Here is a 57,350-nt window from a genome sequence, read left to right on the forward strand (position 1 = left end):
CAGCTGCAGATCGAGCTGCTGAAGTTCCAGTACTGGATCGGCGAGACCGGCCAGAAGCACGTGATCCTCTTCGAGGGCCGCGACGCCGCCGGCAAGGGCGGCACGATCAAGCGGTTCATGGAGCACCTGAACCCGCGCTCCGCCCGCGTCGTCGCGCTGACCAAGCCGACGACCACCGAGCTCGGCCAGTGGTTCTTCCAGCGCTACGTGACCCACCTGCCCACCGCCGGCGACCTCGTGCTCTTCGACCGCTCCTGGTACAACCGCGCCGGCGTCGAGCGCGTGATGGGCTTCTGCACGCCGACCGAGTACGAGCTGTTCCTGCGCCACGCCCCGCTGTTCGAGGAGATGCTGGCCGAGAGCGGCGTGCACCTGACCAAGTTCTGGTTCTCGGTGACTCGTCAGGAGCAGCGGACCCGCTTCGCGATCCGCCAGGTCGACCCCGTACGCCGCTGGAAGCTCTCCCCCATGGACATCGAGTCCCTGGACCGCTGGGAGGCCTACACGGAGGCCAAGGAGGCCATGCTGGCCGCCACGGACACCGACGACGCCCCCTGGACGACGATCAAGAGCAACGACAAGAAGGCCGCCCGCATCAACGCGATGCGCTTCTTCCTGAACCAGTTCGACTACGACGGCAAGGACGCGTCCGTCGTCTTCCCCGCCGACCCCCTGCTGGTCAAGCGCGGGCGCGACACGATCGGCGACTAGCTCTTGGTTTCTGCCGCGGCCTGCTGTGGTCGCGGCTGGTGCCGGGCGGCACCGGGGCACGGCGCCTCGCAACCATCCGCCCGGGCGCGTGATTTCTGCTCCTCTTGCGTGGGTACGCGCGCCCGGGCTCCCGCCAGACCCATCCACGCGAGGCGCCGTGCCCCGGACGCCGCCCTTCACCGTCACTGTCCGGTGACCGCGTCGCTGCGCTGGTCGCAGATGGTGACGCGCCCGGCTCTCCGCAGCGGGCCGCGGGTTGCCCGAGGTCGGGCTTTGCCGCCTGGCGCCGGTTCAGTGCACTCGTGACTGGTGCGGGCGGCTCCGCCAGACGCCCCCTGAGCCTGTCGAAGGGCCTCGAAGAGGTTGGCTCTACGTACGGCGTTCAGACGCCGACCACTTCGTGGCCCTTCGACAAGCTCAGGGGGCGTACACCCGAGGCGTAGGGGCATTGGCTGCGGCAGCGCACGGACGCGAGCCGAACCGATGCCTCAACCGAACGAGGTAGAGCCGGCCGGAAGGCGACGTGAAGGAGGGGCTCAGGACCACGGCGCTGAGCGTGGACGGGTCTGGCGGGAGCCCGGGCGCTGCGTAGCGAGGGTCGAGCGGGTTGGTGACGGCGCCCGGGCGGATGGTTGCGAAGCGCCGTGGTCCCTGAGCCCCGACGGAGACCCAGGAGCCCGAGGCAGAGCGAACTACCTCTGTGAGGCCTGCTGTTTGATCCGGTTCGTCAGCTCCGTCACCTGGTTGAAGGTGCTGCGCTTCTCGCCCATCTGCGTACGGATCTTGCGGTCGGCGTGCATGACGGTGGTGTGGTCGCGGCCGCCGAACTGCTGGCCGATCTTGGGCAGCGACAGGTCCGTGAGCTCGCGGCAGAGGTACATCGCGATCTGGCGGGCGTTGACGAGCTGCTGGGTGCGGCTGCCGCCGCAGAGGTCGTCGATGGTGATGTCGAAGTACGACGCCGTCTGGGCCATGATCATGCTGCTGGTGATCTGGGCCTCGCCGCCCTCGGGGATCAGGTCCTTGAGGACGATCTCGGCCAGGCTCAGGTCGACCTGCTGCCGGTTGAGGCTGGCGAAGGCGGTGACGCGGATCAGGGCGCCCTCGAGCTCACGGATGTTGGTCTGGATCCGCGTCGCGATGAACTCCAGCACGTCGGGGCCGGCGACGAGGCGCTCCTGGGCGGCCTTCTTGCGCAGGATGGCGATCCGGGTCTCGAGGTCGGGCGCCTGGACGTCGGTGATCAGGCCCCAGCCGAACCGGCTGCGCAGGCGCGGCTCGAGGTTCTCCAGCAGCTTCGGCGGCCGGTCGGAGGTCATCACGATCTGCTTCTCGGCGTTGTGCAGCGTGTTGAAGGTGTGGAAGAACTCCTCCTGCGTCTGCTCCTTGCCCTCCAGGAACTGGATGTCGTCGATCAGCAGGACGTCGACGTCGCGGTAGCGCTGGCGGAACTCGGCGCCCTTGTTCTGGCTGATCGAGTTGATGAAGTCGTTCGTCAGCTCCTCGGTCGAGACGTAACGGACCCGCGTGGTCTCGAAGTAGCTGCGGACGTAGTGCCCGAGCGCGTGCAGCAGGTGGGTCTTGCCCAGCCCGGAGTCGCCGTAGATGGTCAGCGGGTTGTACGACTTGCCCGGGTTCTCCGCGACCGCGATGGCGGCGGCGTGGGCGAAGCGGTTCGACGGGCCGATGACGAAGGTCTCGAAGGTGTACTTCGGGTTCAGGCGGGCGCCGATGTCCTTGCGCGGCCCGCGGAACCCGTTCGTCGTGTGCGTGTTGTCGGCCCGGGCGCTCTCCTGCGCCGCGGTGACGCCGGTCCGTACGGGAGGCGCGGTCTCGTCGGGCTCGTCGAGGTCCTCGTCGGCGTCGCGCGTACGGGACGGGTCGAGCGGGGCGCGCTCGTCGGCCGGGGCGCCACCGCGCGAGGCCTCGTCGCGGGACGCCTCCTGATCGAGCTCGATGGCCGACGGCGAGGGGTTGAGGCTGTCGTCGACGGTGACCATGATCTTCATCGGCCGGCCGTAGACGCCGGCCAGCGTGCCCTCGACGTGGGTGCGGAAGCGCACCTCGAGCAGGTTCCGGGCGAAGTTGCTCGGCACCGCGATGATCATCACGTCGTCGTGCACGTTCAGGGGTTTGGCGTTGTCCAGCCACCGGCGCAGCTCGGGCGAGGCCTGCAGCACCACCTGGTCGAACGCCGCCGTCGCTGGCGGTGCGCTGCTGTCGACGACGTCGCTCACCCGGTCTCCGTGCCTCTCCATCGACTCCACCCGAGGACGCACGACACCCGTGGAGGGGGTCGACGCCATCCGACGGACAGTCTGCTCAGTGTCTGTCGGTCAGTCTCGCTCCACAGTGTTGTCCACAACCTGTGCATGGGTGCACCGAGATCTCCCGGGGGCACCGGGACAGGGGTGGGGACGTACCGCGGAGCAACCCCCGAAGCCCGTGGCACGACGTGAAGTGAAGGCGAGGCGCGACGCTAGCAACCCGAAACTCTGCGATGCAAGCCTGCAGGACAACCAATGTCCGATCGTCCGGCGTGTCGGCTGGACAGGGCGGGGGAGAATGGCCGGACGGGCCGACGCACCGGTTTGACGCGTTTGGGGCCCACCCGTACCGTTGGGAAGTCGCTGTGAGCAGCGGCACTCCCGATCCTGTCCCTGAGCTTCGCGCCCAGCGGCGGGGGCGGACCGACCGACCACGATCTCGAACACCTGGGGAGTACTCCCGTGAGCAAGCGCACCTTCCAGCCGAGCAACCGGCGTCGCAGCCGTACCCACGGCTTCCGGCTCCGGATGCGGACCCGCGCCGGGCGCGCGATCCTGTCCGCCCGCCGCGAAAAGGGCCGCGCCAAGCTCTCCGCCTGAGCGCACCTCTCCACACCCGGTGCTTCCTCGAGCGGCGCGCCTGCACGAGTCGGCCGACTTCCGGCGTGTGACCCGGTCTGGGGTCCGCGCCGGACGACCGACGCTGGTGGTGCACGCCGCGAGGGGCACGGGGTCGCAGAGCCGGGTCGGCTTCGTCGTCTCCAAGGCCGTCGGCGGTGCCGTCGTCCGCAACCGGGTGAAGCGCCGTCTGCGCCACCTGGTGGCGCAGGAGCTGGCCGCTTCGTCGTCCGCGCAGGACGTGGTCGTCCGGGCGCTGCCCGGGTCGGCGACCACGCCGTCGCGGCTCGAGGCGGACCTGACGTCGGCCTGGGCCCAGGCGAAGCACCGGCTCTCCCCTGGTCCGTCCCCGGTGTCGTCGTGAAGCACGTGCTGATCGCGCTGCTCAAGGCCTACCGTCTTGTGGTGAGCCCGCTCTACGGCAACGTCTGCCGCTACTACCCGAGCTGCTCCGCGTACGCGCTGCGGGCCGTCGAGGTCCACGGTGCCGTCAAGGGCAGCTGGTTGGCCGGTCGCCGGCTGCTCCGCTGCCACCCCTGGACCCCCGGGGGCTTCGACCCCGTCCCGGGGACGCCGGAGTGGCGCGAGGAGCAGGCGCTGCTCGCAGCCCAGGCTGACGACGGGCACGCCGACCACGACCACTCCCCCCTCGACCCGCACGCGCGGGCTCCCCGGAGGGCCTACCCTTCCGACCACTCGCCAGTCCTGCAGAGGGTGACCTGATGCTCAGCCCGTTGTTGACCTCCTTGTCGATCTGGGACCCCTTCGTCTCCATCGGCAGCACGATCATCCAGCCGCTCTACTGGGTCGTCTCCGGGATCCTGGTCCTGTTCCACTCGCTGTGGTCGCCGGTCTTCGGCGAAGGCAACGGCTGGACCTGGGCCCTCTCGATCGTCTCCCTGACCGTCGTCATCCGCGTCGCGCTGATCCCGCTGTTCGTCAAGCAGATCAAGTCGTCGCGGTCGATGCAGCTGCTGCAGCCCAAGGTCCGCGAGCTGCAGAAGAAGTACGGTCACGACCGCGAGAAGCTCGGCGCGGAGACCATGAAGCTCTACAAGGAGAACAACGCCAACCCGTTGGCCTCCTGCCTCCCGCTGCTGATCCAGATGCCGATCTTCCTGGCGCTGTTCCGCGTGCTCGACGGCGCGGCGCGGAACATCCCGCGCGGCCACTGGCTGCGGATCCACCCCGAGCTGCTCGACTCGCTCAACGGGTCCACGATCTTCGGTGCCCGCATCTCCGACACCTTCACCAAGGTCGGTTTCGCGAACGGCATCACGAGCGTCCACCTGCTGACGCTCGGCCTGATCATCGCCATGACGGTGACGCTGTTCATCACGCAGCTGCAGCTGATGCGCAAGAACATGCCGATGGAGGCCCTCGAGGGTCCGTTCGCGCAGCAGCAGAAGATCATGCTGTACGTCTTCCCGCTGATCTTCGCCGTGGGTGGCATCAACTTCCCGGTCGGCGTCCTCATCTACTGGTTCACCTCGAACCTGTGGACGATGGGCCAGCAGTTCTACGTCATCCGCCGCAACCCGGCGCCCGGCACCCCCGCCTTCGCGGCGTGGGAGGAGCGGCGCCAGCGTCACGAGAGCCACCGGCACGTCGCCGAGCCGGCCGTCGAGACGGGGCGTGGTGGCGTGGCCGTCGCCGAGTCGAGCCGGAACGGGGGCAGCCACGCGGCCGCACCGGCCGCTCCGCCGCGCGTCGTGCGTCAGCAGCCGCGCAAGCAGGCCAGGTCCCAGCGCCGCCCCTGACCCCAGAACCCACCGGCCCCGCTCGACGTGACCCGCGTCGCGGAGCCGGACCAGACCGGGCCGCACCGTACGCGGTTCCGGAGTGCGCCACGGGCCTGGCCCGTGGAGGAAAGGTTGTCCCATGAGCGAGTCCCCGTACAGCGAGCCCGACACGTCCCGTGAGCCCGAGCAGGTCGGGGGCGACGAGGCCGTGGAGGTCACCGCGCCGGAGAGCACGGTCGTCGAGGACGGGGACAGCGCCGTGACCGACGACCTCAGCCTCGCCGCCGGCGACGCGACCTCCACCGACGCGTCGGACGACGCGGACGAGGACGAGGACGACGAGGACGGCCCGGAGAACCCGCTGGAGACCGAGGCCGAGGTGGCCGCGGACTACCTCGAGGAGCTCCTCGACATCGCCGACCTCGACGGGGACATCGACACCTTCATCGAGGGCGACCGCGCGCACGTCTCGATCGTCAGCGAGTCCCAGGTCCTCGTGGGCCCGGACGGCTCCGTGCTCGACGCGCTCCAGGAGCTCACCCGGCTCGCCGTGATGACCGAGACCGGCAACCGCAGCCGGCTGATGCTCGACGTCGCCGGCTACCGCGACACCCGTCGTCAGCAGCTGCTCGAGGTCGCCTCGGGCGCGGTCGAGCGGGTCCGCAGCGGGGGCGAGCGCGTCTCGCTCGAGCCGATGAACCCCTTCGAGCGCAAGATCGTGCACGACGCTGTCGCGGCCGCCGGTCTCGTGAGCGAGTCCGAGGGCGAGGAGCCGCGGCGCCACGTCGTGGTGCTCCCGGCGTCCTGACGTCCTGAGCATGAGCGAGCCGGTCACACCGCCCCGACCCGACGTGGTCGAGGCGGTGTTCCCGTCTGCGGCCGACCTCGCGGTCCGGTACGTCGACCTGCTGGCCACGACCGGCGTCGAGTGGGGCCTCATCGGCCCCCGCGAGATCGACCGGCTCTGGGAGCGGCACGTGTTCAACAGTGCCGCCGTCGCCGACCTCGTCCCCTCCGACACCCGCGTCGTCGACGTCGGCAGCGGCGCGGGGCTGCCCGGGATCCCGTTGGCGCTCCGACGTCCTGACCTGCACGTCACCCTCCTGGAGCCGCTGCTCCGCCGCGCGACCTTCTTGACCCAGGCCGTGGAGTCGCTCGGCCTCACCGGCCGCGTCGACGTCGTCCGCGCCCGGGCCGAGGACCACCGCGAGACGTACGACGTCGTCACCTCCCGTGCCCTCGCTCCCCTCCCCCGCCTCCTTGGCTGGTGCCTGCCTCTCACCCGCCACGACGGCGCCGTGCTCGCCCTCAAGGGCCGCTCCGCCCAGGACGAGCTCGACGAGAGCAACCGCGACCTCGTACGCCAGCGCCTCGCCGCCGAGGTCATCAGCGTCCGCGCTTACGCCGCCGCCGACCCCACCACGGTCGTCCGCATCCGTCGCGTCTGACGTAACTTGCCGGTGGCAAGATGGCGGTCACTTCGATGCCGATGGGTTGGCACCGCTGTCCCGCCTGCCTCAGGTCTTTCACGTTTACGTGAAAGACCGTTGCTCACCACGGCAGATCTGCCGTGCAGAACATCAGACTTCTGCGGTCAGTCCATTGGCGCGGTTCCCGGATATGACGGGCGTATAGAGCTGGTTCGCCTACGCCGAGCTGGTGATCGCCGTGAGTCTCCTCCGGCACCGCGAGATAGCTGTTCCACTCCTGCGGACCGTACGACACTGGTCGGCGTGACGCTTCCCCTCGGCACATCGCCAGCCTTGCTCGACGCGGCTCAGCGGGCGGAGGCCGTGCCGGCGATCAGCGCGTCGCTCTTCACCCCGGCGGCTTCTGCGTCACTCTGTCGGAGTTTCACGTAAACGTGAGAGTCTCGTGAAAGGTGGGGTTTCGGCATAGACGCAGATGGTCCATCGGATCGGATCCAGATGTCCGCTTGGCGGCGATCTGGAGCCGTGTGTGGCACGTCGGGCTCTCACTCGTGCGTCGCCGGCACTCCTGTAGGAATGACTGACCTGCTCGTCGCGTGAAGAGCTGTGCGGTGACCTCGGTGCCTAGCTCGATCCCTCTGCCCCGCTTGGCAGCTGGTCCGGGATCTCTGCTGTCAGTCGACCAGAAGGGTGCCGAGTCGTTCGTCGACGGATGGCGCACGCCGCGCGCGGTAGGCCTCGGCCGTCACTTCTGAAGCGTTCAGCTCACAAATCCACTCGTCGTTACGCCCCGGGGTCGACTGCGGGGTCGCCCAGCGGAGGGTCGGTATTGGCTTCGTTGGTCCGAGTCGTCTCTCCGTCCGCGTGGGTCCGCAACGGGCTGGTGCCGAGCACATAGCGTGAGGCGTTCTACGGAGAGCGAGGCACATGAGTATCGGGACGGGCCCAGAGGTCGTCGTCGAGGTTGCGCCAGGTCTGGGGTGGCCACGCCGGGATGACGCGCACCCGGGAGTTGGTTGGCCCGATGTTCCACGTGAAACCATCGGTTGGCCGACCGATCCTGCGGTCGTCGGACCCTCCCCCGATGCGCCAGAGCCGTCGGCACCTCCGGCTGAGCCGCCGGTGACGCCGGTGCCGGTTCAGCCGGCTCCGGAGGAGCCGATCAGTCCTGCGGAGCCGGTCGAGGCCGAGCCCGAGCCTGAGTCTCAGCCAGCCGGGCCTGAGGTCGGCATCGCACCGGAGAAGGACGTGCTGGCTCCGCCCGAGACCGAGCCTGCGTCGGCGCCGGTGATCCCCCGGGGCGCCGGTCCTCGGCGGGCTCGCTTCGACGAGGACGAGCTGACGATCCGCGTCGAGGTGCCCGACGACCTCGACGTTCCACGTGAAACACCGAGCCGGGTCCTGCCCCTGCCGACCCACCGCCGGACGTTCGTCATCGCCAATCAGAAGGGCGGGGTGGGCAAGACGACCACCGCCGTGAACCTGGCGACGGCGCTCGCCCTCGGCGGCCTCAAGGTCCTGGTCGTCGACCTCGACCCGCAGGGCAACGCCTCGACCGCCCTCGGGATCGACCACGGTCCCGGGGTGGCGGGGACGTACGAGGTGCTCATCCGTGGCGACCAGATCGCCGATCACGTCGTCCAGTCCCCCGAGGCCGACGGCCTGAGCGTCCTGCCGGCGACCATCGACCTGGCGGGCGCCGAGATCGAGCTGGTGAGCGTCGTCGCCCGTGAACGTCGGCTGATCCGGGCGCTCGACAAGCACGTGGCCGAGCACCCTGTGGACTACGTCCTGCTCGACTGTCCCCCGTCACTCGGTCTGCTCACGCTGAATGCGCTCGTCGCGGCCACCGAGATCCTCATCCCGATCCAGTGCGAGTACTACGCGCTCGAGGGCGTCTCCCAGCTCGTTCGCACCATCGACCTGGTCAAGGGCGAGCTGAACGACAAGCTCCAGCTCTCGACCGTCCTACTGACCATGTTCGACGGTCGTACGCGGCTGTCGGCCCAGGTCGCCGACGAGGTGCGCTCGCACTTCCCCACCGAGACGCTGTCGGTGGCGATCCCCCGCTCGGTGCGCATCTCGGAGGCGCCCAGCTACGGGCAGTCCGTCCTGACCTACCACCCGGACTCCGTCGGAGCCGTGTCCTACCTGAAGGCGGCCGAGGAGATCGCCCGCCGCGGAGCCGGGGAGGCCTCATGACCGTCAGCACCGAGCGTCGAGGACTGGGCCGCGGCCTGGGCGAGCTCTTCCAGCGCACCGATCTGCCGCCGACCGCTGCGCCGACCGCGGACGCACCCGCGCCAGCCCCTGAACCTCTCGTCCCCGTGCCCTCGGGCTCGTCGTACGCGGACCTGCCGCTCGAGTCCATCGTGCCGAACCCCCGCCAGCCGCGGACCGTCTTCGACGGCGACGCCCTGGACGAGCTGGTCGACTCGATCCGTGAGGTCGGACTGCTCCAGCCGGTCGTCGTCCGCCCGTTGGGGGACGACACCTACGAGCTGGTGATGGGGGAGCGCCGCTGGCGGGCGTCCCAGCTCGCGGAGACCGGGACGATCCCGGCGATCGTGCGGCCGACCGAGGACCACGACCTGCTGCGGGACGCGCTGCTGGAGAACCTGCACCGCGCCCAGCTGAACCCCCTCGAGGAGGCGGCCGCCTACCAGCAGCTGCTCGAGGATTTCGGGTGCACGCAGGACGAGCTGGCGACCCGGATCAAGCGGTCACGGCCGCAGATCTCGAACACCATCCGGCTGCTCCGCCTGCCCCCGACGGTCCAGCGCCGGGTCGCCGCCGGCGTGCTGAGCGCGGGCCACGCGCGGGCTCTGCTCGGCCTGCCCGACCCGCTGGGTCAGGAGCGGCTGGCGCAGCGCGTCGTCGCGGAGGGGCTGTCGGTCCGCGCGACCGAAGAGCTGGTGACGCTGGGGGAGCGGGAGCAGCCGAGCGCACCGGCTACCCGGGGCCCCCGTGAACCCTCGGAACGCGCCCGCGTCTTCGCCGAGACGCTGACCGACCGGCTCGACACCCGCGTACGGGTGGACGCCGGGCGGCGCCGGGGTCGGATCGTCATCGAGTTCGCCTCGGAGGAAGACCTGGAGCGGATCGCCTCGATCCTCGGAGGCTGACGAAAGAGCATAGTCAGACTATGCAGTATCGGCCCGGACGAGAGGTCCGGGCCGGGTGGCGTCAGGCCTGCGGGTCGGCGATGACCGCTTCCGGCTCGGTGGGGTGCTCGGCGTTCCAGGCCAGCTTGGCCTTGACGTCCTTCGTGGCCGAGTGCTCGGCGATGAAGGTCACGAAGGGCACGGTGCCGGCCAGGGCGATGGCGAGCAGGCGCCAGATGCTCCAGCGCGCGCGACGACCGAGGTCGATCGCCGTGATGATGAGGATCATGTAGAGCCAGCCGTGGGCGACACCGGTGACGTTCACGACGCTGTCGTTGTGCCAGATGTACTTGAGCGGCAGCCCGACGCAGACGAGCACGATGAGCAGGACACCCACCACGTAGGCCATCACCCGGTAGCGGATCAACGCGTTGCGCATGCTCGGAGCCTACGTCGGCCCCGGAGGGGCACCCCTCAGATGTACGCCTCGAGGTCGCGCTCCTCGAGCCGGCCAATGTCGCGGGCCACGCGGATGCTCATCCCGAGCGCGAAGGCCGCGAACACCCACCACTGCAGGGCGTACGCACCGTTGCGCAGGCGCCCCTGGGCCTCGGGCAGCTCGACGGCGACGGGGGACAGGCCCTCGCTGGCGGCGGCGTCGGGGTCGAGCGTCACGAACCCGTTCACCAGGGGGCTCGGCCAGGTCTGGGCCAGCGTGGGGAGGCGGACCGAGGCGATCTGGCCGTCCGGCAGGGACGCCGTGGAGTCGGAGAGCTCCTCCGACGGCAGCAGCACCCCTGTACGCGCGACCTCGCCCGTGGGCGGCAGGGGGTTGCCCGGCGTCGTCTCGAGGCCGCGGACCACGGCGACCACACTGCCGTCGCCCTGCCGGAGTCCCGTCAGCACGCGGTACCCGCCGTCGCCGGGCACGAGGACCTGCAGCGTGGGGTCGTACGTGCCGGAGAAGGTGACCCGCCGCCCGTAGCCGTCCGCGACCGCTCCGCCCACGGGGGCGACGGTGGTGAGCGCGACGGGCGGGGCCGACGCCCGCTCCACGGCGGCCTGGTTGCCCTGGCGTTGGTAGACGTCGAGCTGCCAGATCCCGAGCACGACCATGGCCGCCGCGAGGAACACCCCGAGGGCGACCACGCCGGTCTGCTTGAGCCAGGTGCGCGACGGGGCGAGGGCCGGCCCCTCGACGGGCGCACTCATGCGGGTTCCGTCGGGATCACACCGCAGCGGCGGCCGCAGCCGGACGCCCACCGCGGGCCGCCGCGACCGCGACGAGGTCGGCGCACATCTTGCCCAGGCTCCAGCCCGCCGCCTCGCTGGCCAGCGGGACGGCGGAGGTCTCGGTCATGCCGGGGGAGACGTTCACCTCGAGGAACACGGGCTCGCCGTCGCGGATGATGAGGTCGGTGCGGGAGAGGTCCCGCAGCCCGAGCTCGGCGTGCACCCGCAGGGCGACGTCGGCGCAGCGCTGGGCGACCTCGGGCGGCAGCTCGGCCGGGCAGAGGAACCGGGTCGTCCCCGCCGTGTACCTGGCGGTGTAGTCGTACACCCCTGAGTCGGGCCGGATCTCGACGGCGGGCAGGGCCGCGGGGCCGTGACCGCGGTCGACCACGGCGACGGTGACCTCGGTGCCCTCGACGAAGGACTCGACGACCGCCACCGGCCCGTAGGCGTACGCCCCGACCATCGCGGCCGGCAGCTCGGCGGGCGAGGACACCTTCGAGCAGCCGAGGGCCGAGCCGCCGCGGGACGGCTTCACCATCATCGGGAAGCCGATCTGGTCACCCAGGGCGGCGACGAGGGCCTGGGCCCCGAGCTCGCGGAAGATCTCGTGGGGGAGGGCGACCTGGGTGGGCGTCGTCAGACCGGCCTCGGCCACCACGGTGGTGGCGATCGACTTGTCGAAGGCGACGCGGCAGGCGGCGCCCACGCTGCCCACGAACGGCACCCCGAGCAGGGCGAGCACCTCCCGGAGCGCGCCGTCCTCGCCGGCCTCGCCGTGCAGGACCGGGAAGACCACCGCACCGGCCGCGTCAGCGAGCCGGGGGACCAGCGTCGAGTCGACGTCGGCCTCGAGGACGTCGAGCCCGCGGGACCGCAGGGCCTGCGCCACCCGGCGACCGGAGCGCAGGGAGACGTCCCGCTCGTGCGAGAGGCCGCCGGCCAGCACCAGCACCAGGTCGGGCTGGGGGAGGTCGATCGGCTCGACGGGGACGCTGAAGTCGGTGGTCATGCCTGGTTCGTCCCCGGGGCGTTGTGGCTGGGCAGCTCCGGGCGCCGCGGGGCGCTCACCTGGGTGCCGAAGGTCGACATCAGCTCGGTCTCGTGCGCGAGCACCTCGCCGAGGCGGCGGGTCCCCTCGCGGATCCGCTCGGGCGTCGGGAAGCAGTAGGACAGGCGCAGGTGGCGGCTGCCGAACCCGTCCGCGTAGAAGGCGGTGCCCGGCACGTACGCGACCCGGGCGGTGACCGCGCGCGGCAGCATCGCCTGGGAGTCGAGCCCGGGCGGCAGGGTCACCCAGACGTAGAAGCCGCCCGCGGGCACGGTCCAGGTCACGCCCTCGGGCATGTCGGCGGCGAGGCCGGCGAGCATCGCGTCGCGGCGCTCCCGGTACATCTCCGCGAACACCTTGATCTGGCCCTGCCAGTCGTGCTGGCGCAGGTAGGCGGTGATGGCGAACTGGCTGAACGTCGGCGGGCACAGCGTGGCCGACTCCTGCGCGAGGACGAGCTTCTCGCGGACGGCGTGCGGCGCGAGCACCCAGCCGATCCGGAAGCCCGGCGCGAAGGTCTTGGAGAAGGTCCCGAGGTAGACCACGCGGTCGTCGCTCAGCGAGCGGATCGCCGGGATCGGGTCGGCGTCGAAGCCGAGCAGCCCGTACGGGTTGTCCTCGATGACCAGCAGGTCGGTCTCCTCGGCGACGGCGAGGATCGCCTCGCGCCGCTCGAGCGACTGGGTGACGCCGGCCGGGTTGTGGAAGCTCGGGATCGTGTAGACGAACTTGACCTTGCGGCCCTCGGCCCGGAGCGCGAGCACCGCCTCGCGGAGCGCCTCCGGCACCAGGCCCTGCTCGTCCATGGCCACGTGGGCCACGTCGCACTGGAAGGAGCGGAACACTCCGAGCGCGCCGACGTAGCTGGGCGCCTCGCACAGCACCACGTCGCCCGGGTCGCAGAAGATGCGGGTGACCAGATCGAGTGCCTGCTGGGAGCCCACGGTCACGGTCACGTCGTCGGGGTGCGCGGAGATCCCCTCCAGGCGCATCACCTCGCAGATGGCCTCGCGGATCTCCTGCTCGCCCTGCCCGGAGCCGTACTGCATGGCCTGCAGCCCACGGCCGAGGACGAGGTCCTGCAGCGTCGAGCCGACCACGTCGAGCGGGAGGTCGGCGATGTTGGGCATCCCGCCGGCCAGGGAGACGACCTCGGGACGGTTGGCCACGGCGAACAGGGCGCGGATGGCCGAGGCCGTCATGCCGTGCGTACGGGCGGCGTACCGGTCGACGTAGCTGTCGAGCCGGGTGTCCTGGCGCCGCAGCAGTGGCGCGCGGTCCGGTTCGGGCGGGCTCTCCACCCCCCAAGGGTGCCTCATCGCTCCCAGCGGCGCACGCCCCCGCGCACGGGTGAGAAGGGGTGGACCGCCCTGGCTACGATGAACCCGTGGCGTCGACGGCTCGTCCCGGGCTCCCGACCCCGTTCCGCCGGGGCCTGCGCCTCGCGGCGGGGGTCGTCGTCGGCGTGACGATCGGCTTCGCGGTGGGCCTCGCCCGGCCTCGCCGGTGGCCGGACCCGGTCGCACCGGGCTGAGCAACGGGAGGAACGCCATGGGATCCCGCCGACTGCGGCCGATGACGGCCGACGACCTCGACCTGCTGCCCGAGCCCTGCGGCCGGTGCGCCTTCTGGGAGAGCAGCGCCGCCGACCTCGCCGCCCCGCCGGACCATCCCGAGCGGGCGGCCCGCAAGGCCGAGTGGGCGTACGAGGTCACCGCGCACTGGGGCTACTGCGGCGTGCTGGCAGTGCACGAGGACGAGGTCGTGGGCTTCCTGACCATGGCGCCGGCCCGGCTCGTCCGGCGACTCCCCGCCTTCAGCACCACCCCGGTCGGGCCCGACGTCGCCGTCGTGCTGAGCGCGCAGGTCGTCGAGGGGTGGCGGGGCAAGGGGATCGGCCGGCAGCTGGTCTCGAGCGCCGCGGGTCTGGTCGCCCGACGCGACCTGCGCGCCCTCGAGGCCGTCGGGACGCGGCGCGAGGGCCCGTCCTGCATGGTCCCGGTCGGGTGGCTCGAGTCGGTGGGGTTCGAGGTCGTGCGCGAGCACCCGGTGACCCCTCGGCTGCGGATGGACCTGCAGACGACCCAGCGCTGGCCAGGTCTGGGAGCGGCGTGGAACCGGCTGACCGGTCTCGTCACGCCTCCGGTCGCGCCGCAGCCGGCGTCCTACGCGGGACGCGAGGCCGAGGTCGTGCCGCCGCGGCCGAGCGTCCAGGCCGGCTGACGCCGACCCGGACGACCGCGGTCGATCAGAGGTACTCCTCCAGGGCCTTCAGCAGCGTCGACTTCGACTTGGCGCCCTTGAACGCCTTGACGACCTCGCCGCCCACGTAGACCTGGATGGTCGGCAGCCCGAGGACGTGGTTGTTCGCCGGCGTCACCGGGTTGGTGTTGGTGTCCATCTTGACGAAGGTCACCTTGTCGCCGTGCTGGTCGGCGAGCTCCTCGATGATGGGGCCCACCTGCTTGCACGGGCCGCACCAGTCGGCCCAGTAGTCGACGACGACGGGCTTGTCGGACTTGAGGACGACCGCGTCGAAGGTCTCGTCGGTCACGTCGGAAACTGCACCCATGACTGCTCCTGATCTGTGGGTTCCGGACGCCAGCATGGCGGCCGGGACTGACAGCGCGGGGCCCTCGGGCCCCGCGCGAGGTCTCTGCTAGCTGCCGGCGCCCGCCATGAGGGCGGCCTCGGCCTGCGCGATCACGGGGTCCCCGACGTCGTCGAGGTCCGCGAGGTAGCGCTCGGCGTCCAGCGCCGCGGCGCACCCGCTGCCGGCGGCGGTGATCGCCTGGCGGTAGGTGCGGTCGACGAGGTCGCCGGCGGCGAAGACGCCGGGCAGGTTCGTCCGGCTGGAGCCCTGCTCCGTCAGCACGTAGCCCTCGCCGTCCAGGCGCACCTGGCCGTGCAGCAGCTCCGAGCGCGGGTCGTGGCCGATGGCGATGAAGAGGCCGCTGACCGCGAGCTCACGGGTGCTGCCGTCGAGCGTGTCGGTCAGCGTGACGCCCTCGACGTGGTCGGCACCGTGGATCTCGGTGACGGCGGAGTTCCACGCGAAGTGGATCTTGGGGTCCTTCTCGGCCCGGCGGACCATGATCTTGCTGGCGCGCAGCTCGCCGCGACGGTGCACGAGGGTGACCGAGCGGGCGAACCGGGTCAGGAAGGTCGCCTCCTCGACGGCGGAGTCGCCACCGCCGACGACGGCGATGTCCTTGTCGCGGAAGAAGAAGCCGTCGCATGTCGCGCACCACGAGACGCCGTGGCCCGACAGGCGGTCCTCGTCCGGCAGGCCCAGCGTGCGGTAGCCGGAGCCGGTCGCCAGGATCACGGACCGCGAGGAGAAGGTGTTGCCGTAGCCGTCGGTGACGGTCTTGACCGCACCGGTCAGGTCCATCGACACGATGTCCTCGCTCACCAGTTCGGCGCCGAAGCGTTCGGCCTGGTTGCGCAGGTTGTCCATCAGGTCGGGGCCCTGGATGCCCTCGGGGAAGCCGGGGTAGTTCTCGACCTCGGTGGTGTTCATCAGGGCGCCACCGGCGGTGATGGAGCCCTCGAAGACGAGCGGGTGGAGGTCGGCGCGCGCGGCGTACGTCGCGGCCGTGTAGCCCGACGGTCCGCTCCCGACGATGATGACCTCGCGGATCTGGTCGCTCATAACCTGCTGTCCCTCGCTGTCCGGCGCTGTTGGACAGACACCCTAGGTGGGTCTCGTCCCGTGCTGCACAGGAACGCCCCACGGCGGGCGCGCTATTCCCCGATGCGCTGCCAGGGGGTGCTGGTGACGTCGCGGGTGCCGCAGCCGGTCACGACCTGGACGCCCAGGCCGTCGGCGGACCGGACGTAGACGAGCACGGCCGGCGCGGAGCCGCCCGAGGTCGTGGCGAGGCCGACGATCCGTCCGCTGGTCGCCTGCCGGGCGCACCACCACGCCTGGGAGAAGCGGTGCGGGTCCACGTCGGTCCGCTGCCGCAGCTCGTTCGCCTCCGCGACCAGCTGGCCGGGAGCGGTGGAGACCGCCACGGTCGGCGGTTCGTTGAGGCCGAGGGTCGCGCTGGCCACGTAAGCGACGAACCCCAGCACGAGGGCGGCGGCCGCGGCGCCCAGGACGGGCAGCCCCCAGCGGCGTCCGGGGGACACGCGGCGCAGGTCCTCGCCGAACTGGCCGAGGCTCGGGTGCAGCCGACGTCGCGTCCCGTACGGGTGCCGGGGCACCGGGGGAGCGTCGGGCCCGGAGCCGGGGACGGCGTGCAGCACCGGCGACACCTCGCGGGCCGCCTGCTCGGCCGCCACGACACCGCTGAGCCGGCGTACGACGTCCGCCGGCATGGTCAGCACCGGGGCGCCCGCCAGGATCGTGCTGACCTCGCCGAAGGCCGCGGTCTCCGCGCGGCAGGAGGCGCACCCGGCCAGGTGCGCGTCGACCACGGCCGCGTCGTCGGGCTCGAGGAGCCCTTCGGCGGCGTCCGCGAGCACGTCGCGGGACGGGTGGTCGGTCACGGGGAGGTCCTCGGTCGGTGCTGCGGGTCCTGGTGCCGGGCGGTGGCGGGGTCCGGCCCCGTCCCTGTCCCTGTTCGCGTCCCGGCAGCGTCTCCAGTATGGGCGTCGGGAGGGTCCCGGAGGTGGTTCAGCAGGGGCAGCAGGCGGGCGCGGCCGCGGGCGCAGCGGCTCTTGACCGTGCCCGGTGCGCAGCCCAGGACGCGGGCCGCCTCCTCGACCGGGTAGCCCTGCATGTCGACCAGGACGAGGGCGGCGCGCTGGTCCGGGTTCAGGCTCTGGAGGGCTTCGCTCACCGCGTCACGGCGCTCCTGCTCCTCCACCGGGTCACGGTCCGGCTCGGCGCCGAGGGGACCGACCCGGTCCAGGTCGTCGGGCAGCGGGTCGGTCGCCCGGACCTTGGCGCGGCGCAGCCGGTCGAGGCAGGCGTTGACGACGACGCGGTGCAGCCAGGTCGTGACGAGGGAGTCCCCGCGGAACGTGCCCGCGCGACGGAAGGCGGCGACGTACGCGTCCTGGAGCGCGTCGGCGGCGTCGTCGGGGCTGCCCATGACCCGCAGGGCCACGGCCCAGAGGCGGTCCTGGTGGCGCTCGACGAGGGTGCTGAACGCGGTGGGGTCGCCCTCGACGTGGGCGTGCAGCAGGTCGGCGTCGCTCGGCAGGAGCGGAGCGGTCGGTGCGTGCGGGGCCGGGCCCTCCGTCACGCCACCGCTCAAGACAGCACCTCTGCTTCGTAGATCCCGCCCTTGTAGCCGCTCCCCTCCTTCGGCAGCGAGGTGAGGTAGACGAGGACGAACCGCGTGGTGACGGGGGAGTCGGGCGTCAGGGTCGCCGAGGAGCCGGCGTCCGAACGACTCGCGACACTACGCCAGGACTTGTCCGACCCCAGCGGGGCCGTGGTCGTGGTGGCCGGGTCGGACGCGGGCACCCGCAGCTGGACGTCGGTGTCGTCGCCGCTCAGCCGCAGCCTGACCGAACCCACCTGGTGCGGCGCCCCGAGGTCGAGGACGAGCCCCACGCCGCGCTTGATGCCGCCGAGCTTCGGGTTGCCCTTGTAGGTGACCGTCGTCCAGCGGGTGTCGTCCTTGCCGTCGATGGCGAGGCCGACCTGGTCGCGGTTCTCCTCGCGGGTGTCGCCCTGCGGGTCGAAGTCGCGGGCCGACGCGATCCGGACGACCTCGCCGCTCGGGGTGGCGGGTGCGGAGGCCGAGGGCGGAGGGGCGCTCGAGGAGGTGACCGGGGCCGGGTCGGCGCCGATCCGACGGCTGAGGACCTGGGCCGACACGACGCCCGCGACGACGAGGACCAGCACGAGGGCCAGCAGCACGGCGATCCAGCGCCGTGGCTGGTGGGGCCGGGTGGCGGTGCGCGGCGTCACCGGGGCGTCGACCCGGACGGGGGCGGCGACCGCGAGCGGGACCGACCGCGGCCGGCTCACGGGGGCGTCGGCGGCGGGGCGGAGCGGTGCGTGCGGTGCGGCGGCGCCGGACGTGCTGCCCGACCGCAGCGGCCGGATGGCCGTCATCTCCTCGGTGGGCTGGTCCAGCAGCGCGCTGACCGGCGGTGCCCCGGTGTCGGGGTCGGCGGCGGCCTGGCTGCGACCCGGGCCGTGGTGCACGACGGGGATCGGCTGGTGCAGGCGGCGCTCGAGGTCGGAGGACGCGTCCGCGGTGCCCAGCACCTTCGTCAGCGCCTGGACCAGCGCGTGCGCGGTGGTGATCGGCGTCGCGTGGTGGCGGGGCGGGTCGCCGAGGACCTGGTCGCAGACGTTGTCCAGCGCAGGGGACACCCCGGCCCGGACCTGGCGCGGGGTCATCCAGCGCCGGCCCAGGCGCGGCGCGGCCGGCAAGCTGTACGCCGGTCCGCCGGGCCAGCGCGAGACCAGCGCGGCGTAGAGCAGGCGGCCGAGGTCGGCGACGTCCACGAGCTCGCCGGTGTCGGCGCCCGGCACGTTGGTGCCGCGGTTGGGCCGCAGCACCGCGTCGATGAGCAGGCCGACGATCTTCACGTTGCCGGCGGGCGTGATGATCACGTTCTCCGGGTTGATCCGGCGGTGGTGCAGGCCGAGGCCGTGCACCCCGGACAGGGCGTCGGCGACCTCGCGCACGACCCATGCCGCCTCCAGGCCGGACAGGGGCGCCTGGCTGAGCAGGACCTCCAGCGACTGGCCCGTCGCGTACTCGCAGACGATGTAGGAGCCGACGTCGGACTCCGAGCCCTGGACGGCGTCGAGGACCCGCAGGAAGCGGGAGTCGGTGGCGACGGAAGCCCGCCGGGCGGCGGCGAGGAGCTCGCGCTCGTCGGGGTCGCCGGGGGCCAGCACGTGCACGAGCACCGAGCGGGACAGCACCTCGTCGAACGCGCGCCAGGTCACCGAGGGCCGGGAGTCGGCGATCAGCTCCTCGAGGCGGTAGCGCGAGGCGAGCATGGTGCCCGTGGGCAGCGCCGCCGCCGTCGGGACCGGCAGGAACCGGGCGGCCGTGTCCGCGTCGTTCTCGTCGTCGTCGGAGAGGGCGGGGGCGAGTGCCGTCTGCGTCATTCCATCGTCCTCGGACCTGCCGTTCGCCGCGCTCTCGTCACCCCGATCGAGAGCACCGGCGGGGGTGGGTGATACCTCGTCGATGGTAAGAGCGACGGGGCGCACCCGTGTGGTGGAATCGCCGATCGGTGCGGAACTGTCCCCGGCCTCCGGCAGGACCGCCTCGCGGACCACCGTCTCGTCGGCCGCGTCCAGCGGGTCGACGGTCTCCGGGGCTGCGGCGCCGGGCTGCTGCGTCCGCCGCCGGCGCAGCACCGAGGTGATCTGGGTGACCTCGGGGACCCGCAGCAGCCGGCACAGCCCCATGAACACGGCGACGGCGACCACGCCGGCGAGCACGAGGGCCAGGAACAGCCCCGGGCGCGACCCCACCCGGCTGGTGACCGCCCAGCAGACCGCCCAGGCGAGGGCGGCGGCGGGCAGCGCGGCCAGCAGCAGCCGGACGCAGTGCCGGACCAGCTCGTGCGGGTCGAGGTCGGGCAGCGTGCGCCGCAGCCGCCGGAACGACACGATGACGCCGACGCCGTACGCGATCGCGTACGCGAGCCCCAGGCCAGCGGCCACCCAGAGCGGGTCGTCGACGATGCTGACGATGACGACCGCCGCGACGACGTTCACCGCGGCGATGACGAGCTGGAGGAAGAACGTGCTCCGGGTGTCCTCGAGGGCGTAGAAGGCGCGCAGCAGGACGTACTGCACGGTGAACGGCACCAGCCCCAGGGCCAGCGCCATCAGCGCCCACCCCACGAACGACGCGTCCACGCCGCCGCGGCCGAAGCCGAAGGCCAGCTGGGCGGCGGGCAGCCCGAGCGCGACGAGGCCCACCGCCACGGGCAGCAGGACGGCGACGGCGAGGCGGACGGTGCGCGTGGTCTCCGCCGCCACCCCGCGCAGGTCGCCCGCGGCGCCGAGCCGGGAGGCCGACGGCAGCATGGCCGTGGCCAGGGACACCGTGACCAGGGAGTGCGGCAGGATCCAGACCGCGTACGCGTTCGCGTACGAGGTGAGCCCCGCCCCGCGGCCGCCGACGGTCGCCTCGGTGGCCAGGCGGTTCACGACGACGAGCGCGACCTGCGTGACGGCGACGAAGCCCAGCGTCCAGCGGGCCAGCCGGAAGGTGTGGCCGAGCCCGGTGCCGCGCAGGTCCAGGCGCGGAGAGAAGCGGTAGCCGGCCGAGCGCAGGAACGGCACCAGCACCGCGGCCTGGACCGCGATGCCCGCCGTGGCGCCGAGGCCGAGCAGGATCTCCTGCGGCCGGGTGAACGCGGAGCCGGGGTCGGTCTGGCCGAAGACGACGAAGAAGACCCCGAGCACGGCGACGGAGACGACGTTGTTGGCGATGGGCGCCCACATCATCGGGCCGAAGCGGTCGCGGGCGTTCAGCACCTGGCCGGCGAGCACGTGCACGCCGTAGAAGAAGACCTGCGGCATGCACCAGTAGGCGAGCGCGGTCATCGACGCGTACTGCGGCTCGAGCCCGGGGGCCTTCCACCCGGAACCGGAGTAGAGGGCGACCACGAGCGGCACGGCCAGGGTCAGCAGGACCGTGACCAGCCCGAGCCCGAGCAGGCCGACGGTCATGACCCGGTTCGTGTAGGCCTCGCCGCCGTCGGCGTCGCGGCGCACGGCCCGGACGAGCTGCGGCACGAGGACGGTGTTGAGCACGCCGCCCGCGAGCAGGATGTACATGCTGTTGGGCAGCGTGTTCGCGATGGCGAACATGTCGGCCTGCCGGGTGGCGTTGCCGAACAGGGCGACCAGCACGACGAGCCGGACGAACCCCAGCACCCGCGACAGGGCGGTGCCGGCGGCCATGACGGCGCCGGCCGAGACGAGCCGGCGGGTGGCCGAGGCCTCGTCGCCCCGGGCCCGGCCGTCCGGCTCCTGCTGCTCGACGGCGGTCGGCCGGGTGCCCTGCTCCGTCATCAGCTGCCCACCGTCGCGTCGTCGTGCTCGGCGCCGAGCTCGGAGGAGGGCACCGACCCGAGGGCCGCGTGGTCCTGGTCGGGGGCGGCCTCCTGCCGCGCACGCTCGCGCCCGACCTGCCGGATGCGGTAGGTCGTCGACACGGCCAGCACGATCCCCGCGACGACCGCGATGACCCATCCCGTGGTCCCGTTCTGCGTCACCTCGACCTCGATCGGCACCGGGCGCCCCACCTTGCGGCCGGACTCGGTGTAGAGCTGCGCGACCACCGGGACCGTGCCGTTGGCCCGCGCGGTGACCGCGGCGTTGCCGGTGTAGCCCGAGCCCGGAGCGAGGACCCCGCCCGGCTCGGGGGTGACCGGCTTGATGGTGAGCCGGCGGGAGTTGTCGGACTCGAACACCAGGCGCACCCGGATGGCCGCCGGGTCGTCGGTCCCGCCGTCACCCTGCGCCGGCAGGTCGTTGCGGATGGTGATCGGGAGCGAGACGCCCTGCTGGGCGACCGTCGACACCTTGGGGCTGGTGCTGATCCGGACCTGGTCGGTGAGCCGGGAGTCGAGGCTCGCCTGCTGCGGCGCCAGGTAGGCGGCGCTCGCGCCCCGCTGCCCCCGCCAGCTCCCGCTCGTCGCCCGCGCGGCCGCGGCGTCGACCTCCGCGGTCGCGGTGCCGGGGTCGGCCAGCAGGTCGCGCCACGTGCGCTCGGAGGAGTCGAGGCGCTCGGCCGCGCCCAGCTGGCCCGCGGTCAGCTCGTCGTCCGCCGCGGACGCGGGGTAGCGCAGGTCCTCGTCCCAGCGGGCCGGGGCGCGGTCGAGCACGGTGGCGAGCGGGGTGCTGCGCGTCCAGGGCGGGTCGGTCTGGTCGGTCGAGGTGGCCTGGGCCTTGGTGCGGACGACGTGCACCTGGGCCGCGCCCGCCCCCTCGGCGGTGGTCGTCCCGATCCAGGAGGTGGCGAGGGACCGCTGCTGGATGTGGACGGCGTCCTCCTGCGGCTCGGGACCGGGCCCGCCGCCCAGGCCGCCGGCCGTGTAGGTCAGCACCGACGTGCCCGAGCCGGTCTGCAGCAGCGGGCCGGCCCCGCGGGTGGCGCTGTCGGAGAGCACGACGGCGCGCGGCGCCAGCGCGGCGGCCGCCTGGAGCGTCGCGGCGTCGGCGGCCCCGCCGGTCGGCAGCACGAGCAGGGGCAGGTCCGCCGTGGCCTCGACCCGGCGCCCGGCCGCCGCGGCCGCCTCCAGCACGTCGGTCTGGCGCGCGTGGGCGAGCGCGGCCACGTCGGGGGAGCCGTAGAGCAGCCGGTAGCCGTCGTGGCCGTCCCGCAGCCGGGCGAGGTCGGCGAGCCAGCGGTCGGCGTCCGCCTGACCGGTCCCGGGCGTGGTCGTCCCGTCCTTCGCGCGTACGGCGTAGCCCTCCCGCATCGTCTGCAGCTCGGCGACGAGCGACGGGTCGACGGCGTAGCTCGCGTCCCGGCGGGAGGCGGCGTCCATCAGCACGCGCAGCCGGCCCCCGGGGGCGACGTCGCGGGCGACGTGGTCGTCGACGAGCAGGCCCGGGGCCAGCCAGGAGGGGCGGGAGTCGAGCACGACCAGCGTCGCCTTCTGCAGGGTCCGGCGCGGCTCGCTCGACAGCACGGGCAGGAAGACCCGGGACCGCGCGACGGCGACGGGGATGCCGTTCTGCGTGACGTGCACGCCCACGAGGTAGACCCCGTCCGTGGGGGCGAGAGCCAGGTCGGCCACGCGGGCCGAGACCGTGAACGTCGCCGACCGGCCGGGCGCGAGGTCGGGCTGGTCGGGCGTGTAGAGGTTCTGGAACGCGCCCTCCTCGACCAGGCGGCTGCCGAGCGGGACGTTGGAGTCCGACTCGAGCGCCGACTCCAGGGCGTCCGCGTCCGTGATCGGCGACTGGTCGCGCCACAGCAGGGCCTGCGGCCGGACGAGCGGCTCCTTGCTGGTGTTCGTGACCCGGCCCTCGATCGTGAGCGTCCCGTCGCGCGAGGGCAACGACGGGCTGATCGAGGTCAGGCGGATCGAGGCCAGCGCCTCGGGCTCGTCGGCCGCGGCCGGGAGCGGGCGGGCCACGAGACCCAGCACCCCGGCGACCCCGGCGGCGAGGAGGAGGACGAGCAGCAGCACGCCCGTCCGCAGGCCGCCCGTCCGCAGACCGCTGGTCGGCAGCGGGGACGGGTGCACGCGGACCCGCGTGCACCCCCTGCTCATCGGGGCATTCTAGGTGCCGAACCTGTCCGGCCGACCGGTCGCGACGCCGCGCGCGCCGGTCCCGACCCGCTCGGACGCCCGGCCGGACGGCGCCGCGCCGGTAGAGTGGATCGCCGTGCCCACCACCCGTCCGGCGTCCGATCGTCCTGCGGACGGCGCCCTCCTCGCCCTCGACGAGGCCCAGCGGGACGCCCTCGCCGAGCTGATCCGGCTCACCCCGGTCGTGGACCGCCTCGGTGAGCTCTTCGCCGCGGCCGGGCACGAGCTCTACCTCGTCGGCGGGAGCGTCCGCGACGCCCTGCTCGGAAAGCTCGGGAACGACCTGGACTTCACCACCTCCGCGCGTCCCGACGACGTCGAGGCGCTGCTCCGGCGCTTCTCCCCGGCCGTCTGGACGATCGGCAAGGAGTTCGGCACGGTCGGCTGCCGCGTGACCGATCAAGCGAGCGGGACCGACTGGGTGGTCGAGGTGACCACCTTCCGCTCCGACGCGTACGAGGCCGACAGCCGCAAGCCCGCCGTCGTGTTCGGCGACACCGTCGAGGGCGACCTGCTGCGCCGCGACTTCACCGTGAACGCGATGGCCGTCGAGCTGCCGTCACGCCGGTTCGTCGACCCGTACGGCGGCCTCCGGCACCTGGCCCGCAAGATCCTCATGACCCCGGCCGAGCCGGAGATCTCGTTCGGCGACGACCCGCTGCGGATGATGCGCGCCGCCCGGTTCGCCGCGCAGCTCGGCATGGTCCCGGCGCCCGACGTGGTGCTGGCCATGGAGGCGATGTCCGAGCGGGTCTCGATCGTGTCGGCCGAGCGGGTGCGCGACGAGCTGAGCAAGCTGCTGCTGGCCGACGACCCGCGCCCCGGCCTCGACCTGCTGGTCGGGACGGGCCTGGCCGACCACGTGCTGCCCGAGCTGCCGGCGCTGCAGCTGGAGCGCGACGAGCACCACCGGCACAAGGACGTCTTCGAGCACAGCCTGACCGTGCTCGACCAGGCGATCGAGCTGGAGGAGCGCCTGCCGGACCGGCCCGACCTGGTGAACCGGCTGGCCGCGCTGCTGCACGACATCGGCAAGCCGGCGACCCGGCGCTTCGAGGCCGGCGGCAAGGTCTCCTTCCACCACCACGACGTCGTCGGGGCCAAGCTCGCGCGCAAGCGGCTGACCGCGCTGCGCTACCCCACCGAGGTGGTCAAGGCGGTCTCGGAGCTCATCACGCTGCACCTGCGGTTCCACGGCTACGGCCCCGGCGAGCGCGAGGACGGCGGCTGGACCGACTCCGCCGTGCGCCGCTACGTCCGCGACGCGGGCGACCAGCTCGAGCGGCTGCACGTGCTGACCCGGGCCGACTGCACCACCCGGAACCGGGCGCGCGCGGCGCGGCTGAGCGCGGCGTACGACGACCTCGAGGCGCGGATCGCGGTGCTGGCCGAGGAGGAGGAGCTGCAGTCGATGCGGCCCGACCTCGACGGCAACCAGATCATGGAGATCCTCGGCGTCGGCCCGAGCCGCCTCGTCGGGCAGGCGTACGCGCATCTGCTCGAACGCCGCATCGACGAGGGCCCGCTCGGCCCCGAGCGCGCCCGCGAAGAGCTGCTGGCCTGGTGGGAGCGGCAGGAGCACTGAGGCTCCGGCCCACTCGGGGGGACTTCGCCTCAGGACTTTCACGTGAACGTGAAACTCCGGTACTCAGCACGGCAGATCTGCCGTGGTCAGCAGGGGTCTTTCACGTTCACGTGGGAGTCCTGGGACCAGAGGTGTCGGGTGGTCTGCGCGTCGCCGCGGGGTGGGGTCAGCCCTCGGCGGGGACGTCGGCGCGCAGGGATTCCGTGCCCCGGTCGAGCTCGAGGTGGCGGCTGAGTGCCGTGAAGGCGGCGGCGGTCAGCAGGTAGCAGAGGGCGAGCACGGCGAGGACCGCGACCGAACGTCCGTCGGCGGGCAGGACCAGCGCGCCGATCGACGCCGCCAGCACGAGGGCCACGTTGAAGACCATGTCGTAGAGGACGAACGCACGGCCCTTGACGTCGTCGTCCACGTGCGCCTGGACGAGGGTGTCCACGCAGATCTTGATCACCTGCGCGGTGAGGCCGAGCAGGAAGGCGGCCACCAGCAGCGGCACGCGCACGTAGATCGCGCCGGGCAGCAGCTGGAAGACGGCCGAGCCCACGAGGCAGCCGACGACGACGCGCCGGATCCCGAAGCGCGCGGAGAGCGGCGGTGCGACGGCCGCGGCGACGACGAACCCGATCGCCGTGGCCGCGACGAGGATCCCGAGGTCGGCGATCGCGGGCTCGACGTCCTCGACGGTGTGGAAGTAGTTGCGGTACACGAGGATCGTCGCGACCGTCACGACGCCGTAGACGATCCGGTGCGCGCCGATGGTGAGGAGCCCCAGCCCGGCCTCGCGGCGTTCCCGCAGGTGCCGGACGGCCTCGACGAGCCCGTGGAGGACCTCGCGGGCGCGGACGGCGTGCGTCGTCGCGTCCGGGCCGAGCGCGCGGCGACCGATCCGCAGGGCCAGCAGCGCGGCGACCCCGAAGGCGGCGGCGACGATGACGAAGAGGATCGCGTTGGCCAGGTAGTCCGGCATCGAGCGGCCCAGCACCAGGCGCAGCACGGTGCCGAGCCCGGCCCCGACGAGCACGCCGGCGGGGCCGATGGTCGGCACCACGGCGTTGGCCACGAGGTACTCGTCGGCGTCGATGGTGTGCGGCAGCGACGCGGACAGCGCCGCCAGCAGGTAGCGGGTGAGGCTGATGCTGAGCAGGACGATCCCGTACACCGCCACCTCGGCGACCCCGCTGCGCTGGCCGGTGGCGACCACCGCCGCGAGGGCGAGCGCGAGGACGGCCTCGCCGAGCGCGCCGACCAGGAGGATCTGGCGGCGCGGGTAGCGGTCGATCGTCACGCTGACGAAGGGGCCGAGCACGGAGAAGGGCAGCAGGGTGACGGCGAGCACGGCCGCGATCGACGCGGCGTCCGGCTGCCGCTCGGGGGAGAAGAGCACGAACGACGCGAGCGCCACCTGCAGCAGCCCGTCGGCACCTTGGATGGCCACCCGTACGGTCAGCAGGCGGCGGAACAGGGCGTGGCGCCACAACCGGCGAAGGCCGGCGACGAAGGTCACGGTCGCCCGGGGCGTCGGTCGGTCACGAGCCCTGCGGGTACTTGGCGACGTAGGCGCCCATCGTGTCGTCCTGCAGCGCCTTGCCGAGCTCGGCCAGCCGGGCCTGGTCGACGATGTCGATGCTCTGCCCGTTCGCGGTCCCGAAGCCGGCGAGCGGGGCCTGCAGCAGCTGGATGTCGCTCGCGTCCAGGCGCAGCGACAGCGCGGTCGACCGGATCTCGGAGTCGCTGAGGCTGTTGTCCACGGTCAGGTGCTTGGACAGGTTGCCCACGAACGCGCTGAACTTCGCCGGGTCGGAGATGACCCCGGCGCTGAGGCCCTTGGCCACGATGGCCTTGATGACGTTGCGCTGGTTCTCGGCGCGGTCGAGGTCGCCGCCCGGCAGCGAGTGGCGCTCGCGCACGAACCAGAGCGCCTTCTTGCCCTGGATCTTGACCTTGCCCTTGGGGTAGTCGTAGCCGTGCGAGGAGAAGGCGGTCTTGTTCTCCACGGTGACGCCGCCCAGGTCCTCCGTCAGGTCGATGAACCCCTCGAAGTTCACGAGCACGACGTGGTCCATGTGGGCGCCGGTCAGGTCCTGCAGCGTCTTCACGGTCAGGGCGGGCCCACCCAGCTCGAAGGCGGCATTGATCTTGTTCTTGCCGTAGCCCGGGACGGTCACGTACATGTCGCGCGGGAACGAGGTGATGTACGCCCGCGTCCGCTTCTCGTTCAGGTGCACGATCATGATCGTGTCGCTGCGGCCGTCGCTCGCGTCCGCGTCGTCCCGGCTGTCCGAGCCGAGCAGCACGTAGTTCAGGGCGCCGGTCTCGCGGGGCTGCGTCGGCGTGGGGGAGCCGGACGCGCTGGGGGCACCGGGCGTCGGGGTGTCGGCGGGCAGCTCGATGCCGCGCGTGATGTTGCTGGTGATCTGCCGGTTGATCGTCCAGGCGTAGACCCCGACGCCGACCAGCGCCACGACGAGGACCGCGGCGACCGCGATGAGAGCCCCGCGCAGCCCACGTCGACGGGGTCGGGCACGTCGGGGGCCGACCGGCTCGCTCGGCCCGTCGTCGGCGGTCTGGCTCACTGCTCGTCCTTGCCTCGGTGATCTCGGAGTCTAGGGGGACCCGCCGTCGGCGCACGTCGGTGCATAGCGCGGTCCAGGCCCGGACGGGTCAACGACCAGCGCCGCCGATGCGTTCCAGGGCTAGGGTTCGGGGATGTCGCGCGCCGAGGAAGCCGCCCGCCGGGTCGAGCTCGCCGCCCTCAAGGACCAGGCGGAGTCCCGCGAGGCGCAGCAGCTGCTGGACACCTTCGTCGTGGAGGCGCGGTCCCGCGGCATCGAGCCCGAGCCGCTGCGGGCCACGCTCATGGACGGCCACGGCGTGAAGACCGACAAGCTCGGCTGGTACCTCCGGAAGAACAAGAGCGTGGCGGTCGGCGACGACGGCGCCTACTACGTCCTCACGGTGCCGGGCGGCCTGCGCGAGCGGCTCCGCGGCGTACGCCTCACGCCGAGCCCGCCGCCGCTCGAGGTCGGGCGGGGCGGCCGGGACGGGGAGACCGGCGACCTGGCCGAGTTCCTCCGCAAGCGCCTCGAGGCGGGCTAGCGGACCGTGGGGCGGAGCCGGAGGGCTCGGCTCACATCTCCTCGGTCGTCGTCGGCGACTTCTTGACCTTGACGTAGGTCATGTAGGCGTCGATGACCTCCTCGGGCGACCCGCGCATCATCAGCCGGCCCTTGTCGAGCCAGATGCAGTCGTTGCACATCTCGGAGATGCTGCCGAGCCCGTGGCTGATCAGGAACATGGCCCGCGCGCTGTCGCGGAGCTCGGCCATCTTGGCGCTGGCCTTCTCGCGGAAGTGCGCGTCACCGGTCGAGAGGGCCTCGTCGATCATGAGGATGTCGGGGCGCATGTGTACCGCGACCGAGAACCCGACGCGCGCGGCCATGCCGGAGCTGTAGGTGTTCATCGGCATGTCGATGAACTCTCCGAGCTCGGTCCACTCGGCGATCTCCTCGACGCGCTCCTCGACCTCGCGGCGGGAGAGCCCGGCGGCCAGGCCGCCCAGGACGATGTTCTCCCGGCCGGACAGCGCCTTGTTGAACCCGACGCCGAGGGCCAGCAGCGTGCTCGCGCGGCCCCAGACCTCGACGTTGCCGGAGGTCGGCGGGAGGATGCCGGCCATCGCCCGCATGAGGGTGGACTTGCCGGCGCCGTTGGAGCCGATGATGCCCATCGCCGTGCCGACGCGGATGTCGAAGCTGACGTTCTTGAGCGCCTCGACGGTGTGGACCTTGCGCTCGCCCCGGCCGAAGCGCACCAGCGCCTGCTTCAGCGTCGGCTTGCGCTCGAACGTCGTCTTGTAGGTGATCGAGAGGTCTTCGACGCGGACGGCGTACGGCGACTCGTCCGCGTCCTCGACGACGGGATCAGGTGAGACGGACAGCAAAATCACGCTCCCGCGAGATGAAGAAGAGGAAGCCGATCACGGCGGCCGCGACGGCCCAGAGCCCGGAGCTGACGAAGAGCCCGACGTCGGGCACCTTCTGCTCCTGGATGGACTCGGCGTAGCCACCGAGCATCGCGTACATGGGGTTGAGCCGGATGATCGTCAGCAGGGTCTTGGAGAAGTGGGCCACGTTCTCCGGCAGCCAGAGCACCGGCGAGAGGTACATCCAGATCCGGACGAAGAACGGCAGGAAGCTCGAGGTGTCGCGGAAGTAGACCTGCAGGGTGGCGAAGAAGGCGGCCAGCCCGGCGCTGAAGAGCAGCAGGCACCCGAAGAAGTAGAGCGACAGGAACATGGTCGGCGACCACACCCGGGTCAGGAAGATCAGGTGGAACAGCAGGTACACCGGGAGCGTCGGGAGGAAGCGGAACAGCGCCGTCCGGACGGCCGACAGCGGGATCAGCAGCCGCGGGAAGGCGGTGTTGATGAGCAGCTTGCCCGCCGACACCACCGACCGCGTGCCCGTGCCCATCGACGTCGACACCAGGTTGAACGCGAACAGGCTCAGCGTCAGGTGGACGAAGACCGCGGGCTCGTGCTTGCCCCGCAGGATGGTGACGAGCAGGTAGTAGACCGCCGCCAGCAGCAGCGGGTTGAGCACGAGCCAGGCCTGCCCGAAGAAGGTCGAGGTGTTCGCGCCCCGCATCGAGGCCTTGCTCATCTCGGTCGCGAAGCCGCGCCGGTGCCAGAGCTCGCGGAAGTAGGGGACCAGCGGGGGGACCCCGGCCCGGTGCGGGCCGTAGCGGTGGTAGACCGGTTCGAACTCGGTCTCGCGCTCGCGCGTGGACGCCGTCATGTGCTGCAGCCTCCTCGGTGGGCGCGGTCGGTCTCCGGTCGTGGCCCGGGTGCCGGTGCCGTCGCACCGCCCGAGAGCGAGGATCAGTCTGCCACGGCGGGCGCGGGTGGCGCGCTCGCGCGCGCCGGGCCCGCGGGCGTGCGCGGTCCGGGGGTGCGCCGTCTCGGGCGCACGAGCACGAGCACGAGCAGCAGGGCGGCGAGCCCGAAGCCGGCGCTGACCAGCGGCCCGGAGTCCTGCCCCTCGCCGCGCAGACGGGCCTGGGTCGGGTCGGCCCGGGAGTAGAGGACCGTGACCCGGTCGCCGACCTGCAGGCGCTGGCGCGTGCGGCCGTGCGCGGCCACGTAGTCGTACGACCGGCCGTCGACCTCGTAGGTCACCTTCGGGGCGAGGCTCGGGGCGCGCGCGTCGGGCTGGGCCTCCCGGGTCGAGCCGAGCGGTGCCCGCGCGACCAGCGCGACGACGGTGCCCTCGGTCCGGTCGGCGGTGCGGACGAAGTCCGCGTTCTGCGCCGAGAGGAGAGCGAAGACCACCGACATCGCGGCCAGGTAGACCACCGCGACGATGCCGACGGCTCGGGGGAATCTGCGCCGGCTCACGGCCGCAGCGTAGCCGTGGGTCCCCTCACAGGAGCCGGAGCGAGGCGGCGATGCGTTCGAGGGACGCGGCGTCGGGCGGCGTCGAGCCGGTCGCGGTGGCGACGGCGTAGAGCTCGACGGCCTCGTCGTCGAGCCAGACGGTGAGCGTGAGCGAGCTGCTCGCGCCGCCGTCCGCGTCCCGGGCGTGCGTCACGACCTGCTCGATGGCGTCGTGGCCCCCGACCACGAGGGTGTGCGGGCCGCTCCGGTGGGTGCAGGCCCACGTGGCGCACTCGTGCTCGACGCCCTCGTCGTGGAAGGACCGCAGGCTCGCGCCGTCGTCGACGTCGAAGCGGGCGACCTCCACCCACCGCGACTGCCACAGGTTGCTGGCGGCGAGGACCGGCGGGAAGTCCGGGTCGGAGCCGGGCTCGCCGGTGTTGTCGTACCAGGACCGGGGCACGGCGACCGAGACGGTGCCGCCGGCGTCGGTGAGGGTCTTGGTCCCCGTCCGGCCGAGGGCGAGCCCCAGCCCGGCGACCACGAGGACCAGGGCGGTCAGGCCGCTGACGACCCACGGCCAGCGGCGCCTGCCCGGCGCGGCCGGTCCAGGGGCTGACCACGGAGGTTCCGCCGACCAGGGCCCCTGGGCGTCGGTGGGCGCGTACGCGTCGGCCCGGGCGGGCGGTTCGGAGGGCCCGGGGACGGGCGACCACCAGGCGTCGGGGTCGTGCGCGGTCACAGCCGCACGCTAGACCCGACCGCGCCCGCCCGCAGGTCCCGCCGGCGATCCGTCCCGTGAGCGGCGTCGACGGACGGACGACACCGGGGGTGCGGCGGACAACACCTCGGACAACACCCGCGCAGCAGAGTGGCGCCAGCGGTCGACGGCGGTGGTGGGAGAGGGGTCGGGGTGGCGGTTCCAGGGCAGGGGCGGGCGGCGGTGCTGCGGAGGATGGACGCGGAGTGGGCCGCGCTGCAGGAGGACGGGCCGGCGGCGCGGGCCTGCCGGCGGTGGGCCGACGGGAGCGTCGAGCTGGCGGGCTGCGCGAGACCGTCCGACGTGCTCGACCGGGTCGCCCGCGCACCCGACGTGGTCCTCGGGTGGCTGCTGGCGTACGCGGCCGGGGGTGACGACCTGGCCGCCCGGGTCGTGCTGCAGGCGCTGCTGCCGAAGGTGGTGCGGATGGCCGCGGTCGACCCCCGCGCCGAGGTGGACGACTACGTGGCGGCCATGTGGTGCTCCGTCGCCGCCTACCCCCTTGTGCGCCGCCCGACCTCGGTCGCGGCCAACCTCGCGCTCGACGCGCTCAAGGCGGTGCACCGGCTGCGGCACCCGGCGCCGGACGTGGTGACCTCGCCGGAGGTCGTGCTGCAGGCCGCGGATCACGCCCACGGAGCCGTGGTCGGACGGGCGGACGACGTCGCGGGCCCGTCCGTCGCCGAGGTGCTGGACCGGGCCCGGCGACATCGGCTGGTGGACCCGGCGACCGGCGACCTGCTGCGCAGCGTCTACGCCGACGGGCTCTCCAGGGCGTCGGCCGCCCGCCGCCACGGGCTCAGCCCCGGCGCCGTACGCCAGCGGTGCTCGCGCGCGGTCAAGGTGCTGGCCGCCCACGCCGAGCTGCTCGACGCACCGGGGGGAGGGTTCAGCTGACGCCGCGGGGCCGGAACTGGATGCTCACCCGCGGGCCGACCGACCGGGCGGTCTTCGGGATGGCGTGCTCCCAGGTGCGCTGGCACGAGCCGCCCATGACGACGAGGTCCCCGTGGTGGAGCGTGTGCCGGATCGTCCCGGAGGCGGTCACCGGGCGCGGTCGGGTGTCGGTCGTCCGCTCCTGCGCGCGCGGGGCGGGCAGCTCGGAGCCGGCGATCGCGCGGGCGACCGCACCCCCGCCGCGGGGTCGCAGCAGGAACTCCCGCGGGGAGCCCAGGGAGACGATCGCGACGACCGTGTCGGTGGTCCGGCCGCGGCCGATGGTGTCGCCGTGCCAGGCGACGGAGTCGGCGCCGTCGCGGTAGAGGCAGAGCCCGGCGGTGACCAGCGGCTCGCCCAGCTCCGGCTCGTAGCGGGCGTTCAGCGCGTCGCGCACCGTCTCGAGCGAGGGGTGCGGGAGCGGCTCGCCCTCGGCGTAGTGGCACAGCAGCCGGGGCACGTCCACGACCCGGTCGTACATCGGGCGCCGCTCGGCGTGCCAGGGCACGTCCTCCAGCAGCCGCTCGAGCAGCTCGCCACCGCTCAGCCAGCCCGGCAGCAGGTCGACCCACGCGCTGCGGGCCAGCTCGTGGCGGACGACCCCGGTCAGGGCACCGACGACCGGCGCGTCCAGCAGCAGGCCCGGGCCGGGGGCGTCGTCGAACAGGCTGGGGTCGAACAGCGAGGCCTGGACGCTCATGGCGCCAGGCTAGCACCGATTAGGACAGGCGTTCGATTAGCGGCCTAGCCGTTGTTGCCGTTGCCGTTCCCGTTGTTGCCGTTCCCGTTCCCGCCGCCGTTCCCGCTGCCACCACCGTTCCCGTTGCCCCCGCCGTTCCCGTTCCCACCGCCGTTGCCGTTGCCGTCCCCGTCGGAACCGCCGTCACCGTCACCCTCGCCGTCGCTGGGGGTGGACGAGGGCTCGGGGCTCGCGGACGGCTCGGGCTGGGTGGTGGTCGCGGAGGGGGTCGGGCTCGGCGCGGGTGCGGCGGTGGCGATGACGAGCTTCACCGTGGTGCTGCGGGCGACCTTGCTGCCGGCGTCCGGGCTCTGCGAGACGACCGTCCCCGCCGGCTGGCTGCTGACCTGGCGGGAGGTCGAGACCTTAGTGAAGCCGGCGTCGCGCAGAGCCTTCTCCGCCGCCTCCTGCGGGAAGCCCCCGACGTCCGGGACGGCCGACTTGCCGGTCGCGTACGTGACCGTGACGCGGTCGGCGAGCGCGGTGCTGGTCCCCTCGTCGGGCGAGACGCTCAGCACCTCGCCCTCCTTGGCGTCGGCGTCCTCCGAGCTGGCCGCGTTCGTGTCCACGTTGGTGAAGCCGGCGTCGCGCAGGGTCTTCTCGACGTCGTCCACGTCCTCGCCGACGAGGCCGCCGGGGATGTCCGCGGACTCGGGCCCGTCGTTCACGGTGATGGTCACGGTGCTGCCCGAGGGCGCCTCGGACTTCCCGGCCGGGTCCTGGGCGACGACGGTGCCCTTGGTGGAGGCGTCGCCGTTGTCGTGCTCGACCCGGGTGCGGAAGCCCGCGCCCTCGATCTGGCTGCGGGCCTGCGACTCGGTGTAGGTGAGGACGTCGGGGACGGCCACGTCCTGCACGGACGGGTTGGTCAGGCGGTACCAGGCGAACACCCCGCCCGCGACGAGCGCGAGCACGAGCAGGCTGACGAGCACAACCAGGCCGGTCCGCTTCTTCGGTTCGTCCTCGTCGGCGGTGGTGGTCGTCTCGACGACGCTCGTCGTCACGGGGGGCACGACGCGGGTCGGCACGTCGGCCGCGACCACGGTGGGCGCGGCGACCGCGGCGACGCGCGGGACGACCGCCGTCGCCTGCTGGCCCGCGAGCACGCGGTTGATGTCGGCCTTCATCTCCCGGGCCGACTGGTAGCGGTCGTCCGCGTCCTTGGCCAGCGACTTGAGCACGACGGCGTCGATGTCCGGACCGATCTCCGGGTCGATCTGGCTCGGCGGCACCGGGGCCTCGCGCACGTGCTGGTAGGCCACGCTGACCGGGGAGTCGCCGGTGAAGGGCGGCCGTCCGGTGAGCAGCTCGTAGAGCAGGCAGCCGGTGGAGTAGAGGTCGCTGCGGGCGTCGACGGTCTCGCCGCGGGCCTGCTCGGGCGAGAGGTACTGCGCCGTGCCGATCACGGCGGCGGTCTGGGTCATCGTCGCGCTGGTGTCGGCCACGGCACGCGCGATGCCGAAGTCCATGACCTTGACCGTGCCGTTCGTCGTCAGCATGACGTTCGCCGGCTTGATGTCGCGGTGGATGATCCCGGCGCGGTGGCTGTAGCCGAGCGCGTCCAGCACGCCCGCGGTCAGCTCCAGGGCCCGCTCGGGCAGGATCTTGCGCCCGTCGCGGAGCACGTCGCGCAGCGTCGGGCCCTCGACCAGCTCCATGACGATGTAGGGGATCGACACCCCGGTGACGGGGTCCGGCTCCTCGCCCGTGTCGTAGACGGCGACGATCGTGGGGTGGTTCAGCCCGGCCGCGCTCTGGGCCTCGCGGCGGAAGCGGGCCTGGAACGTGGGGTCCGTGGCCAGGTCGGGGCGCAGCTGCTTCACGGCCACGGCGCGCCCGAGGCGGAGGTCGACGGCACGGCGGACCTCGGCCATGCCGCCGCGTCCGAGCGGGTCGCCCAGCTCGTAGCGGCCTCCGACGGTCTGCGTCATCAACGCGTCCTTCCCTGCACCGCCCGGTGCGGCCGGTGCCCTCTCATCGTGACAGCCCCGCCTGCATCACGGAGCGCGCGATGGGCGCTGCCAGCCGGCCGCCGGCGATGTCGTTGCGGGGGATGTCGGCGTCCTCGACCACCACGGCGACGGCCACCTCGGGGTTGTCGAGCGGCGCGAAGGACGTGAACCAGGCGAACGGCTTGCGCTTGGGGTCCGACTGGGCGGTGCCGGTCTTGCCGCCCACCTCGACGCCGGAGATGCGGGCGTTCGAGCCGGTGCCCTGGCTGACGACGAGCCCCATCATCTGCTGCAGCGCCTCGGCGTTGCCCGGCGTCATCGGCGTCGAGAGGACCCGCGGCTTGTGGGTCTCGAGCGGGGTGAGGTCGGGCGCCTGGACCGAGCTGACGACGTACGGATCCATGAGCACGCCGTCGTTCGCGATCGCCGCCGAGACCATCGCCATCTGCAAGGGGCTGGCCGCCACGTCGAACTGCCCGATCGAGCTCAGCGCGAGCTGGGCGTCGTTCAGGGAGTCGGGGAACTGGCTGGCCACGCCGCCGAGGTCCGACAGGTGGCGGGCGTCGAAGCCGAAGAGCTGGGCCTGCTCGCGCAGCTTGTCCTCGCCGACCTCGAGCCCGAGGTTCGCGAACGCGGTGTTGCAGGAGACCTCGAGCGCCCGGCTCAGCGTGATCGTGGTGCCGCCGCAGCGGGTCGAGTTCGGCAGGTAGGTGCTCGTGCCCGGCAGCCGCAGCCGGTCCGGCGACTTCACCTTGGAGTCCGGGGTCTTGCCCTCGGCCAGCGCGGCCGCGGCGGTCACGAGCTTGAAGGTGGAGCCCGGGGGGTAGATCTCGCGGGCGCCCCGGTTGGCGAGGGGCCGGTCGCTCTCGGCGGCGAGCTCGTCGTACGTGCGGTCGGCCTTCTCGACGTCGTGGCTGGCCAGCGTGTTCGGGTCGTAGCCGGGGCTCGTGACCAGGGCGAGGACGGCGCCGGTCTTGGGGTCCAGCGCGACGACCGCCCCCTTCTGCCGGCCGAGCGCCGTGGCGGCCGCCTCCTGCATCTTGGGCACGATCGTGGTCTGGACGCTCGCGCCCTCGGGCGTGCGGTTCGTGGCGAGGTCGATCATCCGGCGCACGAGCAGCGAGTCCGCCGTGCCCGCGAGCTGGGTGTTGTACGTGTTCTCCAGGCCCGTGCTGGCGTGGTCGTAGGAGAAGTAGCCGGTGACGGGCGCGTAGAGGCTGCCGGCCGGGTAGTTCCGCTGGTACTCGAAGCGGTCGTCCGAGGGCATCGTGGTCGCGATCTCGAACTTCCCCGCGGCCAGGATCGAGCCGCGGTTCTGCGCGAACTCGGCGTCACGCACCCGCCGGTTCTGCGCCATGGCGTCCAGCGGCCCCTGCCGGAACAGCACGGTGTACGTGCCGTTGGCGAGCAGCAGCCCGAACATCAGCATGGCGACGACGGCGACCCGTCGGATCGGTCCGTTCACGCGACGCGCACCACCTGGGTCGTCTCGAGGTCGGGGCGGTACTCCGTGGCCGTCGGCACCGGCCGGCGGACCTGGTGGGAGATGACCATCAGCAGCCCGGCGATGATCCAGTTGCAGATCATCGACGAGCCGCCCTGCGACATGAAGGGGGTCGTGAGGCCGGTCAGCGGCAGCAGCCGCGTCACGCCGCCGATGATCGCGAAGACCTGCAGCGCGAAGGCGAAGGCCAGGCCGGCGGCCAGCAGCTTGCCGAACGGTTCGCGGCACTGCAGCGCGGTGCGCAGCCCGCGGGCCACGAACAGCCCGTAGACCAGGATCAGGGCCATCAGCCCGGCCATGCCGAGCTCCTCGCCGATCGCCGCGGCGATGAAGTCGCTGCGGGCCAGCGGGGTGAGCCCCGGCCGGCCCAGGCCCAGCCCGGTGCCGAGCAGGCCGCCGTACGCGAGCCCGAACTGCGCGCTGATCACCTGGTAGTAGGTGTCGAAGTCGCTGAACGGGTGCAGCCAGGCGCCGACGCGGACGCGCACGTGGCCGAAGTTCAGGTAGCCGAAGTAGGCGCCCGCCCCGAAGAGCAGCACCCCGAGCACCGGCCAACCGGCCCGCTCGGTGGCGACGTAGAGCATCATCACGAACAGCCCGAAGAAGAGCAGCGAGGTCCCGAGGTCGCGCTGGAGGACCAGGATCGCCAGGCTCAGGAGCCAGACCAGCAGGATCGGGCCGAGGTCGCGCGCCCGGGGCAGGTCGATGCCGAGCAGCCGGTAGCCCGCCAGCGCCAGCACGTCGCGCTTCTCCACGAGGTAGGAGGCGAAGGCGACGGCCAGCAGCACCTTGGCCGCCTCGGCCGGCTGGAAGCTGTACGGGCCGAGCTGGATCCAGATGCGCGCGCCGAACTTCGTGGTCCCGATCCCCGGAGCCAGCGGCAGCAGCAGCAGGACGACGCCGACGAGCCCGATCGTGTACGTGTAGCGCTGCAGCGGGCGGTGGTCGCGCAGCAGCACCGCGACCGCGACGAACACGGCGACGCCCAGCCCGGTCCAGATCAGCTGCTGGCGCGCGCCGTGCGCGACGGGGTCGCTGATCAGGTCGATGCGGTGGATCATCGCCAGGCCCAGGCCGTTGAGGACGACGACGCAGGGCAGCAGCAGCGGGTCCGCGTACGGCAGCCGCCAGCGCACGGCGAGGTGCGCGACGAGCACCGCGAGCGCGCAGCCGGCGGCGACGGGCACGAAGCCGGCCCCCAGGCGCCCGGTCACGTTGAGGTCGACCTGCGCGTACGCGCCGAGGCCGAGGACCAGGGCGAAGGCGAGCATGACCAGCTCGATCCCCCGGCGACGGCGGGGCACGACGGCGACGGTTCCTGCGGTGGCCGACATCAGCAGTCCGGCCCGTTCGGGCTGGGGCTCGTGGCCGCGCTGGTGGCGCCCGAGGCGAGCGTGGGTGCCGGGCTCGAGGGCCGGGGCGACGCGGAGCGCGACGGTGACGGGGACGGCGAGGCGCCCGGGGTGCCGCGGCCGCAGCGCGTGACCGCGTCGCGCAGCTCGGTCACCGTCTCGCGGGCCGCGGCGAGGCTCGGCACGTCGATGGAGCTCTGCACGCGCTCCTGGTAGTAGACGGGCAGGCTCGCGACCTCGAGGTCCTGCACCTCGTAGAGCTGGGACAGCGGCACCAGCGGGAGGTCCTCCGACACCCCGCGGTAGATGGCCACCTGCTGGCCGGCGATCCCCACGTAGTACTGGCTGCGGGTCCAGGCGTACGCGGCCCCCAGCCCGGCGGCGACCACGACGAGCACCAGGGCGGCCGTGACGAGCGGGCGCACGAAGCGCCGGCGGGCGGGCGGCACGGGGTCGTAGCGCGACTCGTCGGGCCGGGCCGGCGCCGGCGACGGTGCGGGAGCCGGGGTCTCGCCCGGCGGCACGAGCGCGCGGGTGATGACGGTGTCCTCGTGCTCCTCCTGGCCGCGTCCCGCGGGCGGCGGCACGGAACGTTCCGACGCAGCCCCGAGCACCACCGACTCCGGACCGTGGGCCGGCGTCTCGGCGAGGTCGGCGGCCGCGCCGGGCGGGCCGGCCGCCACCTGGACGACGTCGGCGACGAGCACGGTGATGTTGTCGACCCCGCCCTCGGCGCGGGCGGCGGCGACCAGGGCGGCGAGGGCCTCCTCGCGGTCGGCCAGGGCGAGCAGCTCGGCGATCTCGACGTCGTCGACCAGGCCGCAGAGGCCGTCGCTGCAGAACATCAGCCGGTCGCCGGGGGCCATCGGGAGCATGCTCGCCTCGGCGTCGGCCCCGGGCTGGCCGTTGAGCACGCGCAGCAGCAGCGACCGGTGCGGGTGCACCGCGGCCTCCGCCTCGCTGATCCGGCCCTCGTCGACGAGCGACTGCACCCAGCTGTGGTCGTGGGTCAGCCGGCGCAGCTGCCCGTCGCGCAGGAGGTAGGCGCGGCTGTCGCCGATGTGGACGAGCCCCAGGTCGGTCCCGTCGAACAGCGCCGCGGTCACCGTCGTGCCCATGCCGTCGAGCGACACGTCGTCGGCGATGAGGTCGGCGATCCGGTCGTTGGCCTCGTCGACCGCCCCCGACATCACGTCGAGCATCGCCGCGCCCGTGGCCGACTCGTCGACGCGCATCAGGGTGTCGACGGCGACGGCGGAGGCGAGGTCGCCCGCGGCCGCGCCGCCCATCCCGTCGGCGACGACGAGCAGGTGGGAGCTGGTGAAGCCGGAGTCCTGGTTGTTCTTGCGGACCAGGCCGATCTCGGAGTGGCTGACGACGCGCAGCGCGAGGCTCATCAGGGCTCCAGCCGCAGGATCGTGCGCCCGATGCGGACGACGTCGGCGAAGCCGATGGCGGTCGGGTTCGTGATGCGCTGGTTGTTGACGTAGGTGCCGTTGGTCGAGCCGAGGTCCTCGACGTAGACGCCGTCGGGGCCGTCCACGACGCGGGCGTGCCGCGTCGACACGTAGTCGTCCTCGAGGACGAGCTGGCAGTCCGCGCCGCGCCCGATGAGGATCACGTGGTCCACGAACGCGCCGGAGTCACCCGTCTGCGGTCCCTGGGTGATGGTGAGCGCCCGTGGTGCACCGCGCTGCCGACGCACCTTGCGGGTCGGCGGCCTGGGGCTCTCCAGCTCGGCGGGGCCGTCGTCGGCCGCGACCGTACGGCCGAAGAGGTCGCTGCGGACCACGGACACCGCGGACAGGATGAAGAGCCACAGCAGCGCCAGGAAGAGCACCTTGACGACGGTGACGGCGATCTCCGACATCAGTGGTCCCCAGCGGGCGCTCGCCGGGCGTGTGCGGCCCTCGGGCACGCACCTCGCTGCGTCGTCCTCGACGCGATACGCCCGGTATCCCTCTCTCGTCCGCCTTGCGATGCACGCACCCGAGGGCCGCACACGCCTGACGAGCTCCCGCTGACGACCACGGCGCGCCTCAGCGGGCGGAGGGGTCGTGGACGAGCATCCGGGTGGTCCCGATCTCGATCCGCGAACCCTCGCCGAGCACGGCGTGGCGCACCTTGTGGCCGTCGACGGTGATGCCGTTGGTCGAGCCGAGGTCGACGATGTCGATGCTCCCGTCGTCGCTCTGCCCGACCCGGATCTCGGCGTGCCGGCGCGAGATGCCCGGGTCGTTGATGCGCAGGTCCGCCTCGGTGCCGCGGCCGATGACCAGGCCGGGGGGCGTGAGGGGGTGGCGCATGCCGTTGACCTCGAGGACGAGCTCGCGCGGCCGGGCGCTGGGCCGGGGACCGGCGTCGGGCGTGCGCGGCGCGGGGCGGGGTGCGGCCTCCGGCGGCGCGGGCTGCTGCTGGACGCCGCGGGCGTCGACGGCGGCGACGGCCTCGGAGGAGACGGTGAACCGGCCGGTGGGCAGGCGGGTGTCCAGCGCGAGGTCGATGCGGATCGGGCCGCTGAAGACGTAGCCGCGGTCCTCGGCGTGGGTGCGCAGCTCGTCGCCGAGCTCGCGGGTGAGCGTCGCCGCGTACGGGGCGAGCTTGTCGTGGTCGTGCTGGGAGAGCTCGACGGTGAAGTCGTTGGGGACGAGCTTCTTGTCGCGCGACAGCAGCTTGGCCTCCGCGTCGAGCTCGCGCTGCAGGCGGGCCGCGATCTCGACCGGCTGCACGTCGCCCTTGAACGCGCGTGCGAACACGCCGCTCACCGCACCCTCGACGCTCTTCTCGAAGCGTTGGAAGATCCCCATGTCCCCTCCTCTCTCTGGCCGCCACCCTACGGCGTGCCGACGCCCGGGCCCCGCATCCGCGAGCCTGCGGCGAGCGTCTGCGGGACGGTTCAGGGGCGGGAGGGACCCCTGGCCCGTGCTAATCTTCTCCGGCTGGTCAGGCAGGCTCCGTGCCTCGTCCCGACCCGGCGCGAGTGGCGGAATGGCAGACGCGCTGGCTTCAGGTGCCAGTGCCCGCAAGGGCGTGGGGGTTCAAGTCCCCCCTCGCGCACCCTTACCTGGGAAATCTCCCGGGTTGTTGACGCGGCGGACGACCGGGGCAATGCCCCGGTCGCCGTCGCTGTCGATCAGCAGCCGGATCTCTCACAGTTAGCCCCGGCCCATTCAGCGCAACCATTCCCTGCCCTGGCCGTCAAGGACAGCGGCGTCCTCCAGGACGGTCGCGATTCTGCTGCTGACCTGATTGCACTGCGCCCCGTCCCCGGGACGGACGAGCCCATGACCCACGGCCTCTCCGCCAGGATCCGCAGCAACCACGTCCGGAGCCGGATTCGTGGCCCCTACCTCGCCCCCGAGTCGATCAACGTGGCCTCGGTGGACGACTTCGACGGGGTCGGTGCCGGCTACGTCCGCCCGCCCAGCACTCCTCGGCCGGCGGCCGCGCGCCGAGACGGCCTGGTGCGCATCGGTGCGCTCGTGCCCATGGACAGCACCCATCGAGTCAGCCTGGCCAAGCCGCTGGCGGCGCTTGGCTGGGACACCGGCACCGATCTGGTCGTCGCGATCGAGGGCCGCCAGGGGGTCGTCCGTCCAGGGAAGCCCACCCGCGACAACCCATGGTTGATCCCCGCGCGAGTGGCTGGCGGGCGTCTCACGGTCCCGCCTCCCCTGACCGGGGCCCTCGCTCTCAGCGCCGGCGACCAGGTCCTTGCGATCGCCTTCCCGGCGTTCGACGAGCTCCGGCTGCTCTCCGCCGCAGATGCGCTGCAGGAGCTGACGGGGACCCTGACCGTTGACGACGTGGTCCCCACCGTGACCGTTGCTCCCGCCAGGGTCGGAGTAAGCACCCGAATCCGCCCTGCCTACGGGCACTCGGCGTGACGCTGACTCCACCTTGTGGCGGTGATTGCGCTGGCCCCGGGACCGAGCACCTTCCGACGTGCAGCAGACCAGCGCGGCCTGCACAGCAACAAGGAGAATCAGATGACCACGACGATCGCACCCCTCACCGGACCTGACGACGACGACCGTCGTACGCCGGCCACACCAGTCGCGCACGCACTGGCCCAGTCGATCGACACCGTCAAGCAACTGCTGGCTGCGGGCATCCTCGATGCCGCCGCACTGGGACTCACCCCTCCTGAGACCTGCGGCGTAGTCGAGTCGGGAGGGCCTCCGTCTGCTGCGCATGACGCGTCTGCTGACCGTGCGGACGACGCGGCACGGCAGGGCACCCTGCCGACCTGGTTCCTGGTCCCGGGGGAGCCCATCAAGGTGCGCGACCTCATGGAGAAGACCCGGAGCGGGCTCAAGCCCGAAACCCGCCGTGCCTACGGCAGCTACCTCGACTTCCTCGCGAACGGGTGGTCCAGCGACGCGAACGGTGCACCGCCCGTGCAGCGCTATCCCGGCCTGGGCGACCGCTGGGCCCACGAAGTGCTGCCCTCCGACCTGGAACGGGCGCTGGGATTCGTCGAACAGCGCGCTCAGGAGGCCGGTGCGCGCAGGGCCGAGATCCGCGAGTCCGTCGGCCGTACCCCGATCGCCGGCACTGGGGTGGGCGCGCAGTACAACGCGGTCGGCGCGTGGCGACGGGCCTTCGAGGTCGCCGTCAGGGACCGCCACCTGGCGAAGCAGTTCAACCCAGCCAAGGACGTCAAGAAGCCGCGCCGTCCCGCAGGAAGGCGACGCCCGTTCACCCAACCGCAGATCAACGAGTTCTGGGCCGTCATCAAGAACACGGGCAACGACCCTGAGCTCGACGAACTGATCTGCCTCACCATCCTCGTGGCCGGGGCGCGTCGAGAAGGCCTGTTCAACCTGACCCTTGGAGGGGTCGACCGCGTCGAGTGCACCATCCGACTCGACGAGAAGTTCAACAAAGTGGTGGACCAGCCCGTCCCCGACTGGCTGATCGACCTGCTGTACGAGTTCGCGGTCCGACGCGGTGCCACGCGGCGTGCGGACCCCGTCTTTCGTACTCGTCCGCAGGGCGCCAAGCCGAGCCGCCCCGCTACGGATCGTCGGCTCGACAACATCTTCCAGCGTGTGCAGAGCGCGCTGCCCTGGGCCGACAAGGCCCAGGTCACCGCCCACACGCTGCGTCACCACGCCATCGCTCTCGTCGAGCGGAGCTCGTCCAAGGCCGTCGCCACCGAATACGCGCGCCACGAGCCCGAGGACGTCAACGGCCAGTACGGACGCGCAAGCGCACGAGAGGTTGCGCAGGCAGTCATCCGTATCCACGGAGGCGATCACCCCTGGCTGCATCGCGACGACCAGAACCAGTGACGTCGCTGGCCGGGGGCGCAGCTCCAGATCGAGCCGAACGTCTACGGGCCGGCAGCAGTCTGACCGTGGCGTGCCGCGAGGTCTGGAGCTGACGAGCAGAACAGACCCCTGCTCAGGCCTTGTGGTCCTGGGGGGTCGCGCGAACGGGTGACACCCGATCGCCCGAGCGATCCGGTGGACCCCGACCGACAACCGGACGGAGCCACCCAAGAGGCCCCGGAGGGTCCCCATGAGCCAAGCCATCTCCCAGCACGCACCGGTCCTCGGAGCACCGCCCGACCGGTACGAGCGGCTCCTCGAGGAGCGCATCACGATCGGGCGCCTGTACGTCGACGCCCTGTGCCACCGAACGACAGACGCGGAGCGACTGTTCAGGAACGTCCACCGACTCGACCGCCGTCTCGACCGCTTCCGTCGGTACTGCCACGACCAGCTCCGCATCGTCACGCCCGCTGAGGACGAGCGCTGGCACGTCCCCGGGGAACCGCCGCCGAGCCCCGGGTGCCGCCTCTGCGTCAAGCAGGACCTCGGCCTCCTCCTTCAGATGGCACTCGCTCCGGGCGCCACCGAAGTCGCCCGCCATCCGGCGCCTGGCGCCCTCGAGAGGGTCGGATCGACCACGTGTAGTCGCGGAACGAGGTAGCGGCTCGTAGGACAAGATGCAGTGGCCCGGTTACTCCGGGCCACTGCAGCCTTCTTCAGTGCACGGCTCGCTGGTCGCCAGCGCCCGACCTGCGCAGGGCCTGGGGTGCGGAGGAGTTCTCCCCGCGGCGACTCTGCGGAGGTGCGAGAGCACAACGAGGTCGCGAGCACCTTCGCCCGCTTGCAGGCGAGCGGAGCGCGAATGCAGGGTCGACCTGGTCGGGCACTGTGCACGTTCGTGAGCCAAGAATCTGTCCAGATCGGCGGCACCGAGGCGCCCGGCTGGGGGCCATCAGCAGCACTGATGCGTCGGATGCTCGAGCGCTTCGAGTGCCTGCCCGAGCACGTCTTGCAGGCCCTGCAGCGGGCGTACGCGCAGACACGGGGCGACGGCGTGAACCGCCTGTTGATGATGCCGCGTGACTTCGCTTGGACCTTGTTCCACGATGCACTGAAGGCCCACGGGCTGGTGGCTGAGTTCGATGCCTGGTGGCACAGCGAGATGCTTCCCCGCGGGCTCGGCACTTGGCTGCGAACCGGGCTCCCGGATGCCCTGGGTGCTGTCATGCTCAACGAGTTCGTTGATGCCGGCCCGTTCAGCCGACCTGACTACGACACCCTTCTGGCCCCCTGGCGGGCCGCCGTCGAAGGCGACGATCGTTCCCGAGTGTTCCTGCGTCTGACGCCGTCGTGGCCGCACCCCGGCGAGGAGCTCTGGCAGACCGTTGACGCGATCCTGCTCGAACCGCTGGCCGCGGCATGAGCGACGAGGGAGAACCGGCGCTACAGCAGCCGGAAGCTCGGACGCACGAAGTGGAGCCACGTCCAATACTGCTGAGAGGTCGGTGGCAGCCTTCTCGAGCCCGGGGTCGTGAGACGGGCCAGTGCTGAGCGTGCTCGACCTCTTGTGTAGTTCTCACTGTCCACTTCATTTTTCTTCACGAGATGCGCGAACCCAAGGCGTGTCGGCTGGCCCTGAGTGCGCGCACCTGCTTCACTGGCGGCATGGATGAAGCTCAGACGGCAGCGCGGGACGCGCTCGACGCCACGGTGGAACTCTGCACTGCTCGCGGTCTGGACGGGTTGTGGCGAAACCTGGTTCAGGACGTCTACGCCAGCAACCTCGGACGACACGAGCCGGAGGAGCTTGGCGACACGTCGATGACGCTCGGCATCCAGTGCTCGGAGAACCTCAAGGTGCGGGCCGGCCGACGCTTCAGGCACGACGACCTCGAACGCGCCGAGGACCACTGGGACGTGGACGATCTCACGGTCGCCACACCGGCCAACACGCTGACCTTCGTGTTGTCACAAGCCCGCGTGGTCGTCATGAAGGTCCCCCACGCCCAGGGCCGCGCGCCGCTCTGGGATCACTTCGGCGACTGGCAGCAGGACAGCCAGGTGCGACTCCAGGTAGCCGCGACCAACAGCCACACGTTGGGGGGCTACCGCACGAAGGTGTCCGCCGAGGTCCCCCTGTTCTCGTACGGGACCGCGCCCGCCGTCGTGAAGGACTACATGCTCGTCTGGGCTGGAGAACCGTCCGACCCCCGAACGGCCGGTTGGCTGACCGTCCCCGTGCTCGGTGACACGCCCTTCATCGCCCGGACCCAGTTGTGGTGGGACGAGGAGCCGACTGCTCGGACGTACAGCAGCGCGGAGCCGAGTCGCGGCCCGTCCTTCGACGAGCGTCAGGTTGCCGGCCCGCAGGTGACGCTCAAGCCGCGTCCTGCGGCCAGGGACCAGTCTTGAGCAGACCGGCGCGTCAACCGGCTGCCGGTACCGACTTCGACGGCACGCGCCTCACAGTCGCTCGCCGCCTCCGTCGGATGACCAAGTCCGCCCTGGCGCGCGAGGTGGGGGTGACGCCAACGGCCATCTCCCAGTTCGAGAAGGCCGAGACCAGACCGACTCAGGGCGTACTGGCACAGCTGTGCCTCCAGCTCGGGTTTCCCCGGGACTTCTTCAGTTCCGGTCGCCCGCTCACGATGCTCCCCGCCTCGGGCGCCCACTTCCGGTCGTTGCGGTCAACGACAGCGGCCGCTCGCGAGCAGGCCCTCGCTTTCGGTGAGCTCTGCCTGGAGCTTGTGGATCTGATCGGGGCCTACGTCGACCTCCCACCCGTACTCCTTCCGGACCTCGAGCTGCCCGACGAGCTCACGGAAGACGACATCGTTGAAGCGGCACGTAGTACACGGGAAACGTGGAAGGTCGCATCGGGCCCGGTGCCGTCGGTCGTTCAGGCCATGGAAGCGCACGGCGTCGTCGTTCTCCGCCTTCCCGCGGGGACGGACTCCGCCGTTGACGCGTTTTCCACCTACACCGGCCGAAGACCGCTGGTCTTTCTGTCGCCGGTCAAGGACGACAAGGCCCGCAGCCGGTTCGACGCAGCTCACGAGCTCGGGCACCTCGTGATCCATCCGGACACCGAGCCCGGCTCAAAGCTCGTCGAGAACCAGGCCAACCGCTTCGCGAGCGAGTTCCTTATGCCGCGGGAGGAGATCGTCGACGACCTTCCGCGCCGCATCGACTGGCCCGCGTTCCACGAGCTCAAGCGGCACTGGGGCGTCAGCCTCCGCGCCCTCGTGTACCGAGCGCACGCCCTCGGCCGTCTGTCCGATGCCTCGTACCGACGAGCCAATCAGCAGCTGGCCGTATGGGGAAACCCGGAGCGTGGCCCGCTCGGACCGGCCGAGTCGCCACAGCTGCTTGGTCTTGCACGGCAGGTGATGACCGACAGCGGCTTTGACTTTGACAGCGTCCTGGCTGCTGGCCGAGTGGCACCAGACGTTGCTGAGGCAGTAATCCATGCGGCTTCGGAGAAACGTCCGCGCCTCGCCATCGCGTAGTGGGAGCCGGAGCCGGGCGGCGGCGCCGAACAGGCACGGTGAGTTGCCGGGACGTCAAGGCTCACCACGCGGGCATTTGCGCTACGGCTCGCAACGTCTCCAGCGGCGTGACGATCAGTTGCTTCCTGGGTGGCCGTCGGGGTTTGGCGTCGTGCGCGAGGGCGAGGAGGAGGTGGGTGATCGCCATCTCCTCTGGAGACGCGTCCTCGACCAGCCGACGCTCGCTCCACGCGCTGTCCCGGGAGGGCTCCTGCGATGCCGACCGGTTCTGGTCGCAGATGAGCTGGAGTGCTTCCGCCGCGACGCTAAGCCTGCGGTTGACGGTCCACCGCTCGCAGGTCCCAACGGTCCGGACGACCTGTACGACCTGCTCCTGGGTCGGCCCGTCCGTCCACCACACAGACGCCCCCCTGACGGTCGGGCGCACGGTGAATCGAGTGTCGGGGAACCGCTGACGCAGGGCGGTGCGGACGTCCCGGGCGGGGTCGGGAACGGGCGCCGGCAGCTTCGCGTAAGGCACGGACTCGTAGCGGTCGGCGGCGAACTGGAGCTCGACATCACCTGCGGTCGGGTCCGCGACCGTGAAGCAGAGGAGGGAGCTGCTGTCCCCCCTGGACACGTGGTCGATGCATTTCACCCGGTACCAGCGGGGACGGGTTGCACTCAGCGGCCTGAGCAGAAGCCATCCTCCGAGCCGCACCTCGAAGGCGGGAACACGTCTGGGGTCGTTGTGGGGGCTGGTGCTTACCGTCATGAGGCGCACGGTCCGAGGTTTCCGTAGGAGGTCAATCGCCTCCGCCGCGCCAACTCTAAGCACCGCCGCTGGAACTGAAGGCCATTCCTCTTGCCTGGTCAGGCCGAGTCGATCTTCGCGAGCACGTCGCCCGCCGGGACCTGCTGGCGGGGAAGTTCCGAGGTTTCCCGTTGGTCGCTGTCGATCCGTGTGATCATCCCTGGCAGACGGGGAGAGGAACGCGGCGCTATGGGGTTTTACGTTCGGAAGAGCCTACGAGCCGGGCCGTTCCGGGTGAATCTGTCCAGCTCGGGCGTCGGAGTCAGTGCGGGCGTCCCCGGGTTCCGGGTCGGCACGGGTCCACGTGGCAACTACGTCTCCGTCGGGGCAGGTGGCATCGGCTACCGGACGAGCCTGGGTCGAAGCAGCGGCCGCTCTGCTCCGGCGTCGCCGTCGGGTCCGACGCCGCCGGAGCAGGTCTGGCCGACCATCCCGGTGTCAGGGGACGTGGCGATGGCTCCGACGGTGGGCCTTGCCGCGCAGCAGCTCGTGACCACGGGCCCGGACGACCTCGTGCAACAGCTCAACGCCAGCGCGTCACGACACCGCATCTGGCCGTGGGTGGCAGGAGCAACCCTTCTTCTCGCACTGCTCACGGGCGCCTTTGGCCTGGTGGTTCTGCTGCTCGGTGTCCTGATCACGACCTGGCTCGTTCTGTGGGAGAAGAGCCGAAGGACGGTCCTCGCGTTCTACGACGTCACGGATGCCGACGCCGAATGGTTCGACCGCCTGACCACGAGCTGGCAGGCGGCGGTGCAGCTCGGGGGCGCCTGGCGGGTCCAGGCGTCCGGGGATCTCCACCACGCGCATCAGCGCAAGGTCAACGCAGGCGCCAGCAGCCTCGTTCGGCGGTCGATCGTGGCCTTCCACTCCGCACCCCCGCCGGTGCTCACGACCAACATCGAGGTACCAACCATCGTGTGCGGGCCCGATGCGTTGCTGTTCCTGCCCGACCGCGTTCTGGTCCGCAATGAAACGAGTTGGAGCAGCGTCGGCTACGAGGCTCTGCAGGTGGAAGCGAGTCGGACGAGGTTCATCGAAGAGGGCACAGTGCCCGCCGACGCGACGGTTGTCGACTCGACCTGGCGCTACGTGAACAAGAACGGTGGACCCGACCGTCGGTTCTCGAACAACCGCCAACTTCCGGTCCTGCTCCTGGGCGAGCTCGAGCTGCGGACCGCTACCGGGCTGTGGTGGATCGTCACCTGCTCACGCACCGACGTCGCCGCCGACCTGGCGAACGTGCTTCGGATGCGACGAGCAAGAAGGCTCCCCGGCCCGCAGATCTCGCTGGGTCAGGCACCCGCGCCTGCCCCAGCCCTTCCGGCTACGCCCAACCTGACCAGACCCGCCCTCGGGTTGCCCACCTCCACACCGCCGACCAACCTCGCGAAGCTGCTCCCCGTTCCGACAGGGCTCCCGTCAGCCGCGCCGGGCAGCACAGGCGCTCTGTTCACGTACGGCCGCATTGCTTCGTCACGAGCCGGCGCGCGGGTGCCGGACCAGCTGTTCGCCGTGGTCGACGTGGAGACGACCGGCCTCGACGCGCAACGGGGGGACCGTGTCGTCGAGATCGCCATCAGCCGTATCCACCTCGACGGCCGTGTAGAGGACGAGTTCGCCACGATCGTCAATCCCGACCGCACCCCGGGTGCTGAGTTCGTCCACGGCATCAACGAGGACATGATCCGGACCGCGCCCCGGTTCGCCGACGTCGCTGGCGACATTCTCGCCCGACTCGAGGGCTGCGTCGTCGTCGCGCACAACGCGGCGTTCGAAGATCAGTTCCTGGCCGCGGAGTTCGCCCGCCTCGGATTGCGCCCACGGCCGCTCCCCGCACTGTGCACCCTGTGGTTGTCGAGGCAGGTCAACACGACGCCCAACCATCGTCTGAGCACGTTGGCTCGCCAGGCCGGCCTCCCGATGACTGATGCCCATGCCGCGTTGGGAGATGTACGCGCGGTCGCAGCCCTGCTGCCCGGCATGCTCGCCCGGCTCCCGGCGCCCCTGACCTACCAAGTGGTGCCGGCAAGCTCGGCCGACGTCGCCGATTGGACGACCGGGCTTCCGTCGCGCAGCGTCCGGCTGCAAACACGCGCTGTGGGTCTCCGCCGAGGTGACGACGGCTGGATGGCGTCGCTCCTGGCGCGGCTGCCGCAGACGGCAGAACAAGCCGAGGCCCCCCATGCGGAGGCGTACCTTGCCGCTCTGGGAGCGGTGCTGCTCGACGGCAAGATCGTCGCCGACGAGGCGCATCAGTTGGCAGCTCTGGCGGGCGGCGCAGGGTTGGGGGCGGCCGAGGTTCGGACGCTGAATGCGACGTTCTTGGAGTCGTTGCGCGAAGCTGCGTTCGAGGACGAGGTCTTGACCCCTGCCGAGCTCCGCCACCTGCGTAGAGCAGCAACCATGGTTGGCGCTGCTGCCTATTTCGATGACCTCACCCCCACTGCGGAGCGGACCGGCACCATCGGTTCGGCCGTAGGACTTCCTGCAACCTCGGGCCGGCAGCGTCGCTGCGGGTACTGCCAGCAGCCCGGGCACTACCGACCGCGTTGTCCGCAACTGATCTGAGGCATGCCGGTTTTCCCTGCCGAGTCGGCGGGCCCCTGCCCCATCAGGTCGCCTACAGGAGGAGAGGAGGGAGCTAAAGCTCCCTCCTCTCCTGTTCTCACGTTTGTACTACTGGTGCAGGACGTCGAGGCCGCCCTGAAGTGCCTCTTGAAGCCTGGCGCTGACGCGTCTTCCGACTTCTCGAAGCTTCTGCAGATTCGTCTCGGCCTGGCCTGCAAGCTTGCCGACCTCGGAGAGGTCGCCGAGAGCGGCCATCGCCAGGTTGAGCTGGCGTTCGAGCGCGACCAGATCGGCGGTGCTCTCTGTCGACCGGGCGCGGGTCAGGATCGCCTTCTCGCGGACGAACAGGTAGATCAAGCGCACGACCTGCCAATCGTCGGCCGCAACAACCCAGCCCATCTCGTCGACCTGGCAGAATGGTCCGCCTCCCGGCACCTCGTCGGCTGACCGCACCAGCATCAGGCCGGCTACTGCACCCCGCACCCGACGGCCAGCCTCGAGCTCGGTACGGCAGGCAGGCAACGAGAGCTTCCTGCTCCGGGCCTTCGCCTCGATCAAGATCTTGATCGCTGCGCCCTTGCCCGTGATGCTTCCGGGAATGGTGGCAACTCCATCTCCGGTGCGCCTCGTCGTGTCTGCGCCGGGTTGACCACCGGTCTCCTCGAAGAGGTCTGCGGCTCCGGTGACGATGTCTCTCATCTGGGTCATCACGTCGGTCTCGTGAACGCGGCCTACCTCGCGGCTGCTCTTGGCGCCTGCTGCCTTCCCGGCCTCGGCCGCCTGCAGCATCGCCCTCACGACAGTGAGCTGTTCGCTGATCTCTGCTCGAGTGCCGTTGAGCTCGGCCAGCAGGTCCCGTCGAAGCGCCTGCACGGGGCCTTCCCGGTCGAGGGACAGCGCGTTCCGCACGGACTCCTGATGGCCCGCCAGAGCGGTCCTGATCTCGTGCAGTCCGGCTGCTTGCACCGTGTGCGCGGCCTCCCCAACGGATTGACGCACGTTCGCCGCCTCGCCGCGCATCGCGGCTTCGAGCTGCGCGGGGAGACCGGCCAGAACCGCATTCGCGGTCTCGAGCACGGTCTGCTCCCCGGACCGGAGGTGCGCGAGGGTTCGCTCGAGCTCCGCGATGGTCTTCGCTGATTTCTGCTCCACCTGGGCAGACCAGTCGTCCAGCGTCTGTGTGAGCGCGCGAGAGCCGACGTCGACGGTGCCCATGGTCAGAGCGATGATCCCGACAGGGATCGCTCTTCGCAGGAGTTCGGTGAGGGCCTCGGCGTCTTGCTGTCGGCGGGCGATGGCAGCTGCTTCGCCATGGGTGACGACGAGGTCGTGGATCGTGATGCGGTCGGCGATGACCGTGATGGGACCGTCGGCCGCGGTGGTGAGGTTGACGACGCTCATCGGCTGGCTCCGAGCGCCTCGAGGAGCGGCGGGTTACGCCGAGCTCTTCGGCAGAACAGGCAGGTCGCGACAGGCACACCGGGAGCCACGTGGATGAACGTGCTCTCCCAGGCGATCAGCTCGTCGAGAGCTGGCTGAGCGTCGGGCACGTGGTCGAGGATTGCCTCCTCGACGAGCACTTGCCGTCGCCTCAGGGAGCCGTCGTCCACCCGGGAGTGGGCCTCTCGAGCAGCTGCGCTTCGGGCAAGGTCCGCCCATGCGTGGAGCAGGCGGGCGACCTCGGAGCGGAGTGGTACTTCGGCGACCGGCACCAGGTTGGTGGTCGGTAGCGGCTGGTTGGTTGGGAACACGGTGATCCTCCAGCGGGAACGTCCGTCGCGTGGGGCCTGGATGGCCCCCGCGTCAACGGGAGCCCAGTGGCTCGGACAGGACCTTGTGCGCGGCCGATTCCCCCAGAAGGGGGACACCCGATCGTTTTACGGGCAGATGCCGTCGATCAGCCCGGCGGCCTTGCCGAGTCCACTGCATCCCGAGGGTTCCCTCGGACCGTCGTAGGTCCAGCGTCCGCTGGCACCACGAGGAGACGACGATGACCGACCTACCCAACCGGAACGCCCCGCTGTCGGCACCGGGCACCCGTGTTGCTGAGCGCCTGGCGTACTGGCGCACCCGCAGCTGGGCTCAGCTCGTCGAGCTGATGAGCGTGGACCATGACGACGCCTCGCCGTACCCGCCTTCTGCCTCTACCGTCGAAGCCCCACCTGTACAGATTCGGCTGCGGAGCTGACGGACCCGTGCGCTGGTGTCCGACCGGTTGCGGTGGTACGGACGCCAAGGCTGCGCGGCCCCAAGTCGCTGGTCCGGACGAATGCTGCCGTCTACGCTGCCTTCCGGTTCGCGGGTGCCTCTGGCCGCGGGGCAGCGCCGGTCTCGGGCAGCGGTGCGCTGGGGCCGGGATCGAGGAAGACGACATCGAGGTGGGTCCCAGCCTGCCGACGCGCCCCGTCATGACTCCCCTGGCCGAAGCGACCGCTCCACGGCCGCAGGTAGTCGGTCGGGAAGTAGACGCGTCGTAGCTCGAGGACGGGCAGTCGTCGGCAGTGCGGACAGAGCACGCCGAAGCCGGCCTCGGTCTCGGGTACCGCCAGAACATGACTGGCGAACGGCGTTTCTCCTCGAAGCCGCTCGGGGCAGTCGTCGTGACGACACGGACGCAGAGACAGCGTCCGTTCGTCGGCACTGAGCCAGCGCGGCCCTCGCGACCAGGACTTGGTGAAGGGTGAGATCGCCGCTGGTGCGGGGTGAGCTGCCCGGCCGCCCCGGGTCGACGTCCCGTTGACCCGTGCGAGCGGAACGAGCAGCTCCGCCGGCGCCCCCAGGGCCTGGGCAATCTCGTGAACTGGTGCGGTGCCGCCGGCGGCGACCAAGAACTGGGCGGCGTGTCGAGCCAGCTGATGGGTGTCGCCGCACCAGCCCCAGCGACGTCTCTGGGCCTTGCCTGCGTACGTGGCGACGATGTGGGCAGCGAAGCCTTCGTTGATGCCCGCGAGCACGGTGCCGTCACCCGTGACGGCGCTGTAGAGGGCTCGACGCGTGGCTGGAACCGGGCAGTCCAGGGCAGCAGCCCGCAGGTCGGGCTCGGGGACGGCCGGCGTCAGCCAGGTTGTCATTCCCTTGTGGAGGTAGCTGTTCTTCTTTCCCGAGCCGTCGATCGCTTCCGCTGCACCGATCTCGGCGTAGCTACGGCCTTGGTAGAAGTACGCCCACGACCAGATCTCAGGACCACTCGAGACCGGCTGGCCCGCTCGCGTGTTCGTGCGATCGAGGATCTGGCCGCTGATAGGCAGCGTCACCTGCCTCGGCTCTTCGCCCACGACGTTGAGCACCAGCGAAGCCGACCACGCGACCCGAGGACGAGACCCAGGCAGTCGGCAGGGCACGAGCTGAAGATCGTGGAGGAGCTGCCGGCAGGCCTCCTGGAGCCACCCGGGCGCTGATGCGACGCATTTCTCGAGCGCCGCCGCGACGAACTCGGCCGTTGCTGTCTGGACGTCCGCCAGCTCATCTACGGGGATGGGCGGCGAAGCCGATGTCGGTCCCTCGGCCGCTACAAGGGCCGCCTCGAGATTGGCGAGACGTACCCGCGCGCGGGCCAGCGCCCGCTCCGCTTCCTGGAGCAGTGCAGCGGACTCCACGCTGTTCTCCTTGGCGTGGCGCCCCTTCACCTCGTTCCGTTCGTCGATCGCGCCGTCGACCTGATCAGCAGCCCGCTCGACCTGCTCCGCAAGCTCAGCCCGCAGGGCACCAAGCGAGACCTCCGCAGCGGCTGCCTGAGCGACGTCAGAGGACTGGGACGTCCGCGGCGCCAGGACCGCAGGCTGCACCTCTGCGTCCAGACCGAGCAGCGCCTCACGCATCGCGCGGGCTACGTCCGCGTGCAGGTCGCCGGCCCGGACGACCGCCAGCTGCTTGGTCTCCGACCCCGACCACCCTCGGGGGCGGCCGTCCCCGTGCACGGCCTCGGCGAGCGAGCGGCTCCGGACGCTGTAGAGCGGCATCTTGGTGGCGACCATGCACTGCTGACTGGCGGTCTGGTCCGTCCAAGCGGCGAGGCCGGCGAACGGCATGACCATGCCGCTGTAGCGCCGGGGCTTGTCGCTGAGCGGGTAGCGCCGATCAAGGACGCGCTGCCACTCTTCGTCGGTGATGCCCCATCCGCCCTCCGGCAACGGCATGGTGATCTGGCAGCGGTAGGCGGGTCGCCCGTCTGGCGTGAGCGTCTCCTCAACTCCGAGGTCGGTGAGGTCGAGCTCCATGGCGATTTTGATGGGGACTAGCTTCTCGAAATGACCGTGCTGCCACCCCGAGATCCAGCGCGAGCTGAACAGTGTCCTGGCCGCTCCGGCACGTGATGCCGACGGCAGATCGCGGAGCAGGATGTTCTTCTTCAGGTGCTCAGGAAGCCGAGAAGGTAGTCCGCACTCCGCCATGACGTCACCAACTCCCGCCCAGTCGGCGAACTCCTGCCCTCGGTGTTCTCCCTCGCGAGGTTCGAGGATCTTGTCGACGAGTCGACGCAGCAGGGCGCGGGCGGCAGCCTCGTCGTCCGTGACTGCGAGCAGGTGCTTGTCGGTGGTGGTCACCTCGACCCCGGTTCGGGTGTCCCTTTCGATAAGAACCCTGGGGCCGTGAGTAAAGGGAACAGTCCAGATGGGCTCGTAGTACCCCCCTCCGGCCTGGAGGACGATCTCCGACCGGTTCATGCCGCGGATTGCCGCTTCGGCCGAGCCCGAGGAGAGCATCGAACCGAAGCTGAAGCTCTGGGCGCTGGCTGGTTGGGTGAGGTCGGTCGTGTGTGGCGTGTGCGCAATCACGCGGCAGCTGACGAAGGTGGCTTTGAGGTCAGCACCGTGGCGTTCGTCGCGCACGATGCGGTCGTGCTCGCGACAGTGAACGTGGGGCCGGTAGCCGGGATCTTTCTTCCCGAAGTTGTACATGGCACGGACCACGCCGGACAGGATCTCCGTCGCGGCGTTGCCGCGACGGTCTTCACTTTCGGCGTGGAGGTTGTTGGCCCGGGCGCTCGACAGGAGGTACACGAAGAAGGTGTTCCCGATGTGCAGAACCACCCCGAGGCGGCGGGCTCCGATGCCGCCAGGTGCGTGGTGCATCCTCACCTCGAAGACGGAGTCCCCGAGGTCGGCCCGCGTGGTCACGCCGATGGCGTCCGAGCGGACTACGTCGAAACCGAGCGCAAAGGCCTGTGCGACGTCAGGGTCCTTGTGGTCGGCAGCCGCGAAAGATGTCCGCGCACTCGCAAGCCAGAGCGTCACTGTCTCGCTGCTCGTGCGGATCGGCCGCATCTTGTCGATCGGCGAGCCATCGCCTTCCGCCTGGATGGAGCATCGCCTCCTCAACCACGCCTGGAACGCAGCGGCGTAGCTTCCGCTGGCTCGGTATCCGCCCGAGCCTCCGGGGCGGCGCTTCGCAGTCTTCGTCATGATGTTGAGCTCCCTCAGTCGATGTTGAGGGGGACAGTGCTGAAGCCCGGCGCTTGTGCAATGGACCTGCGACAGTCGGGAGGAACGTTCTGGAACAGGACTGTTCAACAACGAGGTACCTCAGACGGAGATCGACTTCCCGAAGCTGCTTCACGAGGCACTTGGTCAGCAAAGGAGCCGAGAAGCAGGGACACTTGCTCTCGGCTTCGAGTGGGAGGTGGACGGGGTGCAGACGGATGGTCCTGGGCAGGTGGACGAGGTCGGGAACTCTCGTCCCCTGAGGCGGCTTGGCTCGGTGTCTGCCGCGGTACTGCTCGCAGCGGTCGCGGAGCTGGTCGTTCACGACTGGCAGCACGATCCTGGTGACAAGGCCTGGGCCTGGCTGCCGGTCGTCTGGGCCGTTGCCGTGCTCGCGTTCCTTGTTCTGCTCGGGGCCGTGAGCGGGCTGTGGAGCCGACGAGCATTGCGCAGGCGTGACCAACCGAAGCGCCAGCCTCAGGGAAGCCCGCCCCACTAGCAGTCGCTGGCTCAGGCGATGCCAGCACGATCCCGACCAGGTGAACGGGCTCGCTGATCGAAGTCAGCACCACGGCGAGCAAGGGGCGACGGCAGCTTGAGACTGCGTCGAGGGTGCAGCCGCCGCTGGCGATGGGCCCGGGTTCCGTCAGCCGTTAACGGCCGTTCGAGTGCGCAGGGCTCTGCCGAGCACGACCGCAACGAGGGTGAAGGCGGTGAAGCCGCCGATGTCAAGGGCGGCGCTGGCCCAACTGATCCTGTCGACGGCGCGGAGGGAGGCGATGCTGCCGGTGAGGGCGGCGCTGCCGTAGGCGAGCAGGTTGTTGGCGGTGTGGGCGGCGATGCCGGCTTCAAGTCCGCCGGTGCGCCAGACGAGGACGGCCGCGAGCAGGCCGAACGCGAAGCGGTCGAGGAACAGGGGCAGGTTCTGGCTGCCGTGGAACAGCGCGAACAACAGCGCTGAGGCGACCACCCCGAACCAGGGTGTGGCGGCGAGGCTCCCGAAGGCCTGGAGCAGGTAGCCGCGGAACAGGTACTCCTCGGCGGCGGCCTGCAGCGGGCTGGTGATCACGATGATCAGCAGGAACGCGACCAGCTGCGGCTGGGTCGGCGCTGCTGCGCTGGCGGAGGGGCTGCCGCTAAGCGCGAGGACGCCGGCGAAGACGGCGGCTGCGGCTGCCGTGCAGAGACCGAGGTAGCGCCAGCGCAGCCCGGGCCGTACGGAGCTGAGCCAGCGCGGCCGGACCCGGTGGGCGGCGTAGAGGGTGAAGGCGGCGATGAGAGTGAGCGTGGCGAGCCCGAGGTTCGATGCCAGCATCCCGACGGGGTGCTCAAGTCGTCTGCCGGCGGCCTCGTAGTCGTTCAGCGACGTCGCCGGTCGTTGCAGCACGTAGCCCAGCCCGAGCACGGTCGAGGACACCAGCGGCACGATCAGCAGGTAGAGGCCCAGCGCCATCACGATCCCGAGTCCGGCGTGCCACGGCGGTTGGAGTCCGCTCAGGACAGACGGGTACGGAACGTCCGGGCGCGGCTGGGCCACCAACGACGTGGGGCTCCAGTCTGGCTGCTGTGCGCGCACGACCGGTCCGGCGGGTCGCGGCGGTCGGTGCGCGCTGCGCGGCGGGCGTCTGCGGCGCGTCATTCGGCGAAGAGCAGGAGCAGGGCCAGACCGGTGTAGCCGATCATGACGGCGACCATGGGGACCTGGTTCGTGGCGGCGCGGCCGGTGGGGGAGATCTCGACGGCGCGGTCGTGCGCGGCGACGATTCCGCCGACGTGGCCGGCGACGACGGCGCCGGCCTGGACGGTGGCGATCAGCGCTGGGTAGGCGGCCAGGGCGTAGCTGACGTCGAGGGCGGCGGTGCCGAACACGTCCCACCCCCGGCTTAGCGGGTCGCTCCACAACGTCAGCGTCCGCTGGCCCTCGAAGACGAACAGCGTGAGGTAGTGGGCGGTGACGTAGCCCAGGGCGATGGGGAGCAGGGCGTGCACGAACAGGCGGGGTTCGCCGGCGAGCGGGCTGCGGACGATCCGGCCTCCGGTGCGGGAGGCGACGACAAAGGTGGCGGCGGTGAGCGCGACGAGCGCGACGAGGGTGATGCTGGCCGCGACGATCGGGCGGGTCGGCTGGGCCTGGATCCAGCCGATCCAGGCGGTGGAGTTCGACAGCCCGTCGAAGGCGGTCGAGCCGATCAAGACCGTGACGAAGGCGACG

General features: G+C 71.5%; 50 protein-coding genes, 1 tRNA gene and 1 pseudogene (2 of these 52 cut by a window edge). 23 read left to right on the plus strand and 29 right to left on the minus strand.

Annotated features, from left to right (window positions below):
* On the plus strand, positions 1–711 hold the 3' portion of the coding sequence (gene ppk2 / locus ABD665_RS10720; RefSeq protein WP_425562142.1) for a polyphosphate kinase 2. 192 nt of this gene lie to the left of the window's left edge; 711 of the gene's 903 nt are visible here — the last part of the coding sequence; the start codon falls outside the window, past its left edge; its stop codon occupies positions 709–711.
* 692 nt (positions 712–1,403) lie between these two features.
* Here the strand turns inward: ppk2 and dnaA are convergent.
* Positions 1,404–2,969 carry a chromosomal replication initiator protein DnaA gene (dnaA, locus tag ABD665_RS10725; protein WP_204910668.1) on the minus strand — a complete coding sequence of 522 codons (1,566 nt, stop codon included), beginning with the start codon at positions 2,967–2,969 and terminating at the stop codon, positions 1,404–1,406.
* A gap of 471 nt (positions 2,970–3,440) precedes the next feature.
* Between dnaA and rpmH the strand changes: the two genes are divergently transcribed.
* From rpmH to ABD665_RS10765, 8 genes are all read left to right on the plus strand, one after another.
* Positions 3,441–3,578, plus strand: coding sequence for a 50S ribosomal protein L34 (rpmH, locus tag ABD665_RS10730; RefSeq protein ID WP_204910667.1), 138 nt, complete (start codon positions 3,441–3,443; stop codon positions 3,576–3,578).
* 19 nt (positions 3,579–3,597) lie between these two features.
* The gene (rnpA, locus tag ABD665_RS10735; protein ID WP_204910666.1) at positions 3,598–3,960 is read left to right on the plus strand and encodes a ribonuclease P protein component; all 363 of its coding nucleotides are present in this window, start codon (positions 3,598–3,600) and stop codon (positions 3,958–3,960) included.
* Positions 3,957–4,319, plus strand: a complete 363-nt coding sequence (gene yidD / locus ABD665_RS10740; protein ID WP_204910665.1) for a membrane protein insertion efficiency factor YidD — start codon at positions 3,957–3,959, stop codon at positions 4,317–4,319. The genes rnpA and yidD overlap by 4 nt, the downstream gene beginning before the upstream one ends.
* Complete coding sequence (gene yidC, locus ABD665_RS10745) at positions 4,319–5,356, plus strand: membrane protein insertase YidC (RefSeq protein ID WP_204910664.1); 1,038 nt, start codon at positions 4,319–4,321, stop codon at positions 5,354–5,356. Before yidD ends, yidC begins: the two co-directional genes overlap by 1 nt.
* A 190-nt stretch (positions 5,357–5,546) precedes the next feature.
* Positions 5,547–6,146, plus strand: coding sequence for a Jag family protein (locus ABD665_RS10750; protein ID WP_425562156.1), 600 nt, complete (start codon positions 5,547–5,549; stop codon positions 6,144–6,146).
* 10 nt (positions 6,147–6,156) lie between these two features.
* Complete coding sequence (gene rsmG, locus ABD665_RS10755) at positions 6,157–6,786, plus strand: 16S rRNA (guanine(527)-N(7))-methyltransferase RsmG (RefSeq protein WP_204910662.1); 630 nt, start codon at positions 6,157–6,159, stop codon at positions 6,784–6,786.
* Positions 6,787–8,055: 1,269 nt separating this feature from the next.
* Positions 8,056–8,970 (plus strand): ParA family protein, encoded by a 915-nt coding sequence (locus tag ABD665_RS10760; RefSeq protein WP_204913726.1) that lies wholly within the window; start codon positions 8,056–8,058, stop codon positions 8,968–8,970.
* Positions 8,967–9,893 (plus strand): ParB/RepB/Spo0J family partition protein, encoded by a 927-nt coding sequence (locus tag ABD665_RS10765; protein WP_204910661.1) that lies wholly within the window; start codon positions 8,967–8,969, stop codon positions 9,891–9,893. Before ABD665_RS10760 ends, ABD665_RS10765 begins: the two co-directional genes overlap by 4 nt.
* Before the next feature lie 61 nt (positions 9,894–9,954).
* Here the strand turns inward: ABD665_RS10765 and ABD665_RS10770 are convergent, their stop codons facing one another.
* Genes ABD665_RS10770 through ABD665_RS10785 form a run of 4 tightly spaced genes read right to left on the minus strand, consistent with a single transcriptional unit; the run spans position 9,955 to position 13,457 of the window.
* On the minus strand, positions 9,955–10,311 hold the full coding sequence (locus ABD665_RS10770; protein WP_204910660.1) for a DUF3817 domain-containing protein: 357 nt from the start codon (positions 10,309–10,311) through the stop codon (positions 9,955–9,957).
* Positions 10,312–10,346: 35 nt separating this feature from the next.
* The gene (locus ABD665_RS10775) at positions 10,347–11,084 is read right to left on the minus strand and encodes an SURF1 family cytochrome oxidase biogenesis protein (protein ID WP_204910659.1); all 738 of its coding nucleotides are present in this window, start codon (positions 11,082–11,084) and stop codon (positions 10,347–10,349) included.
* A gap of 16 nt (positions 11,085–11,100) precedes the next feature.
* A complete protein-coding gene (locus tag ABD665_RS10780) occupies positions 11,101–12,117 on the minus strand; it encodes a D-alanine--D-alanine ligase (RefSeq protein ID WP_204910658.1) in 1,017 nt (338 codons plus the stop codon).
* Positions 12,114–13,457 carry an aminotransferase-like domain-containing protein gene (locus ABD665_RS10785; RefSeq protein WP_344742274.1) on the minus strand — a complete coding sequence of 448 codons (1,344 nt, stop codon included), beginning with the start codon at positions 13,455–13,457 and terminating at the stop codon, positions 12,114–12,116. Before ABD665_RS10785 ends, ABD665_RS10780 begins: the two co-directional genes overlap by 4 nt.
* Before the next feature lie 86 nt (positions 13,458–13,543).
* Between ABD665_RS10785 and ABD665_RS10790 the strand changes: the two genes are divergently transcribed.
* Together ABD665_RS10790 and ABD665_RS10795 are read left to right on the plus strand one after the other, a co-directional pair.
* Entirely contained in the window at positions 13,544–13,690 is a 147-nt protein-coding gene (locus ABD665_RS10790; protein ID WP_204910656.1) for a hypothetical protein, read from the plus strand.
* Between the two features lie 17 nt (positions 13,691–13,707).
* Entirely contained in the window at positions 13,708–14,379 is a 672-nt protein-coding gene (locus ABD665_RS10795; RefSeq protein ID WP_204910655.1) for a GNAT family N-acetyltransferase, read from the plus strand.
* Positions 14,380–14,404: 25 nt separating this feature from the next.
* On the opposite strand, the gene trxA is transcribed toward ABD665_RS10795, so the two are convergent.
* The 6 genes from trxA to ABD665_RS10825 form a co-directional block, all read right to left on the minus strand.
* Positions 14,405–14,728 (minus strand): thioredoxin, encoded by a 324-nt coding sequence (gene trxA / locus ABD665_RS10800; protein WP_204910654.1) that lies wholly within the window; start codon positions 14,726–14,728, stop codon positions 14,405–14,407.
* An 87-nt stretch (positions 14,729–14,815) separates the two neighbouring features.
* Positions 14,816–15,811 carry a thioredoxin-disulfide reductase gene (gene trxB / locus ABD665_RS10805; protein WP_204910653.1) on the minus strand — a complete coding sequence of 332 codons (996 nt, stop codon included), beginning with the start codon at positions 15,809–15,811 and terminating at the stop codon, positions 14,816–14,818.
* 92 nt (positions 15,812–15,903) lie between these two features.
* On the minus strand, positions 15,904–16,653 hold the full coding sequence (locus tag ABD665_RS10810; protein WP_204910652.1) for a zf-HC2 domain-containing protein: 750 nt from the start codon (positions 16,651–16,653) through the stop codon (positions 15,904–15,906).
* A complete protein-coding gene (sigM, locus tag ABD665_RS10815; RefSeq protein ID WP_344742281.1) occupies positions 16,650–17,366 on the minus strand; it encodes an RNA polymerase sigma factor SigM in 717 nt (238 codons plus the stop codon). The genes ABD665_RS10810 and sigM overlap by 4 nt, the downstream gene beginning before the upstream one ends.
* Positions 17,363–21,115 carry a murein biosynthesis integral membrane protein MurJ gene (gene murJ, locus ABD665_RS10820; RefSeq protein ID WP_204910651.1) on the minus strand — a complete coding sequence of 1,251 codons (3,753 nt, stop codon included), beginning with the start codon at positions 21,113–21,115 and terminating at the stop codon, positions 17,363–17,365. Before murJ ends, sigM begins: the two co-directional genes overlap by 4 nt.
* Positions 21,115–23,328 (minus strand): hypothetical protein, encoded by a 2,214-nt coding sequence (locus ABD665_RS10825; RefSeq protein WP_204910650.1) that lies wholly within the window; start codon positions 23,326–23,328, stop codon positions 21,115–21,117. The genes murJ and ABD665_RS10825 overlap by 1 nt, the downstream gene beginning before the upstream one ends.
* A gap of 115 nt (positions 23,329–23,443) precedes the next feature.
* Here ABD665_RS10825 and ABD665_RS10830 point away from each other — a divergent pair, with 115 nt between their 5' ends.
* On the plus strand, positions 23,444–24,952 hold the full coding sequence (locus tag ABD665_RS10830; protein ID WP_204910649.1) for a CCA tRNA nucleotidyltransferase: 1,509 nt from the start codon (positions 23,444–23,446) through the stop codon (positions 24,950–24,952).
* 166 nt (positions 24,953–25,118) lie between these two features.
* On the opposite strand, the gene ABD665_RS10835 is transcribed toward ABD665_RS10830, so the two are convergent.
* Together ABD665_RS10835 and ABD665_RS10840 are read right to left on the minus strand one after the other, a co-directional pair.
* Entirely contained in the window at positions 25,119–26,453 is a 1,335-nt protein-coding gene (locus ABD665_RS10835; protein WP_204910648.1) for an MFS transporter, read from the minus strand.
* A 22-nt stretch (positions 26,454–26,475) separates the two neighbouring features.
* The gene (locus ABD665_RS10840; RefSeq protein ID WP_204910647.1) at positions 26,476–27,522 is read right to left on the minus strand and encodes an LCP family glycopolymer transferase; all 1,047 of its coding nucleotides are present in this window, start codon (positions 27,520–27,522) and stop codon (positions 26,476–26,478) included.
* Positions 27,523–27,655: 133 nt separating this feature from the next.
* On the opposite strand from ABD665_RS10840, the gene ABD665_RS10845 reads away from it, so the two are divergent.
* The gene (locus ABD665_RS10845) at positions 27,656–28,045 is read left to right on the plus strand and encodes a hypothetical protein (RefSeq protein WP_204910646.1); all 390 of its coding nucleotides are present in this window, start codon (positions 27,656–27,658) and stop codon (positions 28,043–28,045) included.
* 31 nt (positions 28,046–28,076) lie between these two features.
* On the opposite strand, the gene ABD665_RS10850 is transcribed toward ABD665_RS10845, so the two are convergent.
* From ABD665_RS10850 to ABD665_RS10865, 4 genes are all read right to left on the minus strand, one after another.
* Complete coding sequence (locus ABD665_RS10850) at positions 28,077–28,895, minus strand: ABC transporter ATP-binding protein (RefSeq protein ID WP_344742284.1); 819 nt, start codon at positions 28,893–28,895, stop codon at positions 28,077–28,079.
* Complete coding sequence (locus tag ABD665_RS10855; protein ID WP_204910645.1) at positions 28,870–29,745, minus strand: ABC transporter permease; 876 nt, start codon at positions 29,743–29,745, stop codon at positions 28,870–28,872. The genes ABD665_RS10850 and ABD665_RS10855 overlap by 26 nt, the downstream gene beginning before the upstream one ends.
* Before the next feature lie 83 nt (positions 29,746–29,828).
* Positions 29,829–30,344 carry a DUF3592 domain-containing protein gene (locus tag ABD665_RS10860; RefSeq protein ID WP_204910644.1) on the minus strand — a complete coding sequence of 172 codons (516 nt, stop codon included), beginning with the start codon at positions 30,342–30,344 and terminating at the stop codon, positions 29,829–29,831.
* A gap of 25 nt (positions 30,345–30,369) precedes the next feature.
* Entirely contained in the window at positions 30,370–31,065 is a 696-nt protein-coding gene (locus ABD665_RS10865) for a hypothetical protein (RefSeq protein ID WP_204910643.1), read from the minus strand.
* A gap of 171 nt (positions 31,066–31,236) precedes the next feature.
* Between ABD665_RS10865 and ABD665_RS10870 the strand changes: the two genes are divergently transcribed.
* The gene (locus ABD665_RS10870; RefSeq protein ID WP_204910642.1) at positions 31,237–31,980 is read left to right on the plus strand and encodes an RNA polymerase sigma factor; all 744 of its coding nucleotides are present in this window, start codon (positions 31,237–31,239) and stop codon (positions 31,978–31,980) included.
* On the opposite strand, the gene ABD665_RS10875 is transcribed toward ABD665_RS10870, so the two are convergent.
* From ABD665_RS10875 to ABD665_RS10905, 7 genes are all read right to left on the minus strand, one after another.
* Complete coding sequence (locus ABD665_RS10875; RefSeq protein WP_204910641.1) at positions 31,973–32,719, minus strand: alpha-ketoglutarate-dependent dioxygenase AlkB; 747 nt, start codon at positions 32,717–32,719, stop codon at positions 31,973–31,975. The genes ABD665_RS10870 and ABD665_RS10875 overlap by 8 nt on opposite strands.
* A 44-nt stretch (positions 32,720–32,763) precedes the next feature.
* Positions 32,764–34,689 carry a Stk1 family PASTA domain-containing Ser/Thr kinase gene (gene pknB, locus ABD665_RS10880; RefSeq protein WP_204910640.1) on the minus strand — a complete coding sequence of 642 codons (1,926 nt, stop codon included), beginning with the start codon at positions 34,687–34,689 and terminating at the stop codon, positions 32,764–32,766.
* A gap of 43 nt (positions 34,690–34,732) precedes the next feature.
* Positions 34,733–36,175: a penicillin-binding transpeptidase domain-containing protein gene (locus ABD665_RS10885; RefSeq protein WP_204910639.1), complete on the minus strand. Its 1,443-nt coding sequence runs from the start codon at positions 36,173–36,175 to the stop codon at positions 34,733–34,735.
* Positions 36,172–37,548 (minus strand): FtsW/RodA/SpoVE family cell cycle protein, encoded by a 1,377-nt coding sequence (locus ABD665_RS10890; protein ID WP_204910638.1) that lies wholly within the window; start codon positions 37,546–37,548, stop codon positions 36,172–36,174. Before ABD665_RS10890 ends, ABD665_RS10885 begins: the two co-directional genes overlap by 4 nt.
* Complete coding sequence (locus ABD665_RS10895) at positions 37,548–38,963, minus strand: protein phosphatase 2C domain-containing protein (RefSeq protein WP_204910637.1); 1,416 nt, start codon at positions 38,961–38,963, stop codon at positions 37,548–37,550. The genes ABD665_RS10890 and ABD665_RS10895 overlap by 1 nt, the downstream gene beginning before the upstream one ends.
* Positions 38,963–39,436, minus strand: coding sequence for an FHA domain-containing protein FhaB/FipA (locus tag ABD665_RS10900; RefSeq protein WP_204910636.1), 474 nt, complete (start codon positions 39,434–39,436; stop codon positions 38,963–38,965). The genes ABD665_RS10895 and ABD665_RS10900 overlap by 1 nt, the downstream gene beginning before the upstream one ends.
* A 169-nt stretch (positions 39,437–39,605) precedes the next feature.
* Positions 39,606–40,373 carry an FhaA domain-containing protein gene (locus ABD665_RS10905; RefSeq protein ID WP_204910635.1) on the minus strand — a complete coding sequence of 256 codons (768 nt, stop codon included), beginning with the start codon at positions 40,371–40,373 and terminating at the stop codon, positions 39,606–39,608.
* Between the two features lie 167 nt (positions 40,374–40,540).
* Here ABD665_RS10905 and ABD665_RS10910 point away from each other — a divergent pair.
* The 7 genes from ABD665_RS10910 (at position 40,541) to ABD665_RS10940 (ending at position 46,354) form a co-directional block, all read left to right on the plus strand.
* Positions 40,541–40,623: transfer RNA gene (locus ABD665_RS10910), tRNA-Leu, on the plus strand.
* Between the two features lie 227 nt (positions 40,624–40,850).
* On the plus strand, positions 40,851–41,453 hold the full coding sequence (locus ABD665_RS10915) for a hypothetical protein (RefSeq protein ID WP_204910634.1): 603 nt from the start codon (positions 40,851–40,853) through the stop codon (positions 41,451–41,453).
* Positions 41,454–41,555: 102 nt separating this feature from the next.
* On the plus strand, positions 41,556–42,863 hold the full coding sequence (locus ABD665_RS10920) for a site-specific integrase (protein WP_204910633.1): 1,308 nt from the start codon (positions 41,556–41,558) through the stop codon (positions 42,861–42,863).
* 229 nt (positions 42,864–43,092) lie between these two features.
* The gene (locus ABD665_RS10925) at positions 43,093–43,506 is read left to right on the plus strand and encodes a hypothetical protein (RefSeq protein WP_204910632.1); all 414 of its coding nucleotides are present in this window, start codon (positions 43,093–43,095) and stop codon (positions 43,504–43,506) included.
* A gap of 237 nt (positions 43,507–43,743) precedes the next feature.
* Complete coding sequence (locus tag ABD665_RS10930; protein WP_204910631.1) at positions 43,744–44,268, plus strand: hypothetical protein; 525 nt, start codon at positions 43,744–43,746, stop codon at positions 44,266–44,268.
* Between the two features lie 182 nt (positions 44,269–44,450).
* Complete coding sequence (locus ABD665_RS10935; protein WP_204910630.1) at positions 44,451–45,257, plus strand: hypothetical protein; 807 nt, start codon at positions 44,451–44,453, stop codon at positions 45,255–45,257.
* On the plus strand, positions 45,254–46,354 hold the full coding sequence (locus ABD665_RS10940; protein WP_204910629.1) for an ImmA/IrrE family metallo-endopeptidase: 1,101 nt from the start codon (positions 45,254–45,256) through the stop codon (positions 46,352–46,354). Before ABD665_RS10935 ends, ABD665_RS10940 begins: the two co-directional genes overlap by 4 nt.
* Positions 46,355–46,415: 61 nt before the next feature.
* On the opposite strand, the gene ABD665_RS10945 is transcribed toward ABD665_RS10940, so the two are convergent.
* Positions 46,416–47,108, minus strand: a complete 693-nt coding sequence (locus ABD665_RS10945; RefSeq protein WP_204910628.1) for an LPD29 domain-containing protein — start codon at positions 47,106–47,108, stop codon at positions 46,416–46,418.
* A gap of 228 nt (positions 47,109–47,336) precedes the next feature.
* On the opposite strand from ABD665_RS10945, the pseudogene ABD665_RS21675 reads away from it, so the two are divergent.
* Positions 47,337–47,483 (plus strand): annotated as a pseudogene (locus ABD665_RS21675) (DUF4236 domain-containing protein); the annotation flags it as partial.
* A 117-nt stretch (positions 47,484–47,600) separates the two neighbouring features.
* A complete protein-coding gene (locus tag ABD665_RS10950; protein WP_344742295.1) occupies positions 47,601–49,718 on the plus strand; it encodes a 3'-5' exonuclease in 2,118 nt (705 codons plus the stop codon).
* 108 nt (positions 49,719–49,826) lie between these two features.
* On the opposite strand, the gene ABD665_RS10955 is transcribed toward ABD665_RS10950, so the two are convergent.
* From ABD665_RS10955 to ABD665_RS10970, 4 genes are all read right to left on the minus strand, one after another.
* The gene (locus ABD665_RS10955) at positions 49,827–51,119 is read right to left on the minus strand and encodes a hypothetical protein (protein WP_204910626.1); all 1,293 of its coding nucleotides are present in this window, start codon (positions 51,117–51,119) and stop codon (positions 49,827–49,829) included.
* An 878-nt stretch (positions 51,120–51,997) separates the two neighbouring features.
* Positions 51,998–55,120 (minus strand): outer membrane factor lipoprotein domain-containing protein, encoded by a 3,123-nt coding sequence (locus ABD665_RS10960; protein WP_204910625.1) that lies wholly within the window; start codon positions 55,118–55,120, stop codon positions 51,998–52,000.
* A gap of 664 nt (positions 55,121–55,784) precedes the next feature.
* Entirely contained in the window at positions 55,785–56,714 is a 930-nt protein-coding gene (locus ABD665_RS10965; RefSeq protein WP_204910624.1) for a CPBP family glutamic-type intramembrane protease, read from the minus strand.
* 59 nt (positions 56,715–56,773) lie between these two features.
* A protein-coding gene (locus ABD665_RS10970; protein ID WP_204910623.1) for a hypothetical protein crosses the window boundary here: on the minus strand, positions 56,774–57,350 show its end. 734 nt of this gene lie beyond the right edge of the window; the window shows 577 of its 1,311 coding nt (coding positions 735–1,311); the start codon falls outside the window, past its right edge; it ends in the stop codon at positions 56,774–56,776.

It is taken from the genome of Microlunatus spumicola (assembly GCF_039536445.1).
In the GTDB taxonomy this organism is placed as follows: domain Bacteria; phylum Actinomycetota; class Actinomycetes; order Propionibacteriales; family Propionibacteriaceae; genus Microlunatus; species Microlunatus spumicola.

Bases quoted from the DNA above. Each gene is read 5' to 3' on its own strand.
- dnaA (WP_204910668.1), bottom strand. From the start codon at position 2,969: ATGGAGAGGCACGGAGACCGGGTGAGCGACGTCGTCGACAGCAGCGCA.
- yidC (WP_204910664.1), top strand. From the start codon at position 4,319: ATGCTCAGCCCGTTGTTGACCTCCTTGTCGATCTGGGACCCCTTCGTC.
- rsmG (WP_204910662.1), top strand. From the start codon at position 6,157: ATGAGCGAGCCGGTCACACCGCCCCGACCCGACGTGGTCGAGGCGGTG.
- ABD665_RS10765 (WP_204910661.1), top strand. From the start codon at position 8,967: ATGACCGTCAGCACCGAGCGTCGAGGACTGGGCCGCGGCCTGGGCGAG.
- ABD665_RS10770 (WP_204910660.1), bottom strand. From the start codon at position 10,311: ATGCGCAACGCGTTGATCCGCTACCGGGTGATGGCCTACGTGGTGGGT.
- ABD665_RS10775 (WP_204910659.1), bottom strand. From the start codon at position 11,084: ATGAGTGCGCCCGTCGAGGGGCCGGCCCTCGCCCCGTCGCGCACCTGG.
- ABD665_RS10780 (WP_204910658.1), bottom strand. From the start codon at position 12,117: ATGACCACCGACTTCAGCGTCCCCGTCGAGCCGATCGACCTCCCCCAG.
- ABD665_RS10795 (WP_204910655.1), top strand. From the start codon at position 13,708: ATGGGATCCCGCCGACTGCGGCCGATGACGGCCGACGACCTCGACCTG.
- trxA (WP_204910654.1), bottom strand. From the start codon at position 14,728: ATGGGTGCAGTTTCCGACGTGACCGACGAGACCTTCGACGCGGTCGTC.
- trxB (WP_204910653.1), bottom strand. From the start codon at position 15,811: ATGAGCGACCAGATCCGCGAGGTCATCATCGTCGGGAGCGGACCGTCG.
- murJ (WP_204910651.1), bottom strand. From the start codon at position 21,115: ATGACGGAGCAGGGCACCCGGCCGACCGCCGTCGAGCAGCAGGAGCCG.
- ABD665_RS10825 (WP_204910650.1), bottom strand. From the start codon at position 23,328: ATGAGCAGGGGGTGCACGCGGGTCCGCGTGCACCCGTCCCCGCTGCCG.
- ABD665_RS10845 (WP_204910646.1), top strand. From the start codon at position 27,656: ATGTCGCGCGCCGAGGAAGCCGCCCGCCGGGTCGAGCTCGCCGCCCTC.
- ABD665_RS10855 (WP_204910645.1), bottom strand. From the start codon at position 29,745: ATGACGGCGTCCACGCGCGAGCGCGAGACCGAGTTCGAACCGGTCTAC.
- ABD665_RS10875 (WP_204910641.1), bottom strand. From the start codon at position 32,719: ATGAGCGTCCAGGCCTCGCTGTTCGACCCCAGCCTGTTCGACGACGCC.
- pknB (WP_204910640.1), bottom strand. From the start codon at position 34,689: ATGACGCAGACCGTCGGAGGCCGCTACGAGCTGGGCGACCCGCTCGGA.
- ABD665_RS10890 (WP_204910638.1), bottom strand. From the start codon at position 37,548: ATGTCGGCCACCGCAGGAACCGTCGCCGTCGTGCCCCGCCGTCGCCGG.
- ABD665_RS10895 (WP_204910637.1), bottom strand. From the start codon at position 38,963: ATGAGCCTCGCGCTGCGCGTCGTCAGCCACTCCGAGATCGGCCTGGTC.
- ABD665_RS10900 (WP_204910636.1), bottom strand. From the start codon at position 39,436: ATGTCGGAGATCGCCGTCACCGTCGTCAAGGTGCTCTTCCTGGCGCTG.
- ABD665_RS10905 (WP_204910635.1), bottom strand. From the start codon at position 40,373: ATGGGGATCTTCCAACGCTTCGAGAAGAGCGTCGAGGGTGCGGTGAGC.
- ABD665_RS10915 (WP_204910634.1), top strand. From the start codon at position 40,851: ATGACCCACGGCCTCTCCGCCAGGATCCGCAGCAACCACGTCCGGAGC.
- ABD665_RS10920 (WP_204910633.1), top strand. From the start codon at position 41,556: ATGACCACGACGATCGCACCCCTCACCGGACCTGACGACGACGACCGT.
- ABD665_RS10925 (WP_204910632.1), top strand. From the start codon at position 43,093: ATGAGCCAAGCCATCTCCCAGCACGCACCGGTCCTCGGAGCACCGCCC.
- ABD665_RS10935 (WP_204910630.1), top strand. From the start codon at position 44,451: ATGCGCGAACCCAAGGCGTGTCGGCTGGCCCTGAGTGCGCGCACCTGC.
- ABD665_RS10945 (WP_204910628.1), bottom strand. From the start codon at position 47,108: ATGACGGTAAGCACCAGCCCCCACAACGACCCCAGACGTGTTCCCGCC.
- ABD665_RS10950 (WP_344742295.1), top strand. From the start codon at position 47,601: ATGGCTCCGACGGTGGGCCTTGCCGCGCAGCAGCTCGTGACCACGGGC.
- ABD665_RS10955 (WP_204910626.1), bottom strand. From the start codon at position 51,119: ATGAGCGTCGTCAACCTCACCACCGCGGCCGACGGTCCCATCACGGTC.
- ABD665_RS10960 (WP_204910625.1), bottom strand. From the start codon at position 55,120: ATGACGAAGACTGCGAAGCGCCGCCCCGGAGGCTCGGGCGGATACCGA.